The 56153-nt window shown below is 70.5% G+C and carries 52 protein-coding genes and 4 pseudogenes (1 of these 56 cut by a window edge); 21 read left to right on the forward strand and 35 right to left on the reverse strand.

The annotated features are described in order from the left end of the window. Positions 1–15 precede the first annotated feature (15 nt). The 4 genes and pseudogenes from ADK65_RS02465 to ADK65_RS02480 all read right to left on the reverse strand — a co-directional run bounded on the left by ADK65_RS02465 (position 16) and on the right by ADK65_RS02480 (position 3668). Positions 16–1089 carry a zinc-dependent alcohol dehydrogenase family protein gene (locus tag ADK65_RS02465; RefSeq protein ID WP_053668113.1) on the reverse strand — a complete coding sequence of 358 codons (1074 nt, stop codon included), beginning with the start codon at positions 1087–1089 and terminating at the stop codon, positions 16–18. 144 nt (positions 1090–1233) lie between these two features. After that, positions 1234–1724, reverse strand: a pseudogene (locus ADK65_RS02470) (flavodoxin domain-containing protein). Positions 1725–1821: 97 nt separating this feature from the next. Then, positions 1822–2703 carry a universal stress protein gene (locus tag ADK65_RS02475; protein ID WP_078955781.1) on the reverse strand — a complete coding sequence of 294 codons (882 nt, stop codon included), beginning with the start codon at positions 2701–2703 and terminating at the stop codon, positions 1822–1824. Positions 2704–2795: 92 nt separating this feature from the next. Beyond that, positions 2796–3668: a universal stress protein gene (locus ADK65_RS02480; protein ID WP_053668115.1), complete on the reverse strand. Its 873-nt coding sequence runs from the start codon at positions 3666–3668 to the stop codon at positions 2796–2798. A gap of 218 nt (positions 3669–3886) precedes the next feature. On the opposite strand from ADK65_RS02480, the gene ADK65_RS02485 reads away from it, so the two are divergent. From ADK65_RS02485 to ADK65_RS38405, 3 genes are all read left to right on the forward strand, one after another. After that, entirely contained in the window at positions 3887–4807 is a 921-nt protein-coding gene (locus ADK65_RS02485) for a universal stress protein (protein ID WP_053668116.1), read from the forward strand. A 33-nt stretch (positions 4808–4840) separates the two neighbouring features. Continuing rightward, positions 4841–6076, forward strand: a complete 1236-nt coding sequence (locus ADK65_RS02490) for a SpoIIE family protein phosphatase (RefSeq protein WP_053668117.1) — start codon at positions 4841–4843, stop codon at positions 6074–6076. Positions 6077–6248: 172 nt separating this feature from the next. Next, on the forward strand, positions 6249–6626 hold the full coding sequence (locus tag ADK65_RS38405; protein WP_053668118.1) for a hypothetical protein: 378 nt from the start codon (positions 6249–6251) through the stop codon (positions 6624–6626). 143 nt (positions 6627–6769) lie between these two features. Here ADK65_RS38405 and ADK65_RS38750 read toward each other — a convergent pair. The 5 genes and pseudogenes from ADK65_RS38750 to hppD form a co-directional block, all read right to left on the reverse strand. Next, positions 6770–6901: pseudogene (locus ADK65_RS38750) on the reverse strand (IS5/IS1182 family transposase); the annotation flags it as partial. A 91-nt stretch (positions 6902–6992) separates the two neighbouring features. Then, positions 6993–8246: a fumarylacetoacetase gene (gene fahA, locus ADK65_RS02500; protein WP_053668119.1), complete on the reverse strand. Its 1254-nt coding sequence runs from the start codon at positions 8244–8246 to the stop codon at positions 6993–6995. Further along, positions 8243–9118 carry a hypothetical protein gene (locus ADK65_RS02505; protein ID WP_053668120.1) on the reverse strand — a complete coding sequence of 292 codons (876 nt, stop codon included), beginning with the start codon at positions 9116–9118 and terminating at the stop codon, positions 8243–8245. Before ADK65_RS02505 ends, fahA begins: the two co-directional genes overlap by 4 nt. Further along, a complete protein-coding gene (locus ADK65_RS02510) occupies positions 9115–10320 on the reverse strand; it encodes a homogentisate 1,2-dioxygenase (RefSeq protein WP_053668121.1) in 1206 nt (401 codons plus the stop codon). Before ADK65_RS02510 ends, ADK65_RS02505 begins: the two co-directional genes overlap by 4 nt. Positions 10321–10349: 29 nt before the next feature. After that, positions 10350–11555 carry a 4-hydroxyphenylpyruvate dioxygenase gene (gene hppD / locus ADK65_RS02515; protein WP_033309579.1) on the reverse strand — a complete coding sequence of 402 codons (1206 nt, stop codon included), beginning with the start codon at positions 11553–11555 and terminating at the stop codon, positions 10350–10352. Positions 11556–11701: 146 nt separating this feature from the next. On the opposite strand from hppD, the gene ADK65_RS02520 reads away from it, so the two are divergent. The 6 genes from ADK65_RS02520 (at position 11702) to ADK65_RS02545 (ending at position 17243) form a co-directional block, all read left to right on the forward strand. Further along, entirely contained in the window at positions 11702–12217 is a 516-nt protein-coding gene (locus ADK65_RS02520; protein WP_033309580.1) for an Lrp/AsnC family transcriptional regulator, read from the forward strand. A 128-nt stretch (positions 12218–12345) separates the two neighbouring features. Continuing rightward, positions 12346–13569 carry a CaiB/BaiF CoA transferase family protein gene (locus ADK65_RS02525; RefSeq protein ID WP_033309581.1) on the forward strand — a complete coding sequence of 408 codons (1224 nt, stop codon included), beginning with the start codon at positions 12346–12348 and terminating at the stop codon, positions 13567–13569. A gap of 1 nt (position 13570) precedes the next feature. Beyond that, on the forward strand, positions 13571–14440 hold the full coding sequence (locus ADK65_RS02530) for a hydroxymethylglutaryl-CoA lyase (RefSeq protein WP_053668122.1): 870 nt from the start codon (positions 13571–13573) through the stop codon (positions 14438–14440). Between the two features lie 7 nt (positions 14441–14447). After that, on the forward strand, positions 14448–15806 hold the full coding sequence (locus ADK65_RS02535) for an SLC13 family permease (RefSeq protein ID WP_053668123.1): 1359 nt from the start codon (positions 14448–14450) through the stop codon (positions 15804–15806). A 145-nt stretch (positions 15807–15951) separates the two neighbouring features. Further along, entirely contained in the window at positions 15952–16590 is a 639-nt protein-coding gene (locus ADK65_RS02540; RefSeq protein WP_199825557.1) for an IclR family transcriptional regulator, read from the forward strand. Next, entirely contained in the window at positions 16587–17243 is a 657-nt protein-coding gene (locus ADK65_RS02545; protein WP_234352776.1) for a hypothetical protein, read from the forward strand. The genes ADK65_RS02540 and ADK65_RS02545 overlap by 4 nt, the downstream gene beginning before the upstream one ends. Before the next feature lie 179 nt (positions 17244–17422). Here the strand turns inward: ADK65_RS02545 and ADK65_RS02550 are convergent. Then, a pseudogene (locus ADK65_RS02550) lies at positions 17423–18057 on the reverse strand (helix-turn-helix domain-containing protein). 164 nt (positions 18058–18221) lie between these two features. On the opposite strand from ADK65_RS02550, the gene ADK65_RS02555 reads away from it, so the two are divergent. Together ADK65_RS02555 and ADK65_RS02560 are read left to right on the forward strand one after the other, a co-directional pair. After that, positions 18222–19004 (forward strand): MBL fold metallo-hydrolase, encoded by a 783-nt coding sequence (locus tag ADK65_RS02555; protein WP_078955773.1) that lies wholly within the window; start codon positions 18222–18224, stop codon positions 19002–19004. Between the two features lie 33 nt (positions 19005–19037). Then, on the forward strand, positions 19038–19835 hold the full coding sequence (locus tag ADK65_RS02560; RefSeq protein ID WP_234352777.1) for an NAD(P)-dependent oxidoreductase: 798 nt from the start codon (positions 19038–19040) through the stop codon (positions 19833–19835). Positions 19836–20514: 679 nt separating this feature from the next. On the opposite strand, the gene ADK65_RS02565 is transcribed toward ADK65_RS02560, so the two are convergent. From ADK65_RS02565 to ADK65_RS02575, 3 genes are all read right to left on the reverse strand, one after another. Then, the gene (locus ADK65_RS02565) at positions 20515–22689 is read right to left on the reverse strand and encodes an FUSC family protein (RefSeq protein WP_053668126.1); all 2175 of its coding nucleotides are present in this window, start codon (positions 22687–22689) and stop codon (positions 20515–20517) included. 331 nt (positions 22690–23020) lie between these two features. Continuing rightward, positions 23021–24196, reverse strand: coding sequence for a glutathione-independent formaldehyde dehydrogenase (locus ADK65_RS02570; RefSeq protein ID WP_053668127.1), 1176 nt, complete (start codon positions 24194–24196; stop codon positions 23021–23023). Between the two features lie 293 nt (positions 24197–24489). Then, positions 24490–25641: a hypothetical protein gene (locus tag ADK65_RS02575; RefSeq protein WP_199825558.1), complete on the reverse strand. Its 1152-nt coding sequence runs from the start codon at positions 25639–25641 to the stop codon at positions 24490–24492. 361 nt (positions 25642–26002) lie between these two features. Here ADK65_RS02575 and ADK65_RS02580 point away from each other — a divergent pair, with 361 nt between their 5' ends. Together ADK65_RS02580 and ADK65_RS39075 are read left to right on the forward strand one after the other, a co-directional pair. Then, the gene (locus tag ADK65_RS02580; protein ID WP_053668128.1) at positions 26003–26452 is read left to right on the forward strand and encodes a DUF1931 family protein; all 450 of its coding nucleotides are present in this window, start codon (positions 26003–26005) and stop codon (positions 26450–26452) included. A gap of 175 nt (positions 26453–26627) precedes the next feature. Next, positions 26628–26765, forward strand: a pseudogene (locus ADK65_RS39075) (serine/threonine protein phosphatase); the annotation flags it as partial. A 146-nt stretch (positions 26766–26911) separates the two neighbouring features. Here the strand turns inward: ADK65_RS39075 and ADK65_RS02585 are convergent. The 11 genes from ADK65_RS02585 to ADK65_RS02635 all read right to left on the reverse strand — a co-directional run bounded on the left by ADK65_RS02585 (position 26912) and on the right by ADK65_RS02635 (position 38101). Then, on the reverse strand, positions 26912–27304 hold the full coding sequence (locus ADK65_RS02585) for a DUF2267 domain-containing protein (protein ID WP_053668129.1): 393 nt from the start codon (positions 27302–27304) through the stop codon (positions 26912–26914). 686 nt (positions 27305–27990) lie between these two features. Next, positions 27991–28488: an Hsp20/alpha crystallin family protein gene (locus ADK65_RS02590; protein ID WP_053668130.1), complete on the reverse strand. Its 498-nt coding sequence runs from the start codon at positions 28486–28488 to the stop codon at positions 27991–27993. Positions 28489–28534: 46 nt separating this feature from the next. Next, the gene (locus tag ADK65_RS02595; protein WP_053668131.1) at positions 28535–30316 is read right to left on the reverse strand and encodes an FAD-dependent oxidoreductase; all 1782 of its coding nucleotides are present in this window, start codon (positions 30314–30316) and stop codon (positions 28535–28537) included. Next, on the reverse strand, positions 30316–30579 hold the full coding sequence (locus tag ADK65_RS02600) for a UBP-type zinc finger domain-containing protein (RefSeq protein ID WP_053668132.1): 264 nt from the start codon (positions 30577–30579) through the stop codon (positions 30316–30318). Before ADK65_RS02600 ends, ADK65_RS02595 begins: the two co-directional genes overlap by 1 nt. Before the next feature lie 6 nt (positions 30580–30585). Further along, on the reverse strand, positions 30586–31044 hold the full coding sequence (gene trxA, locus ADK65_RS02605; protein WP_053668133.1) for a thioredoxin: 459 nt from the start codon (positions 31042–31044) through the stop codon (positions 30586–30588). Next, positions 31041–33680, reverse strand: coding sequence for an ATP-dependent chaperone ClpB (gene clpB / locus ADK65_RS02610; RefSeq protein WP_053668134.1), 2640 nt, complete (start codon positions 33678–33680; stop codon positions 31041–31043). Before clpB ends, trxA begins: the two co-directional genes overlap by 4 nt. Next, on the reverse strand, positions 33671–34078 hold the full coding sequence (locus tag ADK65_RS02615; protein ID WP_053668135.1) for a chaperone modulator CbpM: 408 nt from the start codon (positions 34076–34078) through the stop codon (positions 33671–33673). The genes clpB and ADK65_RS02615 overlap by 10 nt, the downstream gene beginning before the upstream one ends. Next, positions 34078–35031, reverse strand: coding sequence for a DnaJ C-terminal domain-containing protein (locus tag ADK65_RS02620; protein WP_053668136.1), 954 nt, complete (start codon positions 35029–35031; stop codon positions 34078–34080). Before ADK65_RS02620 ends, ADK65_RS02615 begins: the two co-directional genes overlap by 1 nt. Before the next feature lie 6 nt (positions 35032–35037). Beyond that, positions 35038–35640, reverse strand: coding sequence for a nucleotide exchange factor GrpE (locus tag ADK65_RS02625; protein ID WP_053668137.1), 603 nt, complete (start codon positions 35638–35640; stop codon positions 35038–35040). A gap of 9 nt (positions 35641–35649) precedes the next feature. After that, positions 35650–37560, reverse strand: coding sequence for a molecular chaperone DnaK (dnaK, locus tag ADK65_RS02630; RefSeq protein ID WP_053668138.1), 1911 nt, complete (start codon positions 37558–37560; stop codon positions 35650–35652). A 52-nt stretch (positions 37561–37612) separates the two neighbouring features. Then, on the reverse strand, positions 37613–38101 hold the full coding sequence (locus ADK65_RS02635; RefSeq protein WP_053668139.1) for a general stress protein: 489 nt from the start codon (positions 38099–38101) through the stop codon (positions 37613–37615). Between the two features lie 218 nt (positions 38102–38319). On the opposite strand from ADK65_RS02635, the gene ADK65_RS02640 reads away from it, so the two are divergent. After that, on the forward strand, positions 38320–40098 hold the full coding sequence (locus tag ADK65_RS02640; RefSeq protein ID WP_107092200.1) for a PucR family transcriptional regulator: 1779 nt from the start codon (positions 38320–38322) through the stop codon (positions 40096–40098). Positions 40099–40127: 29 nt separating this feature from the next. On the opposite strand, the gene ADK65_RS02645 is transcribed toward ADK65_RS02640, so the two are convergent. After that, a complete protein-coding gene (locus ADK65_RS02645; RefSeq protein WP_053668140.1) occupies positions 40128–41306 on the reverse strand; it encodes an acyl-CoA dehydrogenase family protein in 1179 nt (392 codons plus the stop codon). Positions 41307–41382: 76 nt separating this feature from the next. Then, positions 41383–41757: a ferredoxin gene (locus tag ADK65_RS02650; RefSeq protein ID WP_199825559.1), complete on the reverse strand. Its 375-nt coding sequence runs from the start codon at positions 41755–41757 to the stop codon at positions 41383–41385. Positions 41758–41876: 119 nt separating this feature from the next. Between ADK65_RS02650 and ADK65_RS02655 the strand changes: the two genes are divergently transcribed. From ADK65_RS02655 to ADK65_RS02685, 7 genes are all read left to right on the forward strand, one after another. Beyond that, positions 41877–42242 (forward strand): DUF6479 family protein, encoded by a 366-nt coding sequence (locus ADK65_RS02655; protein WP_053668142.1) that lies wholly within the window; start codon positions 41877–41879, stop codon positions 42240–42242. A gap of 197 nt (positions 42243–42439) precedes the next feature. Next, positions 42440–42946, forward strand: coding sequence for a SigE family RNA polymerase sigma factor (locus tag ADK65_RS02660; protein WP_053668143.1), 507 nt, complete (start codon positions 42440–42442; stop codon positions 42944–42946). A gap of 11 nt (positions 42947–42957) precedes the next feature. Then, on the forward strand, positions 42958–43497 hold the full coding sequence (locus ADK65_RS02665) for a hypothetical protein (RefSeq protein ID WP_053668144.1): 540 nt from the start codon (positions 42958–42960) through the stop codon (positions 43495–43497). A 138-nt stretch (positions 43498–43635) separates the two neighbouring features. After that, positions 43636–44910 carry a bifunctional glycosyltransferase family 2/GtrA family protein gene (locus ADK65_RS02670; RefSeq protein WP_053668145.1) on the forward strand — a complete coding sequence of 425 codons (1275 nt, stop codon included), beginning with the start codon at positions 43636–43638 and terminating at the stop codon, positions 44908–44910. Next, the gene (locus ADK65_RS02675) at positions 44907–46169 is read left to right on the forward strand and encodes a glycosyltransferase family 39 protein (protein WP_078955775.1); all 1263 of its coding nucleotides are present in this window, start codon (positions 44907–44909) and stop codon (positions 46167–46169) included. Before ADK65_RS02670 ends, ADK65_RS02675 begins: the two co-directional genes overlap by 4 nt. Before the next feature lie 149 nt (positions 46170–46318). Continuing rightward, on the forward strand, positions 46319–47983 hold the full coding sequence (locus ADK65_RS02680; RefSeq protein ID WP_053668146.1) for a purine-cytosine permease family protein: 1665 nt from the start codon (positions 46319–46321) through the stop codon (positions 47981–47983). 167 nt (positions 47984–48150) lie between these two features. Next, the gene (locus tag ADK65_RS02685; protein WP_053668147.1) at positions 48151–48606 is read left to right on the forward strand and encodes a hypothetical protein; all 456 of its coding nucleotides are present in this window, start codon (positions 48151–48153) and stop codon (positions 48604–48606) included. Positions 48607–48701: 95 nt separating this feature from the next. Here ADK65_RS02685 and ADK65_RS02690 read toward each other — a convergent pair whose 3' ends face one another. The 9 genes from ADK65_RS02690 to ADK65_RS02730 form a co-directional block, all read right to left on the reverse strand. Next, entirely contained in the window at positions 48702–49283 is a 582-nt protein-coding gene (locus ADK65_RS02690) for a hypothetical protein (protein WP_053668148.1), read from the reverse strand. Between the two features lie 113 nt (positions 49284–49396). Then, positions 49397–50497 carry a winged helix DNA-binding domain-containing protein gene (locus ADK65_RS02695; protein ID WP_053668149.1) on the reverse strand — a complete coding sequence of 367 codons (1101 nt, stop codon included), beginning with the start codon at positions 50495–50497 and terminating at the stop codon, positions 49397–49399. A 198-nt stretch (positions 50498–50695) separates the two neighbouring features. Continuing rightward, positions 50696–51823 carry an LLM class flavin-dependent oxidoreductase gene (locus ADK65_RS02700; RefSeq protein WP_053668150.1) on the reverse strand — a complete coding sequence of 376 codons (1128 nt, stop codon included), beginning with the start codon at positions 51821–51823 and terminating at the stop codon, positions 50696–50698. A gap of 51 nt (positions 51824–51874) precedes the next feature. Continuing rightward, positions 51875–52864, reverse strand: a complete 990-nt coding sequence (locus ADK65_RS02705; protein WP_053668151.1) for an ABC transporter substrate-binding protein — start codon at positions 52862–52864, stop codon at positions 51875–51877. A gap of 33 nt (positions 52865–52897) precedes the next feature. Further along, positions 52898–53662: an amino acid ABC transporter ATP-binding protein gene (locus ADK65_RS02710; protein ID WP_053668152.1), complete on the reverse strand. Its 765-nt coding sequence runs from the start codon at positions 53660–53662 to the stop codon at positions 52898–52900. Then, positions 53659–54600, reverse strand: a complete 942-nt coding sequence (locus ADK65_RS02715; protein WP_053668153.1) for an amino acid ABC transporter permease — start codon at positions 54598–54600, stop codon at positions 53659–53661. The genes ADK65_RS02710 and ADK65_RS02715 overlap by 4 nt, the downstream gene beginning before the upstream one ends. Before the next feature lie 4 nt (positions 54601–54604). Then, positions 54605–55549 carry an ABC transporter substrate-binding protein gene (locus tag ADK65_RS02720; protein WP_053668154.1) on the reverse strand — a complete coding sequence of 315 codons (945 nt, stop codon included), beginning with the start codon at positions 55547–55549 and terminating at the stop codon, positions 54605–54607. Then, on the reverse strand, positions 55546–56040 hold the full coding sequence (locus ADK65_RS02725) for a GNAT family N-acetyltransferase (RefSeq protein WP_053668155.1): 495 nt from the start codon (positions 56038–56040) through the stop codon (positions 55546–55548). The genes ADK65_RS02720 and ADK65_RS02725 overlap by 4 nt, the downstream gene beginning before the upstream one ends. Beyond that, a protein-coding gene (locus ADK65_RS02730) for an LLM class flavin-dependent oxidoreductase (RefSeq protein WP_053668156.1) crosses the window boundary here: on the reverse strand, positions 56037–56153 show its end. The gene runs 1044 nt beyond the window's last position; 117 of the gene's 1161 nt are visible here — the last part of the coding sequence; its start codon lies off the right edge, out of view; it ends in the stop codon at positions 56037–56039. Before ADK65_RS02730 ends, ADK65_RS02725 begins: the two co-directional genes overlap by 4 nt.

The following is a 56153-nucleotide window of genomic DNA, read 5'->3' on the forward strand; positions in this document are numbered from 1 at the left end:
CACCTCTCTCCTTCGTCAGGCCGCCCGGTAGGGGACGACCTCCTCGTGCGGCTCCTCGCCCAGCACGACCTTGAGCGCCCCGGTGTCGGCGGCCCGGGCGAAGACGTCGTACGCCTCCTCCATGTGGGTCAGCGGGAAGGTGTGGGTGACCAGTTGCCCGGTGGGCAGGCGGCCCGCCGTCGCCATCCGCAGCAGGGTCGGGGTGGAGTACGTGTCCACCAGGCCCGTGGTGATGGTGACGTTCTTGATCCACAGGTCCTCCAGATGGAGGGTCGCCGGTTTGCCGTGCACGCCGACGTTGGCGACGTGACCGCCGGGCCGCACCATGCGCGTGCAGACTTCGAAGGCCTCCGGTGTGCCGACCGCCTCGACGACGACGTCAGCGCCCAGTCCGCCGGTGAGGTCCGCGACCAGTTGTTCGGGGGCCTCCCGGGCGTCCGCCACGGCGTCCGCGCCGAAGTGCTTCGCCGCTTCCAGCCGCGCTGCGGCGAGGTCCACCGCGACGATGCGCTCAGGCGAGAACAGCCGGGCCGTCACGACGGCCGCGAGCCCGACCGGGCCGGCGCCGACGACGGCGACGGTGTCTCCGGGCCGCACGTGTCCGTTGAGCACGCCGACCTCGTAGGAGGTGGGGAAGATGTCGGCCAGCAGCACGGCGTCCCTGCCGTCCAGGGTGCTGGACAGCGGGTGCACGGAAAGGTCGGCGTACGGCACGCGGACGTACTCGGCCTGGGTGCCGTCGATCAGATGGCCCAGGATCCAGCCACCGCCGCCCCGGCACTGGCCGTACGTGCCCTCGCGGCAGGAGGGGCAGCGGCCGCAGGCGGTGATGCAGGAGACCAGAACCCGGTCGCCCGGCCGCACCGTGCGGACGTCGGCACCGACGTCGACGATCTCGCCGACCGCCTCGTGCCCCAGCACGGTGCCCGGACGGACCTCGGGGAGGTCGCCTTTGAGGATGTGCAGGTCCGTTCCGCAGATGGTGACGGCGTCGACGCGCACGATGGCGTCGGTCGCCTCCTGGACACCGGGATCGGGGACGTCCTCCCATGCTGACTGTCCGGGACCGTGGAAGACGTAGCCCTTCATGGCGGTACCCCCTGACTGGCGCGCGCGACGTGTCCTTTTTTGGCTCCGCAGTTCCAGCTTGGCTCGGATCGGTGGGACGCGCTCGGGCCGACCGGCCCCGGCCGCCGGCCCGCAGGGCCCGACAGGTGTGGATCGGCCCTCGCGTCACATCCGAGCCAGCTCGCGGCCGATCTTCGCCGCCCATGCCTCGTTCCGCTCGAAGTCGCGGAAGTCCCCGCCCTTTCCGTTGCGCAGGATCATCCGGGCGACCCAGCCCTTGGCACCCTCGCGCAGGCAGCCGCCGAAGGTGACGTGCTCCCTGACATCGAGCCGGGCCATGGCGCGCTTCACCCCCGGTACGGGCGGGATGTCCCGCTGCGAGGCCGAGGGGTCGAGCGGGCCGCTGCTGAAGAACCACAGCGGGCGCTCGGCCAGGACCTTGCCGTGGCTGCGGACGAAACGGCGAGCGTCCTTGTGCCGGCGGCCGGCGTACAGGCCGCCACCGACCACGACGGCGTCGTACCCCATCACGCCGGTCCGGCCGGGAAGGCCTCGGCCGTCACCCCCTCCTTGCGCAGGACCCTGGCGATGCTTTCGGCGATCTCCTCGGTCGATCCGTTCGTCGTCCCGTAGGCGACGAGCACGCTCGTCGGCATGACGGTCCCTCCTCTCACCGGGCGGCAGCGCCTCCCGGGCTCGGTGGAGCCGACGCTGTCCCGGACGGGCTGGGGTCCGGTCGGCCCGGGGCCGGAGTCACGGCTTCTCGGGGACGACCGCGACAGGGCACGCCGCGTGGTGCAGCACAGCGTGCGTGACGCGGCCGATGTGGAGGCCGAAGCGTCCGTGGGGCTGCCGCGCGCCGACCACGAGCAGGGCGGCATCCGCCGATGCGTCCCGCAACACGGTGCGGGGCTGCCCCTCGACGACCCGCGGGCGCACCTCGACATCCGGGTGGTCCTCGGCCGGCGCGCGCAGCCCGGTCTCCAGGACTTCGACGGCCTGCTGCCGCCGCTCCCCGGCCGGTTCGGCACCGGATCGGGGGTGGTCGGCGGGCTCGGACGCGGGACGGTGCCAGGCCCGTACGGCCTCGACCCGGGCCCCGCGCCGGGCCGCCTCCCGGAAGGCGAACCGCACCGCCGCCGAGTCCGCCGGCCTGTCGGGGACCCCGACGACGACGGGGCGGCCCCTTCGGCTCCCCGGCCGGTTGTCGTGATCACCGCGCACCACGATCACGGGGCCGTCGGCCCGCCCGGCGACAGCGAGGCCGACCGAACCCAGCAGCGCCTCGGCGGCGCTGCCGCGCCCGCGCGAGCCGAGGACCAGCGCCACGGCCTTGCCCGCCGCCCGGCGGAGTACGGGTACGGGGCCCTCGGGCACGACCTCGGTGGTGACCTTCAGGCCGGGCACCCGTGCCCGGGCCCGCTTGGCGGCGGCCACCGCGAGGACACCGGTGAGCAGCTGTTCCGACGGCGGCTCCCGGCCCGCCGGGAAGACCGCTTGCTCGTAGCGTTCCCACAGCGACGCGTGCACCACGTGCAGCGGGACCCGGCGCAGCGCGGCCTCGTCGGCCGCCCAGTCCACGGCCCGCAGGCTCGCCTCGGAACCGTCCACGCCGACGGCCAGCGGGTGCTCCACCACCCTCACCCCTTTTCGGCATCCGGTCCGTCCGTGACCATCCCCGAGGGTGGCGGGGCGGTGGGCGGGTCGTGAGGGTCGCTGAGTCGGACTCAGGCATGGGGGACGACAGCCACGGGGCAGCGTCCGTGGTGGAGGGCGGCGTGGGCGACGTGGCTCAGCAGCGGCCCCGTGTGCGTGTGCCGGTGCACGCGCCGGCCGACGACCAGCAGCCCGGCGTCCACGGTGGCCTGCACGACGGCCTTGGCGGGGCTCGTGAGGCGGACACTGTCGGAGACGTCCACCCCCGGATACTTCTCCTGCCAGGGGCGGAGCGCCTTACCCAGTTCCTTCTGGCCGTTCCTCGTCATCTCCTCGGTGGCGTCGTGGTCCACACCCCAGGGGGTGCGTGCGTGCAGCGGCACGCTGCGGCCGAGGACGGCCAGCAGGGGAACGCCCCGCGCGGCGGCGGTGTGGAAGGCGAAGTCGAGCAACTCGTCGCTGGAACCGCGCGGTTCCACCGCCACGACCACGTGGCTCGCGGTTACCGGAGGCGGGTGCTCCTTTCCCGGGGCCGTGCGGACCACGACCACGGGCCGGTCGGCGCGTGCCACGACCGGTAGGCTGACGTCGCCCATGAAGTAGCTCGAGAAGGTCTCCAGCCTCCGTGAGCCGAGCACGAGCATCTCGGAATCCGAGGCCGCCCGCAGCAGAGCCTCCCGGGCGTCATCGGCGACCAGGCTGCCCATGACCGTCAGGCCCGGATGGCGTGTCTGCAGCTCCGACTGCGCGGTGTGGACCAGACGCTTCGCCCAGTAGTTCTGGTCTACTTCGGAGGGCCCGCGGGCCGGTTCCGGCACCAGCATCGGCCACGCGTGCAGCAGCCGCAGGGAGAGCTTGCGCTTCTCGGCCTCGTCGGCGGCCCAGCGGGCGGCGGTGAGGCTCTCTGGTGAGCCGTCGAGACCCACGGTGACGATTGGTTGCATGGCGGCGGCCTCCGTCTCGTACGAAGCTGGACATGACGGTGCACGAGTCCGGGGGCGAGCCGTCCGGACATCGCCGGCGGGCCGAGCGTGGTGCGTTTCTCTCCCTTCGAGGAGTACACCAATCCCCTGCGGCGCGCATGTGGACCTCGGTCGTGTCCGCAATGTCATGAGGGAGCGATGACGGCCGCCAGGCCCCTCCGCCCGGAAGGAGTACCACCATGACGAAGCCGGTGGTGGTAGGTGTGGACGGTTCGCCGTCGAGTCTGGACGCGGTCGAGGTGGCCGGCCAGGAAGCCGCGATGCGTGGTGCGGTACTGCGCCTGGTGCATGCGTTCGGGCGCTCGTCCTCACACCTCCCGGCCGGTGGGCCGCCGTGGAACCCCGCCGGGGCAGGGGTGCGCGAACTGCTCGACGGCACACTGGTGGCAGCCGAGCGGCGGGCCCGTGACATGGCACCCCAGGTGGACATCACCCGCGACGTCACCGTGGGAGAGCCGCTGACGGTGCTGGAGATCGCTTCGCGCACGGCCTCGCTCGTGGTGGTCGGCAGCCGCGGTCTCGGCGCCTTCAGCAGCCTGCTGCTGGGCTCCGCGTCCGGGCACCTCGCCGCACACGGCCGCTGCCCCGTGCTGGTGGTGCGGGGGCGTCCGAAGCCGGCGGGTGCCGTCCTGCTGGCGGTCGACGACTCACCCGCCTCCGACGAAGCCGTACGTTTCGCTTTCACCGAGGCGTCCCTGCGGGGCGCTGACGTCACGGCTGTGCACGTGTGCCGGGCGGGGAGCGCGGACGTCTACGACGGGCCTGCCGATCCTCCCTTCGTCACCTATGACGAGACGCACCTGCGGGAGAAGGCCGAGCACGTTCTCGACGCGGCGGTGGGCGGCATCCGGGAGAGGTATCCGAACGTCTCGGTGGTGCGGAGGCCGATGGTCGGCAGGGTGCGGCACACCCTCATCGAGGCGAGCACGCACGCGCAGCTGCTCGTCATGGGAGCGCGGGGCCGGGGTGGCTTCACGGGCCTGCTGCTGGGCTCGGTCAGCCATGCCCTCCTGCACCACGCACTGTGTCCCGTCGCAGTGGTTCGGCAGCGGGGCGAGGAGCTCGCAGCGGCGGAGGGCGGCAGGGGGGATCACCCGTAGAGTGCTACTGGAAGCTGCGCCCCCGAGCGCGTGATGACGGTGGACATCGATTTCACGGCCTTCTTCGACACCACGCCGAGCCCGTATCTGGTTCTGGACACGGACCTGGTGATCCGCTACGTCAACCCGGCGTACCTGCAGACGACCGGCCGTACCCGTGGCGAACTGGTCGGAAAGCACTTCTTCGACGCCCTGCCGCAACGCCCTGGCACGCCCGACGACCCACAACGGAAAGTGAAGGCTTCGCTGTGCCAGGTTCGGGACACCGGGAAACCGGACATGCTCGTCCTCCAGCGCTATGACATACCTGCCCCCGGCCGACCCGACGGTTTCGAGGAGCGATGGTGGTCGAAGATCCACACGCCGCTTCCCGGGCCGGACGGCGCAGTGAAGTGGATCGTCCAGCGGGCGGAGGACGTCACCGCCTTCTTCCGCTCAGACCGCGCACGAGAGCTCGGCGAAGAGTTCACCACTCGTGAGAAGGGCCTTGCCGCTGAGCTGTACACACGGACCGACGAGCTGCACCGGCTGAACCGGGAACTGCTCCAGGCCCATGCCCGGGAACAACAGGTCGCTGTCACCCTGCAGGAAGCCATGCTCTCCGTCCCCGATCTGGGTCGACACGACAACATCGCCGTGCGGTACCTGCCGGCGACCACCTCACTGAACGTCTGCGGTGACTGGTACGACGTCGTCGACCTGCCGCCCGACCGCTACGCAGCAGCCGTAGGCGACGTCGTCGGCCACGGCCTGCACGCGGCGGCGGTCATGGGCATGCTGCGCAGCGCCCTGAGTGCCGTGATCCGCGCCATTCCCAGCCCCGCGCAAGCGCTGGAGGTCCTCGGCCTGTACGCCCGGTCCGTTGACGGCGCGATGGCGGCGACGGCGGTCAAGGTGCTCATCGACACCCGCAGCAGACTGCTCATCTACAGCAATGCCGGGCATCCACCACCCGTCCTGCTCCACCGGGACGGGACCTGCGAGCTGCTGGACAGAGCAACCGATCCGCCCCTCGGCGCACGCGAGCACCACGTCCCCCGCCCCCAGGCCGGCCTCACCTACACACCGGGAGACACCCTCGTGCTCTACACCGACGGACTCATCGAACGTCGCGGCGAGGACATCGACGACGGGCTGGCGCGCCTCACGACAGTTCTGGGCACTGAGCGCGATCTCCCTCCGGACCCGCTGGCCGACGCGCTACTGGCCCGCCTCGATATCGCCGAGGGCGCCCCTGACGACGTCGCCCTGATCATCATCCGCCTGTAGCCCTCACCCGAGCGAAGGCATGCCGCCGCGGCGAGGGCGGAGGGAACTCCTGAGAACCCGGCTCTGCGGTTGCCGCTGACCGAAGGGACCATTGCCGCAGCTTCGAGGGCCCTCCGCCCCTACACGTCACCCCGCACACGGGGTGATCTGGGGATGTGAGGAGGTGAGCGCGATGATGCGCAAGCACATCGTCACAGACATCCTGACAACGCTGATCGTGGCAGCCGTCGTAGTGCCGTTCATCGGCTACTCGGTCCGCGGATCCATGCCCTTCGTGCAAGACCCGCGCGGTATGGCGGGCGTCGGCATCGTGGGTTGCCTCCTGCTGTTCCTCGTCCTGAGAGGCGGTACGGCGGACACCGGTCGGCTCGCGTGGTTGACCTGGGCACTCGGTGCGCTCGCCCTCGGGTTCGGGATCACCACGCTGATCGCCGAGACCTCGTGGGCGCTGTTGGTGCCGATGATGGCGGCTCTGGTTGCTTTCTGGGCTGCAGTGACGGTGCAGCGGACGGAGCATGCCGGACCCGCACGATCCGTCACACGTGCCTGACTACTGGCGGCTCGCCGAGGTTGAGCCCGCCGGCCGCGCTCACGCTGCCCGCTCCCCTGTAGCTGATACGCAAGGAGACCTGGACCGGGACCCGCTCCACGGCGACGGCCTGGGGATGGAGTGCTTGCCGCCGCAGCTCGACGGAAGCGTTCAGCCTTGCGCTCGTAGCGGCGGTGCAGGCGTCGGCAGCCGGCGAGCCAGGACACTGTCCTCTCCCCCACCCAGCGGTGGCGGCCCAACCGCTGCGAGCAGTCGATGCCTGTGCGGGCGATGCGGCCACACAGCCCGAAACCACCCATCGCCAGCGTCGACCCGCTCGCGTTGTCGGCCACCGCCTCTGCCGCGGAGGACAGGCTCTTGTCCATGTCAGTCACTTCCGTGTGTCGGGGCGATCCGGCCGCGAACCTCGCCGAGTCCGAGAGTGGTGCCGCCGGGCCCAGGTGCGGTCGCGGTGATCATCACCTCGTCGTGGTCTTCAAGGAAGGTGCGGGTGCTGCCGTCCGGCAGCTGCAGAGGTTCGTTGCCTGCCCAGGTGAGCTCGATGAAGGAGCCGCGTTCGGTGGCTTGGGGTCCGCTGATGGTGCCGGATGCGAAGAGGTCACCGGTACGCAGGGAGGCTCCGTTGATGGTCATGTGCGCCAGCTGCTGGGCGGCGGTCCAGTACATCGACGCGAACGGAGGCCGGGAGACGACGTGGCCGTTGAGCGAGACTTCGAGCCGGATGTCGAGGCCCCAGGGGTCAGCGTCGGTGTCGTCCAGGTACGGCAGCGGCCGGGGGTGCCGGGCGGGCGGCGCCACGCGTGCGGCCTCCAGTGCGGCGAGGGGCACGATCCACGGTGCGGCGGAGGTGGCGAAGGACTTGCCGAGGAACGGGCCGAGCGGGGCGTACTCCCATGCCTGGATGTCGCGGGCGGACCAGTCGTTGACCAGGCAGACGCCGAAGACGTGCTCGGGAAAGGCGGCGAGGTCGACCGGCCGGCCGAGAGTGCTCGGGGTGCCGACTACGAAGCCGAGCTCGGCCTCGATGTCGAGCCGGGCCGACGGGCCGAAGACCACGTCGCCGTCCGGGGTGCGGCGCTGGCCCTGCGGTCGGATGACGGGGGTGCCGGAGACGACCACGGTGCCGGCGCGTCCGTGGTAGCCGATGGGGAGGTGCTTCCAGTTGGGAGGCAGCGGGGGCTGGCCGGGCCGGAACAGGTTGCCGAGGTTGGTGGCGTGGTGCTCCGAGGCGTAGAAGTCCACGTAGTCGGCGACCGTGAACGGCAGGACCATCGTGGCTTCGTCGACGGCGACGAGCAGCGGCTCGAGGTCCTTACGGCGGGTCGGGTCGGTGAGCCAGTCGGTGAGGGTGGCTCGGGTGCGGGTCCAGGCGTCGGGTCCGGCGGCGAGCAGTCGGTCCAGGGTGCCGGCGGCGAACAGGGCGGCGTGGGCGGGATCCAGTCGCGCGGACGCGGCAGTGAGGTCCAGGACCTGGTCGCCGATGCGGACGCCCACCCTGGTGTCGCCGGCGGAGGTGGTGAACGCGCCGTACGGGAGGGTCTGGATTCCGAACGGGTGGTCGTCCGGCAGTTCCAGCCAGGTCCGGCCGACGGTGGTGTGGGGGCGGGTGTCGACGGTCATGGTCGGGTCTCCTTGATCAGGCCCAACGCGGTCAGGTCGTCGAGTGGCTCGTCGATGCTGCACGTGCCGAACGACTCGAACTGGCGGCGCACGGAGTGGGTGGTTTCGACGTCGAGTCGGCGGACTGCCTCGGCGACCGAGGCCGGGTTGCGGTCGGCGAGGATCGAGGCGACGGACGAGGTGGGGCTGCCGGCCAGGGCGGCCGAGGTCGCCAGCAGGACGTTGAGGAATCCGTGGTGCTCGAACCCGGTGACAGGGTCGCGGTGGCGGACAGCGTGATGCAGGCCGGCGGTGAGCTTGAACGACAGCCGGCTGCGGACGGCGTTACCGATGGCCGCGGCGAGCTCGTACTCGGCCGGGAAGGCCGTGGCCGTGGTTCCGCCGGTGCGTAGTTTCAGGTGGTGGCGGGTGAGTGCCAGGGTGCGGCACAGGGCGTGGTCGACTTCGCTGACGGGGACCTCGAGGTAGCCCGTCGCGTGGGCGGGCAGTTCGCGATCCAGCTGCGTGATGAGCGCGGCGACGCGCTGCCCGCGCAGCAGCGGGACCTCGACGGCGACGAGCGTCGCCTTCGGGGTGTCCGAGGCGGCAGCGACGGCCGCGGACAGTCCGTCCATGCCGCCGGGCACGGTTACCGAGGCCTTGATCCGGGAAGCGGTGGGCAGGTGCTTCACCAGTTCCGGCCAGCGGGCGTCGGAACAGACGAACGCCCCCACGTACGCCGCCTGCGTCGATGCCTTCCAGGCCAGGTGCCCCTCCACCGCATCGGCCATCGCGGCATTGCCGGGCGGGAAGAGCGCGGCGTCGTCGAACAGGCCTTGGAACCATGCCGTGCCCACGGGCGCCCACTCGCTGGCGTGCCGGCGTGCGGTCATGCGTCCGTACCCCGTCCTGCCCACGACCAGGCGTAGACCCCGTCGTCGGTGGCGCGGCCCCCCTCGCCGAGGTCGAGCGGACGGAAGGTGTCCACCATCACCGCGAGCTCGTCGAACTCCTCGGCCCCGACGCCGGCCTCGACGGCGCCTGGCTGCGGGCCGTGCGAGTGGCCACCGGGGTGCAGAGAGACCGATCCGACGTTGATGCCGGACCCCTTGCGGGCCTCGTAGTCGCCGCCGACGTAGAACATGACCTCGTCGGAGTCGACGTTGGCGTGGTAGTACGGCACCGGCACTGCCAGCGGGTGGTAGTCGACCTTGCGGGGCACGAAGTTGCAGATCACGAAGTTGCGGCCCTCGAAGACCTGGTGCACCGGCGGCGGCTGGTGGACCCGGCCGGTGATCGGTTCGTAGTCGGCGATGTTGAACGCGTACGGGTACAGGCAGCCGTCCCAGCCGACCACGTCGAACGGGTGCCGGGGCACCACGTGCACCGTCCCGGCCAGGCCTCCGGGGCCCGTTCCGCGGTGCTTGACGTAGACCTCCACGTCCTGCTCCTCGACCACGCGCGGCGTGGTGGGGGTGCGCAGGTCCCGCTCGCAGTAGGGCGCGTGCTCCAGGAACTGGCCGTACCGCGAGAGGTACCGCTTGGGCGGGGCGATATGGCTGTTGGCCTCGATCGCGTACAGCCGCAGCGGACCGTCGCCGGACGGTACCCAGCGGTGAGTGGTGGCCCGGGGCAGGATCACGTAGTCGCCCTGCCCGACGTTTAGGTCACCGAAGACCGTCTCCACGGTGCCGGTGCCGGACTCGACGTACACGCACTCGTCACCGGTCGCGTTGCGGTACAGCGGCGAGGTCTCACCGACCGCCGCGTAGCCGATCCGCACATCCCCGTTGCCGAGCACCAGACGCCGGCCGGTGACCGCGTCGGTGGACTTCCACTCCTGGCCGGTAAACAGTTCGTGCAGCCTCAGGTGCCGTGGGGTCAGCGGCGCGTTCGGCACTGTGGTCTGGTCGGGCAGCTCCCAGGTGCGGGCACCGGCGATCGCCGAGGGTACGTTGACGTGGTAGAGCAGCGAGGAGTCGGAGGAGAAGCCCTCCTCGCCCATCAGTTCCTCGTAGTACAGGTTGCCGGCCGGATCACGGAACTGGGTGTGCCGCTTCGGTGGGATCTTCCCGTTGCGCTGGTAATGGGCCATGGCGGCCTGCCTTCCTGGGGTGACCGCGGTCAGAGGTTGCCGCGTCGGTCCTGCTCGCGCTCGATGGCCTCGAACAGGGCCTTGAAGTTGCCCTTGCCGAAGCCCAGCGAGCCGTGCCGCTCGATGAACTCGAAGAACACCGTCGGCCGGTCGCCCAGGGGCTTGGTGAAGATCTGGAGCAGGTAACCGTCCTCGTCACGGTCGACCAGGATGCCGCGCTTCTGCAGCTCTTCGATCGGGACCCGCACTTCACCGATCCGGGCGCGGAGTTCGGGGTCCTCGTAGTAGGAGTCCGGGGTGTTGAGGAACTCGATACCCTCGCGGCGCAGCTCGTCGACGGTGCGGAGGATGTCGTTGGTCGCCAGGGCCAGGTGCTGGGCGCCAGGACCGTCGTAGAACTCCAGGTACTCGTCGATCTGGCTCTTCTTCTGCGCGATCGCGGGCTCGTTGAGCGGGAACTTCACCCGGTGGTTGCCGGACGCGACCACCTTCGACATCAGTGCGGAGTAGTCGGTGGCGATGTCGTCACCGATGAACTCGGCCATGTTCGTGAAGCCGAGCACCTTGTTGTAGAACTCGACCCACTCGTCCATTCGGCCGAGCTCGACATTGCCGACGATGTGGTCCAATGCCTGGAAGATCCGCTTCGGGGCACCCTCGCGCTTCTGGTAGGACGAGGTGCGGGCGACGTACCCGGGCAGGTACGGGCCGGCGTAGTTCGACCGGTCGACCAGCGTGTGCCGGGTCTCGCCGTACGTCGCGATCGCGGCCGTCCGCACGGTGCCGTGCTCGTCGGAGACGTCGTGCGGCTCTTCGAGGACGGTGGCACCCACCGAGCGCGCGTGCTCGATGCACTTGTCGACGTCGGGCACCTCGAGAGCGATGTCGATGATGCCGTCGCCGTGCTTGGCGTGGTGGGCGATGATCGGGCTCGACGGATGGACGCCGCCCTTGAACACGAACCGGACCGCGCCGGACTTGAGCACGTAGGCCATGTGGTCGCGTTCGCCGGTCTCCGGACCGGAGTAGGCCACGAGCTCCATGCCGAAGGCGGACTGGAAGAAGCGCGCGGCCTGGGTGGCGTTCCCGACGGCCCACACCGCCGCGTCCCAGCCGGTGACCGGGAACGGATCGTTTCCGGCGTCGTACTCGACGAGGCCGACGAGCTGCTTGAGGGTGTCGAGGTCGAGCTCGGCGAGCCGCTCCTCGTTGGTCAGCGTGTCCTTCAGCGACATGGTCGAGGTCCTTTCGTCCAGAACGTCGTGAGAAGCAGACACCACACTTTGAGAACTCTGCAATGTGCCCACTCCGAAGTGGGCAAGGTGACCAGTTGAGCCCGGCAGAGGCGACCGCAGCTAGTCAAAATGGCTACCTTTGCGCCATGAATGACGCGAACTGCGAACTGGATGAGCTCGACGTGGCACTCCTCACCGCCCTCTCCGAGAACCCCCGCGTGGGCGATCTGGAGCTCTCGCGCCTGACCAAGGTCGCGCGGGCCACGGTTCAGAGCCGGTTGAGGCGACTGACGGAGACGGGCGTGATCAGCGACTGGGACCCCTCGGTGGATGCCGCAGCGGCCGGATTCCCGGTCCAGGCGTTCGTGACCCTCGAGATCGCCCAGGGGGCGTTGGACGATGTGGCCGCCGACCTTGAGGGCATCCCGCACGTCCTCGAGGCATACGTCACCACAGGCTCTTCCGACGTGCTGTGCAAGGTGGCCACACCTTCGCACCAAGAGCTGCAGGCCACGCTGGTCAGGCTGAACCGGTCCGCCTCGGTCGTCCGATCGACCAGCGTGATGGTGCTCTCTGTCCTGGTCCCCCCGCGCATTCTTCCGCTGCTGCGCACCGCCACCCCGACCCGGCCGGGCCGCGCGCCGGCCTACCGCAGGACCTGAAGGCCGGGACTACCGACCAGTACCCGATTCTCGGTCCAAGGGGTTGTCAGGGATTGAAGCGCCACCCTACGGTGTCCGCACTCTCAACATTTGAGAGCGCATAGCCAGAACATGAGAACGGATGGCTGATGATTCCCACTTCACCACCGCCAGGCTCCTCCAGCCGTGGCCCTCTGACAGGCCTCAAGGTGCTCGACGCCGGCAACGTGTTCGCGGCGCCCTTCGCTGCCGCCCTGCTCGGTGATCTCGGAGCGGACGTCGTCAAGATCGAGGTTCCTTCGGTCGGGGACCCGCTGCGCGGCCTGCAGCCGTTCGACGGCGAGGAGTCACTGCTGTGGGCGTCGCTGGCTCGCAACAAGCGGTCGATCACGCTCGATCTCCGCCAGGACGAGGGCCGCGACCTCTTCCTGCGGCTCGTTGCCGAGCACGACGTACTGCTGGAGAACTTCCGCCCCGGCACGCTCGACCGCTGGGGCCTCGATGTCGAGACGCTGCGCCAGGCCAACCCCGACCTCGTGGTCACGCGCGTGAGCGGCTACGGACAGTCCGGACCGTACGCGCCGATGCCCGGCTTCGGCACTCCGGCCACCGCGTTCAGCGGCTATGTGCACAGCACCGGATTTCCCGACGGGCCACCGGTGCTCCCTCCGATCAACCTCGTCGACTACGTCGCGGGTCTCTTCGCCGCCTTCGGAACCATGTCGGCGCTCTATCACCGCGACGCTCTCGGCGGCGAAGGGCAGGAGGTCGATGTCGCGCTGTACGAGTCGGTATTGCGGTTCCTCGAAGCGTTCGTCACCCAGTACGACCGCCTGGGCACCGTGCATGAGCGCCAAGGCAACCAGGTTCCCGCGACCGTCCCCTGCGGGCTGTTCCAGGCATCGGACGACGTGTGGATGGTGCTCTCCACCAGCACCGACAAGACCTTCAACCGCCTCGCCGCGCTGATGGGCCGCGAGGACATGACCACCGACCCCCGCTACCGCACCAACCGCGACCGGGTGCTCAACCGCGAGGCGGTCAACGGCATCGTTACCGACTGGTTCGGCGCCCGGACCGGCGAGGAGCTGCAGAAGGCGTGCGACGACGCCGGGGTCCCGGTGAGCCGGGTCAACACCATGGCCGACGTCTTCGCCGATCCGCACGTCCGGCAGCGCGAAAGCCTGATCGAGGTCGAGCACCCCGCCCTCGGCACCCTCACCATGCCCGCCATCGTTCCCCGCTTCTCCCGCACCCCGGGCGAGGTCCGCACCGCCGGCCCGGCCCTCGGCCAGCACACGTACGAAGTGCTGTCAGGACTCGGGCTCAGCGACGACGAGCTGGACCGACTCGCCCAGGCAGGGGTGATCTGAGATGAACGTGGAAGTCACCGACGTGGTGCTGCGCGACGGGCTCCAGGACGAGGACGCCGTCGTGGCCACCCGCGACAAAATCGCCATCGCCCAGGCACTGGTCGACGCCGGCATCACCACCTTCGAGGTCGCCTCCTTCGTCAACCCCGCACGTGTGCCCCAGATGGCTGACGCCGGCGACGTCGTCGACGGCACCCGTGGCCTCGGGGCGCGTCGCCTCGCGCTCGCCCTCAACGCCAAGGGAGTCCACCGGGCCGCAGCCAGCGGAGTGGAGGTCGTCGAGGTCGTTGCCTCCGCCAGCAGTGGCCACAGCCGCGCCAACGCGGGCCGCGACGTCGACCAGGCCATCGACGAACTGGCCGCAGCGGTCGCCGAGCACCCCGGCACCGCGTTCATCGCGGGCGTCTCCACCGCCTTCGTCTGCCCGTTCGACGGCCCGGTCCCGGCCGCCCGGCTCGTCGAGGTCGTCGCGCGAGTCGCCGGCATCGGCGTCGAGCGAGTCGGGCTGGCCGACACCCTCGGGATTGCGACACCCGAGCAGGTCGCAACCTCTGTCGCCGCGGTCCAGCAGGCCCTGCCGGACGTGGAGCTGGGCCTGCACCTGCACAACGCCAAGGACCAGGCCCTCGACACCGTCGACGCCGCCCTGGAGCTCGGGATCCGGCACTTCGACAGCGCCGTCGGCGGCTACGGCGGCTGCCCGTTCGCGCCCGGCGCGCACGGGAACCTCGCGACCGAGGCACTGGTCGCGCACCTCCACGCACGCGGCGTGCACACCGGAGTCGACGTGTCCAAGCTGGCCGGCACTGCCCAGCTGGTCCAGCAGTCCCTTGTCCGCGGCGACCGGCTTCCCGTGCGGCCAACCCAGTGAGGACGTCATGACCACCTACCTGATCTCCATAGCGGCCCTGGTCGCCGTCTTCGCGATCGCCACCATCCGGCCCATCAACATGGGCATCCTGGGCTTCGCCGCCGCCTTCATCGTCGGCGGCTGGGTGTCCGGAATCTCCATCGAGGACATCCAGGCCTTCTTCCCCGGCGACATGTTCCTCGTCGTGTTCGGCATCACGCTGCTGTTCGGCATCGCCCGGGCCAACGGAACGATCGACCTGATCATGGAGGCCGCACTCAAGCTCGTCCGCGGCAAGCCGTGGGCGATCGTCTGGCTGATGTTCATGCTCGCCGCAGCGCTCATGGCGCTCGGATCCGTGCTGGCCGTCGGCATGCTCGCCCCGATCGCCATGCCCTTGGCCAAGAAGTACGGCATCGACCCGCTGCTGATGGGCATGATGCTCAGCCACGGCGCCCTCGGTGCCGCGTTCTCTCCGGTCACCGTCTACTCGGTCGGCATCGGGGAGCTGACCCAGGACCAGGGCATCGACGTCTCCCCGGTCCTGTTGTTCATCGTGCCGTTCGCGCTCAACCTGTGCCTGGCCGCGGTGCTGTTCCTCGTCCGCGGCCGCTCTCTGCTCCGGGCCACCGGCCCGGTCGGCGCCGAGGACCCGGTCGCCGCCAGCGATGGCACCCCTGGCGCCGACGGCATGCCCGCACCCCGCACGCCTGTCGCCGGTGCCACCGTCACCCGGCCCCGCCCCGCCACGCTGGTCACCGATCCCGTCATAGGCAAGGCCGCGGGCACCCGCCCGACCGTCGAGAACTCGCTCACCTTCGCGTCCATCGGAGGGCTGCTCGTGGCCGCCCTCCTGGGGATCGACGTCGGCGTCACGTCCGTCTGTCTCGGCGCGTTGCTGCTGCTGGCTTCGCCCAAGACCGTGGAGCCCGCGATGAAAGCGATCTCATGGCCGGCGGTGCTCCTGGTCTGCGGCATCGTGACCTACATGGGCGTTCTTACCGAAAACGGCACTCTGGCCTACGTGGGCCAGAAGGCCATCGAAATCCCGTGGCCGGTGCTGACCGCCTTGGTCATGCTCGTCGCCGTCGGCCTCATCTCCGCCGTCGGCTCCTCCTTCGGCATCATCCTGATCTCGCTGCCACTGGCCGCGCCGCTGCTGGCCGGCGGCGAGCTCGGCGCTGTGGGCTTCGTGGTCGCACTCGCCTTCTGCGCCACCGTGGTCGACGTCAGCCCTTTCTCCACCAACGGCGTCATCGTGCTCGCCAGCGCACAGGTCGAGGACACGAAGCGGTTCCAGCGCCAGATGCTGCGCTACTGCGGCTACATCGTCGTAGTCGCGCCGCTGCTGGCCTGGGTCACGATCGTGCTCCCCACCTCAGCCTGACCCCGCATCAGCCCGAGAACGCTGCAGCATTCTCCGGGCCTCGCCGTGGCGGGACGTGCCGTGTCGACCGCGGCCCTGCTCTCGGGTGAGCCAGTGTTGAACACTGGGATTTGATTCTCAAATGGTGAGAGTTTACAGTCATCATGTGACTACAGGCGTGGAGACCGGCGTCGGCGTCCTCGACAAGGGAATGGCCATCGTCGACCTGTGTGAGCGTACTCCGTCGTCCGGGAGCGAGATCGCCCGCGTATTGGGCATGACCGTGCCAACGGCACATCGACTGGCCGGCGCCCTGGTTGCACACGGGCTCTTGCAGCGCGCCGCCGACGGCCGGTTCTACCTCGGGCCACGCTTCCTGACCTCGCGCATGACCGAGCACGCGCAACCCGTGCTGGCGCGCCTGACCCGTCACATCAACGAGACATCACAGCTCTGGGTCGCCCGGGGCGAGTTCCGAGTGTGTACCGCGAGCGCGGAGGCCGAGACCGAGCTGCGAGTCAGCCTTCCGGTGGGCAGCCGTCTCCCCTTCTCCGACGGCGGGTCGGCGGCAGCGGCCCTACTCGGCACAGTCCGCTCCGAAGGCTGGGTCGAGTCGGTCTCCCAGCGAACCGTCGGAGTCGGCTCTGTCAGCGCCCCAGTGCTTGTGGGCGACACCCCCGTCGCAGCGGTTTGCGTAATCGTGCCGATCCCGCGCGTCACGAGTTCTCCCGGACAGATGTACGGGGCGCTCGCCTGTAGCGCCGCTGCCGACATCGCAGCGAACCTCGAAGCTTCAGTGAGGTGAAGAAGTACGCGCTGACCTCGGATAAGGGCGACAGCGATTTCTGGGGCTTCGCTCACGCGGCCGAGGGGCTGTTCACGCCCCTGCCGGGTGAGGAGGGCGCGCGCCGAGTGCACCTCGCGGGTTGCCTCCCGCAGGGCGCCCTGCAGAGGTGCGTTGACCACGTCGGCAGTCGTCGCGCCGTGGCGGGGAACGCCTGGTTCGAGCTCCTCGACGGTGACGGTGCCACCATGGGGTCCTACTTCGTCAACGAGGTCACCGTCATCGACGTCAAGCCCTCCGCCGGCGGTGCCGGCCTCGTCGACCTCACGGTGACGCGGTGGTGCGAGAACCCCCTGCCCGGAGCGGAACGACCGTGGGAGCTGATCCGCACCGGTCACCTGAACCACACCGGAATGTGGCACGAACTCGCGCCCAAGGACCGACTCACGTGGCTGTCGGTGGCCCTGTGGTCCCGGGAGTACCAACGCCAGGGGAAGCCCGATGCGCCTGCAGGCCAGGTGTTCACCGCGGCTGGGGCGCGACCACTCCGTTTACCTTGCGCTGGGACTCCTCAGCCGAGGCTCGGACGCGGTTGGCAGAGCGCGTGCCCGTCGGCGATCGCGAGCTCGTGCTGTTCGACCTCCTACTGGAGATCTTCGAGGAACGAGGTGTGAGCGTCATCCTTCGGTGAGGGCCTGTGAACGATTCGTCTGCGCGCAGCGGCGTCCGGTGCTTCCGCCCTTCGGGCGGACGGCGGTTTGTTCACAGGCGCTGAGCGGATCCGTGAAAATCCTCAGGGTTGCTCTCGCTCCCCACTTGGTTGCCGGGTCTACGTACTGCGGACGTAGTGCTGTCAGCTGTCTTCGCCCGGGGCTGCGGCGATGGCCTGCTGGGTGCGGCGGAAGTCACCAGGGGTGGTACCGGTATGGCGGGTGAAGAACTTTCCGAAGTTGGTGGGTTCGGAGAAGCCGAGGCGGCGGGCGATGGTGGCGACGGGTTCGTCGGTGTGGGCGAGGAGCCGCTGCGCCTGGAGGGCTACGCGGGCGTCGATGACGTGTTTGACCGATCGTCCGGTGGCTGCCTGGCAAGCGCGGGTGAGGGTCTTGACGGTGTAGCCGAGGCGGTCGGCGTAGTCCTCGGCGCGCCGGGTGGTGGCGTAGGAGCGTTCCAGTTCCGGCTGGCCGCTGCGGTGGTTTCCGGGAAGGCGGGGGTGAACAGCAGGTGCGTGCCGTTCATCAGGCCGGGTCCGGCCAGGCGTTGCACCTGGCCGGGGCGGATCCACAGCAGGGTGCCGGGCCGGCATGGGTATGCGACGAAGTCGACGGTGTGCTCGGCACTGCCCTGGGTGATCAGGGTGAGGGAGTGGAAGTCGGCGCGGTGGACTCGTTGCAGGCTGCCGTCGGCGACCCGGGCCTGCAGCGCGGCCAGGTCGGTGATCTCGATGCCGGGAACCGGGGCGCTGGGCGGATTGAAGCCGAACCCGGGGATGGCCTCCCCGCCCGCAGGTTCGGGGGCACGGCTCCTGCCATAGCCCGTCCTGTCCGTTTCTGACCACGACACGTCTCCATCGTACCTCGCTGGCCTGCGGCGTTTCCCGGACAGTGGAAGGCGAGGACGAACAAGGACCTCGACCCACCATGAGGAGACAGGCCATGAACGGCACCATCACGGTCATCGACAAGGGCGCGGTGCGCATCCACAGCTACATGGCCCCCGATGACAGCCTGAACGTCACCACCCAGCTGATCGAGACCCCGGCGCGTGTAATCGCCGTGGACGCCCAGTACGCCCTGGCCTACGCCGACGAGGTCGTCGCCTACGCTCGCGGCCTGGGCAAGCCGCTGGACCGGGTGATCATCACCCACGCCCACCCGGACCACTTCCACGGCGCCGCCCGCTTCGGTGCCCCCGTGCACGCGCTGGCCGCGGTACGCGAGCAGATAGCGGCCCAGGGCGACGGCCAGGACCCGACGGGGGCGGTGATTCCGGTGGCCGACATGACGCCAACGATGGAGGTCGTGCCGGGCACGCAGGTCATCGACGGCGTCCCGTTCGTCTTCGAGGCCCATCACGGCGGCGAGGCCCCGGACGAGCTGGTGATCAAGCTTCCCGAGCAGGGCGTCCTGGTCGCCCAGGACCTCGTCTACCACGCCACCCACCTCTTCCTCGGCAACAACGACATACCCGGCTGGACAAAGGCCGTCGAGCAACTCGCCGCCGACCCCGCCTACGACACCGTCCTGCCCGGCCACGGCCTGCCCTCCGGCCCCGAGGTCTTCGACCGGCTGCGCCGCTACCTCGCCGACGCAGGCGAGTTGCTCGGCGACGACGGCGAGGCGTACAAGCGGGCCATCACGGCGCGTCATCCCGGCTTCGGCGGCGCGTTCCTGATCGACATCGGCAACCAGTACCTCTTCGGTACCGGCAACGCCTGACCATCGCCCTTTCCAGTGAAACGGACCCCCAACATGAGCAGGATCACCGTCTTCGGCGCCGCCGGAAAGGCCGGCTCCCGCGTCGTCGCCGAGGCCGCCGCCCGCGGCCACGAGGTCACGGCCGTCGCCCGCGACCTCGACGCTCTGTCCGCCCTCCCCGATGGCGTGCAGGCGGCTGCTGGTGACGTCACCGATCCCGACTCCGTCGCCGCCCTCGCCAAGGGCGCCGAAGTGATCGTGCTGACCGTCGGCGGCCCGGACGCCGCCCTCTACACGAACGCCGTCTCCGCCGCCGCGTCGGCCGTCCGCGCCTTGGGTCCGGCCGGCCCGCGCATCATCCACATGGGCGGTGGCGCGAGCCTCCTCAACGGCGAGGGCGTGCGGTTCTTCGACGCCCCCGGCTTCCCGGAGGAGTTCAAGCCCTACGCCATCGGCCAGATCCGCGCACTCGACGCCTACCTCGCCCTCGGCGACGACGTGACCTGGACCTACCTGTCCCCGCCCCCGGTCCACTTCGCCCCCGGCACGCGCACCGGCCACCACCGCACCGGCCTCGACCACCCCGTCGTCGGCGACGACGGCCAGGCCCGCATCTCCTACGAGGACTACGCCGCGGCTCTCGTCGACGAGATAAAAACCCCCGCCACCTCAACCGACGCTTCACCGTCGGCTACTGAACAACCAGCTATGACGGCCTCCGGCGGCACGCGCAAGACGCGCTGCGGAGGCCGTCACGCATTCGCGCACCCGGCGGAAGCAGCCGAGGGCGCGCAGGCAGAGCCTGGCGCAGCGGACGCGTCGAGTGGCAGAGCAAGAGTGGCCGATCCCTGAGCACCAGTCCCGCATCTCGGGTCGTACTGGCGCCGGTGTGATGGAGGTCGGTTCCACGACAACCCGCCTGGTCAGCGAAACCAGTTGGAAGCACACCGTCCTTCCTTCGCCTCCAGGGGCGCCGTCGGTGTCCGTCTCTGACAGCTGATGCCCCTGCGCTGGAGCGGCGCGGTTCCTCCCGCTGGCTGGAGACGAGGTCCCGGTCCGTCTCGGAGGCCAGACTCCGGGGCGGCGCCAGGACGGGCCGTCGTTCCTGCCCTTCGTGTTCGAGTCGGGCTGCCTCATACCCTTGTCCTGCCGCCTGGTAGGCCCTCGGTGATGTCGCGCCTCGCGCTGCCCCCAGGCTGCCAGCACAGGGAGGGATTCGCTCGTCCACCCGTTCGGCAGCTCGCCGCGCCTGCGGGCGGGGGCATCCACTGCATGCTGAATGTACGACCCATTCTCCCGAAGATCGAGGGCGGCCGGGGTACAGGGCTTCCCACAGCTCATCGAGGACGGCATCCACCTTGTCGTCGCGGCACTCCCCGTACTGTCCGCGGGGCACCTCACCGGGGGGGGCGTACCTGACGGTGATCTGGTCTATCCAGGAGCCGTACCGCGAGGAGCCGGTCGCGGCGCTCGAAGCCGCCGGGAGACTACTTCCCCCCAGGAGACGCCGCGCTTCGCGTCGCCGGAGCCTTCACCCACCCCCTTGCGGGGGTCCCGATCCGTCAGCTTCCGCGGCCCCGGCAGCCCGGACCCGTTGCTCCTCGCGAGCAGAGCCGACGTCTCGTTCCAGGGGTGTGCGGCTTACGGCTGTCGCGAGGTTGTCCAAGGCCCTCTTCTGCAGTTCCGCACCGCGCCGCAGCACCGGGCTCCGGTCCCCTCTGGCGCCCTCCCACGCGTGGAGTGCCTTCTCCACTCGGCCCCAGTCCGGATTCCTGTGCTCGCGCACGTCGTCTGCCGCTTGCGCGGTGTCCGCCTCCAAGGCCTCGGCGAACCGCTCCGCCTCGGGGACGAAACGGCTGTCGGCCCGTGGGACGTGGCTCTCCATGAGCATCGCCGCCCGGTCGAACCCCTTGAGCGCCTCCTGCGCATCCTCCGCCTCGCGCGACGTCAGCCCCCTGGGGCGGACCGGTTCCTGCCTCGCCTGGTCGTAAGCGTCCTGCCAGGTGGCACGTGCCTCCCTGCTCGCCAGCAGGGCTCTGCGCATGTCGGCTCGATGCTCCCGGGTCGGTTCGGCGTAGCCGCGGAGCACTGTGGCCGCGTAGCGGCCGTCGGCGGCGAGCCAGTCCGCGAGCCGATCCGGCAGCCGGGGGGTCTCCCATGCGGGGAACACCACGTACGCCAGCATGGCCAGGGCCCCGCCGAGCAGGGTGAGCACCACCCGCTCCGGGACCGTCTGCTCCCATGCCTGGCCGCCCATGCCGAGCAGGAAGACGACGTACGCGGCAGTGAAGCACTGGGAGTAGGCGTAGCCGGTACGGAGCAGCGTGTACGACAGGGCCGCCGAGACCACCGCCAGCGCGCCGAACACCTGGGCGTCCGGGCCCAGGGCCCGGACCATCCCGGTGGCGAGCGCGACCCCCGCCAGGGTCCCGGCGAGACGGCCCACCGCACGCGCGTACGTCCGGTGGAAGTCCGGCCGCATCACCATCACCGAGGCGATGGGCGCCCAGTAGCCGTGGCCCACGGGTAGCCGGGAAGCGATGAGGTAGCCGAGCGTGGCCACCGCCGCCAGGCGGACGGCGTGCCGGAACACGGGCGAATCCAGGCGGAGTTCACCGCGCACCGCCCGGACGACGACCGGGAGCAGCCGGAACATGGTCGGGCGCACCAGGAACGGGGCGCTCCCGGGGCCCGGCGGCGTAGGCCCCTTGTCGCGCGCTCCGCCGCTGCCGGCGATCTCCAACGCCTCGGCGAGCAGTTCCACGAGCCGTTCGGCGGCCTGCCGGGCGGGCCCCTCCAGCACCTCGCCCTCCTCGTCGACGCGCAAGACGTCCGCGCTCCCGGGCGGCACTTGGGCGGGAGTTCCGCGGCGGATCGAACGGGCGGCCGCGTCCAGGACGTCGGCGGCCGCGCCGAGCAACTCCCGTGCGCGGTCCCGCCCGGATCCCTCCGCCGGGGCGCCGACGTCCGGGTCGGCGAGCGCGGCGACGACCGGCAGAATGCGCTCGGCGAGGCCCCGGGGGCCGTGGAGGACGGGGGGCCGGGTGCGGGCCTGTGATGGCGTCACGGCGGCCGCGTCCCGGGCCGTCATCAGCGGCTCCGGGTCGAACGGGGCGGTCGGGTCGTGCCGCAGCCGGCGGGCGTGGTCGGCCACGGCGGCCAGCGCGTCGGCCAGCGCGTCCCGATGCGCCCCCCAGCGGCGGATCGGGAACAGCAGGATCAGCACGGCCTGCGCCACGCCTCCGAGCGCGATGACCCCGGCGTGTTCCAGAGCGCGCCCGATGCTGGTGGGCAGGGTGATGGTCACCAGCATGCTGCCGACCGTCGTCGCCGCGACGATCCCAGCGGTCGATCCGAGGGCCCACGCCATCCCCGCGGCAAAGGCCCATACGGCCAGCAGCGGGAGGAACGTCACGAGTCGCCCCGCCGCCAGGTAGCCCACGAAGGTGCTGAGCGCCAGACCCGCACCCGCACCCAGCGCGATCACCTTGCGCGGACGCCACGTGCGCTGGAAGGTGGCAGCACCCGCGGAGTAGGCACCGAGCGCGGCGGACGCGGCGTACGCAGGGGAGACCAGCCACAGTGCCGGCCCGATGACGATCGCCACCCCGGCAGCCGTACGCAGTGCGAGCAGGGGCTCCAGCCGCGCCTCCTCGATCGTGAGCCCGGATCGCACGACCTCTGCGAAGGTCCGCAGCCACTTCACGGTGTGAGCCCGCCCGGAACGCCCTGCCGGGTTGCGACGGGCTGGTCGAGGTGCGGCCGCCGGGCGAGGAAGCCTCCCGCAGGGCTCAAGAATCGAGCATCGGTGACTACGCGGCACATCAGCATGCGGCCTCACCAGTCCCAGGGTTTCCTCGCACCGATGCCCGGCGGGGTTTTCGCCTCCGGGCTGGCCGACATGCGGGGCCGGAGTCCATGATGCCGGGCCGAACTCCGGTGATCGCCGCTGGTTCAGTCCCTGCCGGAATCAGGGTGACCGCCACCCGTCACCCGGACTGGTCCGGGAAAACAGACGGGCGGCGGCCTCTGGGTTCCTATCGCTTGCTGCCGTTCCCGTGTCCGTTCGGATGCAGGACCACCTTGGTCCAGCCCTCGTCACGGGCGTCGAAGTGCTCATAGGCGGTGGGGGCGTCGTCGAGGCTGAGTTCGTGCGAGACGACGAAGCTCGGCTTCGCCTTCCCGGCGGCGATCAGGTCGCGCAGCGCCCGGTTGTATTTCTTCACCGGCGCCTGCCCGGTCCCCATGCGCTGGCCCTTGAACCACATCATGCCGAAGTCCATCGGCACCTTGCCTTGTGCCTCCAGCTCGCCCTGGGCCTCCTCACCGCCGGGGTCCTGGGGCAGGAAGACGCCCACCACGCCGATGTCGCCCGTGAACCTGACTGAATCGATCAGGCTGTTGAGCGTGAGGCTGGCGTCCTCGTCTCCCTCGTGGTCGTGGGCCTGGTAGCCGACGCATTCACAGCCGTTGTCGGCGCCCAGACCGAGGGTGGCCTCCTTGACGACCTCCGCCGGGTCCTGCTCGGCGGTGTTGATCGGTATGGCCCCGATCTCCTCCGCCTTGCCCAGCCGGTCGGGCTGGTGATCGGCCACCCAGACGCGGCCGGCGCCCTTGAGCACGGCGGAGTAGGCCGCCATCAGACCGACGGGACCGGCCCCGAAGACGATCGTCTGGTCGCCTGGCTTGACGTTGGCCATCTCGGTGGCGTGATAGCCGGTGGGGAAAATGTCGGCGAGCATCACGTAGTCGGTCTGTCGCTCGGCGGCGTCCTCGCCCAGGCGCAGCGCGTTGAAGTCGCCGTAGGGCACGCGCAGCAGTTCCGCCTGGCCGCCCTGGTAGGGGCCCATGTCGGCGAACCCGTAGGCGGCTCCGGCGAGGGCCGGTTCCGGCTGCATGGTCAGGCAGTAGTTGGTCAGCCCCCGCTCGCACTGCTTGCAGAAGCCGCAAGCGATGTTGAAGGGCAGTACCACGTACTGGCCGACCTGGACCTTGCGGACGGCCGAGCCGACCTCCACGACCTGGCCCAGGTTCTCGTGTCCCAGGGTGCGGCCGGACTCGAACGAGGTGCGGCCCTCGTACATGTGCAGGTCAGAACCACAGATATTGGTGGCGGTGATCTTGACGATGATGTCGCAGGGGTGCTCGATCTTCGCGTCCGGTACGTCCTTCACCGCGACCGTACGCGGGCCTTCGTATACCGCTGCTTTCATGATTGCGATCCCTTGATATCGCGGCATGACCGCACCATGGCGGTGATGGAGACGGCGCGAAGAGCCTCACTCCCGGGAGTTGAACGCGTGGGGGTCGGTGGGACGCGGTCCGTGACTCCGGCATGCCTCTGCGGGTCGTTCACCCGGATCAGGTGCAACGGCGCCGTCGGCGGCTTGCGACGCGGAGCACCGGCGCCCCCGGCGACGTGCCGTCCGGGTCCCCGTCGGCCCTCGACGCGAAACGAGCACACGCGGATCGATCAGCGAAATCTTTCCCTTTGGACGACCACCGACTACCGCCGTATCTCCGACTCGGACCTCGGCTGGTCATCGTGGTCCTCCTGGAGCCTGTGGCGACGTTCCTGTTCGCGCTTGGAGTAGGCGGCTGCCCGGATCGCATCGTCGCTCTCCAAGCCTGATCCCAGCGCGCCACCCACGGTGGCGACCGACGCGACGAACCAGGACAGCGTCAAGTACTCCCCAGCGTGCAGTGGAGTTCGTGTCACGGCAGCGAACGCTTGGTCGTTGAGAATGAACAGCGCCCACACCCAGTTGATGACCAGCAAACCCACGTAGCAAACGAGCACGCCGATACCCACGGTCACGACCGTCGAGACGTTGTACAGCCGCGCCCTCTGCCTGGCCTCCGGAGAGCTTTCTGTTGCTCGGTGCCACAGCTCCGCGTCTATGATCAGCCAGCCGATCATGATCGCGACAGATCCGACCGTGGCGATCACGAGGCGTGGCGTGCTGAGGGACGCGGCCAGGGTCCAGACGGTCGAGTTCACGGTGGCGACGGCTCCCGTCGCGAGCGCGGCCGCCAGGGCTTTCGACAAGCCCGGCACCAACCGCCACGGCCGGTTGGCGCGGACCATACCGGCGAGCACCCGCAGGTAACCGCGCGGCCCGCTGACGACGTACCGAAGATCGTCGGTCTCCTTCTCCTCGGCCCGGCCCGGATGAGAAGGGGCGAGACGATTGACGGAGAGCCCCGGAGGCGGCTGACTTCGCGAAGTTCCTTCAGCGCCATCGGGGTGCGGACTCGCCATGCCGAGCACGGCTTCTTCGACGGCCCGCCGGGCCCTCGTCTGCAGCCGCAGGCCCCCCAGTGAAGGAAGAGAGAGCAGCGCCAAGCCGTGCTCGTGATTCAGATTCACAGCGAGCTTGCGTCCGTGGGAGTGCAGCGGAAGGTCGGTGAGAGCGACGACGATGTCCCAGCTCTCCGCACTCCCACGGTCCTTGATCCTGCGCATCAAGGTGGGCGGGTCCTCCGTCCCCGAGGTGAAGGGTTCACTGACCACCTCGACGTCGAACCGTCGTCCCGGCCCCGACCTGTCGGCGAGCCGATCGGGAAGTGTCCGGACCATGCGCTGCGCGATCTCCGTCGGCGCGTCCGGATCCGCCAGGAGAGCCACGACCGTAACGCCCTGAGACGACACCTGCATGACCGGACCCTCCTCGTCGGCTGCCCCGCCGATCCCGAGTGCCCACGGGCGCCACCGCGGTAACGTCCGCGCCACGTGACACGCCGACCCCCGCCTGCAGGTGCAGTACGGCCGGATCTCCCGGGCACCGCCAACCGGTCCTCGCTGCTGCTCACCGGCCCTCCCGAGCGCTCTGTGGCCCTGCTGTCGGTCCGCACGCCCGTCGGCAACTCGGGCAGTCCGACGCATCGGCCTGGCAGGGCAATACGGCGAGGCCAATTGGGCCCCACATGCGCATGCGATCGGGCGCCCCCATCAGCCAGGCTGGCTGGGAACCCAGGGGCCGGGAACCACCCGGCTCCCGCAGCCGGAGGTTGCCGTCATGACCGTGATGTCCGTCGCCAGATTCGAGAGGTTCTTTCGCGCGGCCGCAGGACTGAACGTCGACAAGAACGATCTCAAGCGCTTCAACGACTTCGTCGACGCCAAGCTCTACGATCTGCTGACCGTCGCCCAGGCCACTGCCAAGGCCAACGGTCGCGACGTCATCCGGACCGGTGACCTACCGATCACGAAGGGCCTGCAGGAGAGCATTCACCATTTCCGGAAGATCGACCAGGATGTGGAGCTCAAGCCGATCCTGGAACAGCTCGCCACCCATCCGGCCTTGGACCGTACGCCCGATGAAGAGACCGAGGCGGCCTACCCGGACATCATCGGCGGACTCAGCCTGGCCCTTGCTCAGAGCTTCAAGATCCTCCACCCCGACCTGAAGAACCCCCAGACCCAGCACTGGGACGAGGTGCGAGCCGTCTTCGACCTCCTGCTCTGAGCGGCAACCGAGACAGGCGGTGCAGCCACGGCCGAACAGCGTCAGCGCGCTCCGCTTCCTTGGCTGCCGCAACGACGTGCTCCAACTCGGGAGTCGGAGAACTCAGATCGTGCCGGCCCGCCCTCGAAGGGATCATCGAAGGCATGGACAGGAACATGTCCGTCGGGTCCGGGGATCAGCTGCTGCAGGGCAGAGCGCCTCGGAAGTGCTACGCCTGCTCATCCATGCCATCCTCGAGCATCAGCACAACGAACTCAGCGACGACGCCACGATCTTGATGTTCGAGTGGCAGCCCCCTGATCCTGATTCGTGACGGCAAGAGCCGGAAGGCGCAGCCGTGACGCCGGAAGCCGGCCGCCTCAGCCTGCCCGGCGCTTGGACCGCACTCGTGACCTCCTCCACCGGGGTCACGGCAAGAGCGCGGCAAACGATTTCTCAATTCTGGGGCGCCTCACGGGCTCAGTCCGCGAGGTCGGCCTTGCCGAACAGGACCGCGTAACTGGAGGGGAGTTGACTGATGATCTGATTCAGTTCTCCGCCGGTGACAGCGTCGGCAACGGTGGTCAGGACCGCGCTGCCGTCCCACTGCGCCGTACGCGGCCGGGCACCCGTGCGCTCGGCGACCCGGCGGTAGAACTCTTCGATCCCGAAGCTCTGCGCCTGCTGCGGCGTGGCATGGTCCAGAACCTCTCGCAGCGGGCCGGGCAGCTGGGATGCGAGGTCCTTGACCTCTCCCGGGCTGATCCGTTGGGCCAGCACTTCCAGCACGGCATTGGTGACGTCCGCGGCTTCGCTCTGGTCCTTGTATTCGCCTCGCTCGCGTACATGGGCGAGGAATCCGTCGTATTTCATCGCTGCCTCCTTCTGCCGCGGTCACCGCTGGTCATGGGGGTCGCCCGATGCGCTGTCGGGTCGGCCGCGTCCGTCCGTCGGCGTGTAGCTGCCGCCAGCAGGCGCCTGGCCCTGGACTCCCGCTCGGAATCACGCAGGGCGCGGCGGAAGCATCCTGGGCCCCAGGAACGGCCGCCCACGGCCGCTTCAAGCCGGTCGCGGCTCGCCGGGCCGGATTCTTGGAGCGCGTGGGTGATTTCGCCGACCTCGTCGTCAAGGCGTTGTTCGGCCATGGCGGATGTGCGGCTTGTCATGCCCGCGGTGCCGGCCATCCCCGGCGAGTACAGGGTGCCGCCCGGTCCGCTGCCCGGGCGGTAGCGGCAGGCTCCGGTGCGCACTCCCGCTCCTGACGGCGGGCGGGGCGGTCGGCGATCCACTGGTCCCGCTCGTGCGCGTTCTGCCGGAGGTGTGCGGGGCGGAGGCGGTCTCGTGCGTCCTGTACCGATCGGCACGGCCGTGGGCGGAATTCGGCTGCTGCGCGCCCGGCGTCTGCGGCGCTTGAGGAAGCCGGTGGCGAGCCATGTGCCACGTCTCCGCCGCCGTGAGGGGTTGTGAGAAAGGACGTCGTTCATGGGTCACCCCGGGCGTCAAGCCTCATGGCCCGGCCGCGGTGCCGGACGAGTGTCCGGAACCGCGGCGTTCGCGTGTCAGCCGCTGCTCCCGGTGCTTTCACTCGTCTCGCTGATCTCGACGTGCCGGGGCTTTGCGACTTCGGCCTTGGGGACGGTGATGGAGAGCACCCCGTCCGACATCTGCGCATTGATCTTTTCGGTGTCGACCTCTCCGTGCAGCCGCAGCCGGTACTCGAAGGCTCCAGTGCGGCGGGTGCTCCGGCGCAGGACGCCCTTGCGTTCCTTCTCCTTGATCTCTCCGGTGACCACAAGCTCGGGACCGTTGGCCTGAACGTCGATGTCCTTGCTCCTGACGCCGGGGAGTTCGATCTCGATGTGGAAGGCGTCGTCGGACTCCGTGACATCCGCCAGAGGCGTCCACGCGACTGCGGGCGCCGCGCCTCCCACCGTGGATTCGATCAGTCCGCTCATCTCGCTGAGCAGTTGGTCGAACTCCGTCAGCGGATTGCGTGCCCAGCCAACGGGCCTGTCCTGCATCGCGCCACCGCGGTGGCGCCTGACGGGCGTGGTCATTCCCCTCGCCTCCTGCTCCTTGTCGTGATCTCGTCGCCGCTGGGTGTCATGCGAGCCAAGCGGACTCCTTTCGACGGGTGTGCGGGGAGCTGTCGGTGCCGCCTGGCGCGGCCGTGTGGCCCAGGTAGCGGTGCACGAGGTGGATGCTCATCGCGCCTTCGCCGACCGCGGAGGCCACGCGTTTCACCGAGCCGCTGCGGACATCGCCGGCGGCGAAGACGCCAGGCAGGCTGGTCTCCAACGTCAGGCAGTCGCGGCCCTGGCTCTGCCACAATTCCGGAACGGAGCCTGCCTGCGCCTCCGCCCCGGTGAGCACGAAACCGCGCGCGTCGAGGGCGAGCGCACCGGACAGCCACTCGGTGTGGGGCTCGGCGCCGGTGAAGACGAACAGGGCCCGCACCGCCAGGTGGCGGTTCTCGCCCGTCCGGTTGTCGACCACTGCGACCGCCTCCAGCACCTTGTCGCCCAGTGCCTCGGTCACCTCGGTGTGCAGCAGCACGCGCACCCGAGGGTGGCGCTCGACCTGATCGATCAGGTAGCGGGACATGTGTGCCTCAAGGCTCGGCCCACGGACGAGCAGATACACCTGCGGTGCGTACCCGGCCAGAAAGAGCACGGCCTGGCCCGCGGAGTTGCCTCCGCCGACGACGGCCACCGGGTCGGTGCGGCACTGCTGGGCCTCGTAGAGGGTCGCCGAGTAGTGGACGCTCGTTCCCTCCAGGCGTTCAATGCCGGGCACCAGAAGGCGGCGGTAGCGAGCGCCGGTGGCCAGGACGACTGTGCGGGCGGTGATCTCGCCGCCGTCGGCGATCCTGACGGCATAGTGCCCGTCCCGCGGTTCGAGCCGGGCTGCCTCCGCCGGGACGCTGATCCTGGCGCCGAACTTGTCGGCTTGGAGCACGGCGCGTTCGGTGAGTTCGGCGCCCGAGATGCCGGAGGGGAAGCCGAGCAGATTTTCGATGCGGGACGACGTGGCGGCCTGGCCACCGCTGGCCATGGCCTCGACCACGGTCGTGTCCAAGCCCTCCGAGGCGGCGTTCACCGCGGCGGCGAGACCAGCGGGTCCGGAGCCGACGATCAGGAGATCGCCGTGATGGTTTCCGGCAGGCAGCGACGGGAGGCCCATGAGCCGGGCCAGTTCCGCGTTGCTGGGGTTACGCAGCAGAGTGGTGTCCCGCCAGATGACGAGCGGTGTCTCCTCCGGGCCGACGCCGAAGCGGCGCAACAGCTCCTCGGCCTCCTCATCGGTCTCCAGATCGATCCAGCGATGCGGCAGTCGGTTCCGGGCGGCGAACTCGCGCAGTCGCCGGGTGTCGGGCGAGTAGCGCGAGCCGATGATGCGGAAACCGGCGCCCTGCCCGACGAGCAAAGCACGGCGGCCCAGGCAGGCACGCAGCACCACATCGCCGAGGACGGAGTCCCGGTTCACCAGGTCACGCAGCTGCTCCATGGACAGGGCGAGAACCTCGCCGGGGTCCCTGACCAGGGCGGTGTAGAAGGCCACCTGTCCGTGGAGGAGCCCGAGTTCGCCGATGAAGCGGCGGGGGCCATGCACACGCAGCAGTCGTTCGTCGGGCGTGCCGTGGCCCTCGACGACGGCGATCGAGCCACTGAGGACGACATAGAACGTCTCGCACCGCTCCCCCTCCCGGATCAGCACGTCACCGGCGTCGACCGCGCGCCGCCGGCCATGCTGCGCCAAGCGGGCTATCTGGTCGTCCGGCAGACGGGGATAGGCGCCGTAGATGTCGGCGGTCTCGAAGGGGACGCTCTCCTCCGCCTCGTCCGGCACAGGCGCCGGGCCTGGCCGCGTATCGTCGCGGGCCATCACACGAACGCCTCGTGGACGAAGCACCACCGCCAGTCCTCGCCGGGCTCCAGCGACGCCGCGATCGGATGACCGTCGGCGGCGGCGTGACGGCGCGCGTGCCGGTTCGGCGAGGAATCGCAGCAGCCGACGTGGCCGCAGGTCAGGCAGAGCCTGAGGTGGACCCACGGAGAGCCGAGCAGCAGACACTCCTGACACCCTTCGGGGGTCAGTGGCTGGACCGGCTGGACGAGCGCGAGGTGGGGGTCGGTCCGTACGGTCATGACTGTTCACCCTTTCCCGGCCGGCTCGCGGCCGGCGATCGACTGCTCCACCCACCGCTGCAGGGCAGGGGCAGGTGCGGCACCCGCCTGCCGGGCGATGGTCTGCCCCTTGTCGACGACCAGCAGCGTCGGTACCGCCTGGACCTCGAACCGCTGCGCCAGACGCGGGTTCTTGTCGATGTCGACCTTGACCAGCTTGATCTTTCCCGCGAGATCGGAGGCGACCTTCTCCAGCGCCGGACTCACCATGCGGCAGGGGCCACACCAGGTGGCCCACAGGTCGACGACGACGGGCACGGTGGCCTGCTCGACGACCTCGGTGAAGTCGTCGTCGCCCGCGTCGGCCATCCACGGCAGCGGCTGCTTGCAGTTGGCGCACCTGGGGCGGCCCTCGGCGGCAACCGGTACCCGGTTGGTACGCCCGCAGTGCGCGCAGGTGACGTTGGTGGCCTGCACGGTACTCATGCCGCCCTCGCCCCCTTCACGTCCTCGGGCTGGTCGTACGTGACCACCAGCTCTCCGTGCTCGGCGTCGACGCGGACCTTCGCGCCGTCCTGCACGTCGCCGCGCAGCAGGGCGCGCCCGACCAGCGTCTCGACCTCGTGGGAGATGAAACGCCGCAGCGGCCGGGCCCCGTACACCGGGTCGTAACCCTGGTGGGCGATCAGCTCCCGGGCTCCCTCGGTGAGTTCGACGGTGATGCGACGCTCGGCGAGGCGGCTTCGCAGCTCGTCGAACTGCAGCTCCACGATCCGCTCGATCTGCCGCTCACCGAGCGGCCTGAACAGCACGATGTCGTCGACGCGGTTGAGGAACTCCGGACGGAAGTGCCCGCGCAGCTCGCCCATCACCAGGGCGCGGGCGTCCGGCTTGATCTCACCCTCGGCGGTGGCGCCGTCGAGGAGGTGCTCGGAGCCGATGTTGGACGTCATGATGATCACGGTGTTGCGGAAGTCGACGGTGCGGCCCTGGGCGTCGGTGATGCGGCCGTCGTCGAGGATCTGCAGCAGGGTGTTGAAGACATCGGTGTGCGCCTTCTCGATCTCGTCGAACAGCACGACCGAGTACGGCTTGCGGCGTACGGCCTCGGTGAGCTGTCCGCCTTCCTCGTAGCCGACGTATCCGGGCGGTGCGCCCATGAGCCGGCTGACGGTGTGCCGCTCCTGGTACTCGCTCATGTCGAGGCGGACCATGTTCTCCTCGGAGTCGAACAGGGCCGCCGCGAGGGTCTTGGCCAGCTCGGTCTTACCCACGCCGGTCGGGCCGAGGAAGATGAACGAGCCGATGGGTCGGCGCGGGTCGCGGATGCCGGAGCGGGCGCGGATGATGGCGTCGGCGACGAGCTTGACGGCCTCGTCCTGGCCGATGACACGCTCGCGCAGGATCTCGTCGAGGCGCAGCAGCTTCTCGCGTTCCCCCTCCTGGAGGCGGGCGACGGGAACGCCGGTCCAGGCGGCGACGATCTCGGCGATCTCCTCCTCCGTGACGACCTCGCGCAGCAGCCGGTTCTCCCCTTGCTTCGCGGCCAGTTGCTCCTCCTCCGCGGCCAGTCGGCGCTCCAGGTCCTGGAGGCGGCCGTAGCGGAGTTCGGCGGCTCGGTTGAGGTCGTAGGCGCGTTCTGCCTCCTCGGCCTCGTGGCGGACCTGCTCCAGTTCCTGGCGCAGCTCCTGCACGCGGCGGATCGCCTGCCGTTCGGCCTCCCACTGAGCGTGCTTGGCGTCGGCCTCGCCGCGCAGGTCGGCCAGTTCCCTGCGCAGCTCCTCCAGGCGGGTTTTGCTGGCCGGGTCGGTCTCCTTGGAGAGGGCGGCCTCCTCGATCTCCAGGCGGGTGACGCGGCGGGTGATCTCGTCGAGTTCGGCGGGCATCGAGTCGATCTCGGTACGCAGCCGGGCGCACGCCTCGTCGACGAGGTCGATGGCCTTGTCGGGCAGGAACCGGTCGGTTATGTAGCGGTGGCTGAGGGTGGCCGCGGATACCAGCGCGGTGTCCTGGATCTTCACGCCGTGGAAGATTTCCAGGCGTTCGCGCAGTCCGCGCAGGATGGAGATGGTGTCCTCCACGCTCGGCTCTTCGACCAGGACCTGCTGGAAGCGGCGTTCGAGGGCGGCGTCCTTCTCGATGTGCTTGCGGTACTCGTCGAGGGTGGTGGCACCGATCATGTGGAGTTCGCCGCGGGCGAGCATCGGCTTGAGCATGTTGCCCGCGTCCATGGCCCCTTCGGCGGCGCCGGCGCCGACGACGGTGTGGAGCTCGTCGACGAAGAGCAGGATGTGCCCCTGGGCGGCCTTCACCTCGGACAGCACGGCCTTGAGGCGTTCCTCGAACTCGCCCCGGTACTTCGCCCCGGCCACCAGGGAGCCCATGTCGAGTGCGAACACGGTCTTGTCGCGCAGTCCTTCGGGCACGTCGCCGCGGACGATGCGCTGGGCGAGGCCCTCGACGATGGCGGTCTTGCCGACGCCGGGGTCGCCGATGAGGACCGGGTTGTTCTTGGACTTGCGGCTGAGGATCTGGGTGACGCGGCGGATCTCGGCGTCGCGGCCGATGACCGGGTCGAGCTTGCCGTCTCTGGCCTCGGCGACCAGGTCGCGGCCGTACTTCTCCAGGGCCTCGTACGCCACTTCGGGGTTGGCCGAGGTGACGCGCTGGTTGCCGCGGATCTGGGTGAGCGCGCTCAGGAACGAGTCCCGGGTGATGCCGTGCTCCTTGAGCAGCCGTCCGGCGGCGGTGGCCGAGCCCTCCTCGGCCAGGGCCAGCAGGAGGTGCTCCACGGACACGTACTCGTCCTTGAGGCGTTTGGCCTCCCGCTCGGCGGCGTCCAGCAGCCGGGACAGGCGCTGGGTGACGAACACCTGGCCCGGCGCCGCACCCGGGCCGGTCACCTTGGGCCGGCGGGAAAGCTCCTCACGCACTGCCGCACCGAGCTCCTCGGGCTCCCTGCCCGCCTGTTGCAGCAGCCGCGGGATCAGGCCGTCCTCCTGGTCGAGGAGCGCGAGCAGCAGATGCTCACCGTCGACCTCGGTCTGGCCCATGCGGACGGCGGCGGTCTGCGCCTCCTGAAGGGCTTCCTGTGACTTCTGGGTGAGACGGTTCATGTCCATGGGGGTGAGTCACTCCTCCTGCCGCGGTCGCGCAGCGCGGCTTCGAGCAGGCTGATGCGGTCGAGCAGGTCGAGCACCAGACCGATGGATGCGTAGTTGAGGCAGAGTCCGGTGCGCAGCCGCTGGACGCGGGCGAGGACCGCCGGGGCCGCGGGGTCGAACACCAGGCGCCCCGCGGCGTCGCGCTCGGCGTCGACCAGGCCCAGGGCGACGAAGCGGCGGACCAGGTCGGGATGGACGCCGGCGCGGCGGGCCACGGCGTCGAGGGAAAGCCTGGGCACGGGGACGAGCGCGTAGCGCACGGCCGTGGAGCCGGCGCCCGGCCGTACAGGACGCCCGCTCGCGTCGGCCCGGGTGGTCCGGCCGCCGGCCGCCGCCCGTGAGGGTCGGTCGCTCATCACGTCCTCCTGGGATCGTACGAAGAGGTGGCGGCGAGCTCCTCGAACAGCTCGCGCTCCCGGTCGCTGAGCTTGGGCGGCACCATGACGCGGAGTTCGGCGTAGAGGTTGCCGTCGGCACCGCGCGGGTTCGGCATGCCCTCGCCACGCAGTCGCAGTCGCCGGCCGCTGGAGGAGCCCGCGGGCACCGTGACCTTGGCCGTGCCGCCGCCCGGGGTGGGCACCGGAACCGTCGCGCCCAGCGCGGCCTCCCAGGGGGCGACGGGAAGCTGCACGTACACGTCCCGGCCGTCCAGCCGGAACCGAGGGTGCGGTTGGATACGCACCCGCAGATACAGATCCCCCGCGGCGGCGTCACCACTGCCCCGTCCTCCCTCGCCCGCCAGCCGGATGCGCTGCCCATCCGTGACACCAGGCGGTACGTCGACCTCGTACCGCCGTGGCTGCCCGGTGGGACCGGCGAGCGTGACGGTGCGGCGGCCGCCCCTGTACGCCTCCTCGACGGTGAGCGGCAGTTCGGCCTCCTGGTCGGCCCCCGGTACGCCGCCGGGGGCGGCGCCTGCTCCGAAGAGCGAGCCGAGCAGGTCTTCGATGTCGACGCCCTCCGCTGCGAAGTCGTCGCCGAAACCGGTGTACCGGGCACGGGGGCCGCCTGCACCAGCGGTCCTCCGCGTGCGGAAGCCGCCGCCGGGTCCCGCGCCGGCACCGACCCGCTCCTCCCAGTCCTCGGGGACCTTCCGGAAGTCCTCGCCGAAGCGGTCGTAACGGGCCCGGGTTTTGGGGTCCGACAGGACGCTGTACGCCTCGTTGAGGTCCTTGAAGCGTTCTTCCGCTCCCGGGTCCTTGTTCACGTCGGGGTGGTACTTGCGGGCGAGTTTGCGATATGCCTGTTGGATCTCGTCCTGGGTCGCGGTCCGTGAAACGCCCAGCACCTCGTAGAAGTCCTGTGCCATGACCGGTCACTCCCGCTTCGCGACCGTCACTGCGGCGGGCCTGAGCTGCCGTTCGCCGTCACCGTAGCCCGGCCGCAGCACCTCCACGACCGTGCCGGGTGGGGCGTCGGGGTCGTGGACGACGCCGACCACCTCGTGCCGCGCTGGATCGAAGGCGACGCCGGTCTCCGCGTGCCGCGGGTAGCCGAGCAGTTCGAGGACGTTCACCCCTTGGTCGCGGACCGCCCGGACGCCCTCCACGATCGCGCCGGGGTCGGATCCCGCATGAGTCAGAGCGAGTTCGAGGTTGTCCAGGACGGGCAGGAAGGCGGCGGCCGTGCGGGACCGCTCGGCCGTCCGCTCCCGCTCCAGTTCCCTGGTGTGGCGCTTGCGGAGATTGTCGAGGTCGGCGAGCGCGCGCCGCCAGCGGTCCTCGAGTTCCCTGAGCTCGGCCGTGTGCTCGTCCTCGGACGGCGCGGGGCCGCCGGCCGCGTCGGGGCCTGGTGCCTCGTCCGTGTCAGACCCCGGCCCGGTCGGCGGGCCCGAGCGCGGAAGATCCCCTCGGGGAGGGCGTGCGGCGCCCTCCGGAGCCGGGTCGGCCGGGTCGGATTCCCTGGGGTGGATCGGCATGGCGTTTCCTCAGTCCTTGTCGAACTCGGCATCGATGACGTCGTCGTCACCGCCACCGCCGCTCGTCCCGCCACTGCTCGAACCGTCCCCGGTGGTGTCCTGACCGGGACCGCCCGTGGCGGCGGCGCCCTGATGAGCCACAAGCCCTGACAGCACCTGCTGAAGTTCGGATGTCAGGGGCCGCACCCGCTCCACGCCTGCCTCCTCCTTGACCGCCGCCCGGGCATCCGACACCAGCATCTCGGCGCGTGCCTTCTCGTGCGCGGGTGCCGCGTCGCCCAGCTCGGCGAGGCGCTTGTCGACCTGGTACGCGACGGCGTCGAGCTCGTTGCGGGCGTCGACGGCCTCGCGCAGGGCCTGGTCCTGGCCTTGGTTGCGCTCGGCCTCCTGGACCATGCGTTCGACTTCGCCACGGTCGAGGTTGGAGCTCTCGGTGATGGTGATGCCCTGTTCCTTGCCGGTGTCCCGGTCTCGGGCCTTGACGTTGAGAATGCCGTTGGCGTCGATGTCGAAGGTGACCTCGATCTGCGCCTCGCCGCGCGGCGCCGGGCGTATGTCGGTGAGCTGGAAGCGGCCGAGCACCCGGTTGTCGGCGGCCCGTTCGCGCTCGCCCTGGAGGACGACGATGTCGACGGCGGGTTGATTGTCCTCGGCGGTGGAGAAGGTCTCGGTGCGGCGCACGGGGATCGTGGTGTTCCGCTCGATGATCTTCGTCATCACGCCGCCGCGTGTCTCGACACCCAGCGACAGGGGCGTGACATCGAGCAGCAGGACGTCCTTGACCTCGCCCTTGAGTACCCCGGCCTGGATCGCGGCGCCCAGGGCCACGACCTCGTCGGGGTTGACGCTCATATTGGGTTCCTTGCCGCCGGTCAGCCGGCGCACGAGGGCCTGGACGGCGGGGATGCGGGTGGAACCGCCGACGAGGATCACCTCGTCGATGTCGCTCTCGCCGACCTTGGCGTCGGCCATGGCCTGCTGGACCGGTTCCAGGCATCGCTCCACCAGGTCGCTGGTGATCTGATCGAACGTGGACCGCATGACCGAGTCGGTGAGGTGCTTGGGGCCCGAGGCATCGGCGGTGATGAACGGCAGGCTGACCTGTGTCTGCGTCACCGAACTCAGCTCGGTCTTGGCCTTCTCCGCCGCCTCGAAGAGGCGCTGCAGGGCCTGCGGGTCCTGGCGGAGATCGATGCCGTTCTCCTTCTGGAAGTCGTCCGCGAGGTAGTCCACCAGGCGCCGGTCGAAGTCGTCACCGCCCAGGTGACTGTCGCCCGCCGTCGAACGCACCTCCACCACGCCGTCGCCGACGTCGAGGATGCTCACGTCGAAGGTGCCGCCGCCCAGGTCGAAGACGAGGACGGTCTCGTGCTCTTTCTTGTCCATGCCGTACGCGAGGGCGGCCGCGGTCGGCTCGTTGATGATCCGCAGCACCTCCAGTCCCGCGATCCGCCCGGCGTCCTTGGTGGCGGTGCGCTGGGCGTCGTTGAAGTAGGCGGGCACGGTGATGACGGCCTCCGTGACCCGTTCCCCGAGTTGCTTGGAGGCGTCGTCGGCGAGTTTGCGCAGCACCTGGGCGCTGATCTCCTCGGGCGCGTAGAGCTTGTCGCGCACCTTGAAACGGGCGACGCCGCCCTCGCCCTCGACGACGTCGTACGCCACCGCCCTGGCCTCGTCCGGGATCTCGTCGAAGTGCCGGCCGATGAACCGCTTGGCCGAGTAGATGGTGCCCTTGGGGTTGAGGATCGCCTGGCGCCGGGCCAGCTGGCCCACCAGCCGTTCCCCGGTGTCGGTGAAGGCCACCACGGACGGTGTCGTGCGGTTGCCCTCGCTGTTGGGCACGACGGAAGGTTCGCCGCCCTCCCACACGGCGATCACCGAGTTCGTGGTGCCCAGGTCGATGCCCACTGCCTTGGCCATGAGGAACTCCTCCCGATGCGACGGCACGCGCCGCACCTGCGGATCCGAACGTTCAGGTATGGGCGGGACGGCCGCCGGCGCCGGTGGTCTGCAAGCCGCCGAGCAGCCGTACCGCCTCGTCGGCGACCGCTTCGTCCACGACGACGTCGTACCGGCTGGGCTGCATCGAGCGGACCGAGGCGAAGTCCCGGCGGCCGCCCTGCAGGGCGTACAGCAGCAGACCGAACAGCGCGCCCACGATCGCCCCGAAAATCAAGCCGTAGAGGGCGACGAGCAGGGCGGAGACGAGCGGGTCCACCCAGTCCACCAAGCCGAAGAGCCAGCCGATCAGCGCACCGGGAAGGGCCCCGCTCGCCGCTCCGTGCAGGGCGGCCCTGCCGTAGTCCATACGGCCGACGACCTGCTCGACGAGGCGGACGTCCTGGCCGATGATGGCCACCCTCTCCACGGGAAACCCCCGGTCCGAGAGATGGTCGACGGCGCGCTCGGCTTCCTGGTACGTCTCGTACGCGGCAACGGGCCTGCGAGGCTGCTCGGTCATTGCCCAGTCCTTCCTGCCGACGGGCACGGCCGCCCACGGCACACCCCAGGCTCGCGAACCGAGGAGCTCTACGCCTGCGCCCGGCAGGTCAAAGAACGACGGAGCCCGTCCCCCCGCGAGCACGAGGCGAAAACTCCGAAGACCTGGGGTGAGCCGGTCGCAGCGGGGTACGCGAAGGCCGCCCACCTCTCTGAGGGCTCGGGAAAGGGAGTGATCCCATGGTCGGCCGCTGGGGCCGGAACATGCGCCGAGGCCGTCCCGTCCAGGAAGGCCGCCTTCCACGGGGCCGTCCCGGGCGGCACCCGACGGTCTCGTGGAGAGGGTCCCGCCCGCACCTTCCCAGCCCGGCCGACCCTCCCCACGAGCTGCTGGCAATCTCCCGCCTCATGTTCGACAGCCGGAACGAAGGCGAGATCCTGCGCCTGGCCATGGACCACCTGTCGGCCGTCGGCCCGTACAGAGCCGAGGCCGGATACCTCAGGGTGCACGGCCGGCTGGTCTCCAGCCCGCAGGGCGGGCCGGACCCTGCGTCAGCCGTCGACCGGACGGTGCGAGAGCTGACGGGGCAGGACGGCCCCGTCGCAGTTCCCGGCCGGTCACGGGGCCGGGCCCTGGCCCTGCACGGACCCGGTGGACTGCACGGCTACCTCGTGGTGACGTCTCGCTCCCGGCCCACCCGTGCCCAGCACTTCCTGCTCGCCGTACTGGTACGCCTCACCGCCGCAGCCCTGTCGGTCGCCGTGGCGCACCGCCGCCAGCAGGAAGGCGCACTGGAGCTGCACCGACTGCGACGAGAGCGGGCAACCCTCCAGCGGCGGCTGATCTCCCTCGTGGTCGAGACGGGATATCAGCGGGCCGTGCACGAGGCCCTCGCCGAGGTCACGGCCTCGGGAGGCGGCGAGGAGGCCATCACCGGCGCACTGCATGAGCTCACCGGATTTCCCGTGCTGGTGGAGGACCGCTTCGGCCGACTGCGGTCCTGGTCCGGTCCCGGCCGGCCCGAGCCCTATCCGGAACCGGACCCCGCACGCCATGCGGAGATGCTCCAGGAGGTCGCCCGAAGAGGCGGACCCGTGCGCATCAAGGACCGGCTCATCTCCGTGATACGCCCACGCGGTGAGGTCCTCGGAGTGCTGGCCCTGGTCGATCCCCGGGACGACGCCGACGAGTACACCCTGTTCGCCTTGGAGCACGCCGCCACCTCACTCGCCCTGGAAATGTCGCATCTGCGCCACCTGGCGGAGGTGGAGCTGCGACTGCACCGCGAACTGGTCGACGACCTTCTGGGGGGCACGGACGAGGCGAGCGCCTACGCCCGGTCGGAGGCGTTCGGACACGACCTGCACCGCATCCAGTACGTGGTCGTCGTGCAGTGGACGAGCCGGGCCTCGGACGACGCCTTCGCGCGGACCGTGGGCCGGGCGGCTTCGGCCGTGGGCATGCCGTCGCTGGTGACCCGGCGCTCCGACCACGTGGTCCTGGTCGCCGAGGGCAGGCCCGACGACCACGCCCTGTACGAGACGCTCACCCGGGAGACCGGCACCCCGGACGGGACGATCGGGGTGAGCGCCCGGTGCGACACCCCGGACGGTATTCCCGGCCGCTACCAGGAAGCACTGCGTGCCCTGGAGGTACGCCGCCGGTCTCGAAGCCGGTACGGCACGACGTTCTTCGACGATCTGGGCCTCTACCGCATCCTGGGACCCGGGAACGACTACCAGGAGCTGGAGGGGTTCGTCCGGGAATGGCTCGGAGAGCTCGTCGACTACGACGGCGTCCACCGTGCGGCGCTCGTGGAGACTCTGTCCCGGTACTTCGACTGCGGCGGCAACTACGCCGAGACCGCCGAATCCCTCGCGATCCACCGCAGCACGCTTCGCTACCGGCTCCAGCGCATCCGCGAGATCAGCGGCCATGACCTCACGAACGTGGAGGACCGCCTCAACCTGCAGGTTGCGACCAGGGTGTGGAAGATCATGCTGGGCGGACCCGGTTGAGGTGCCGACGCACCGACGACAACACCGCGTCAGCGGCGCACCCTCGGCATCCCCAGCCCGATCCACGAGATGATCTCCCGCTGGATCTCGTTGTTGCCGCCGCCGAAGGTGAAGATGACCGCCGAGCGGTAGCCGCGTTCGAGTTCGCCGTGCAGAACCGCTCCGGCCGAGCCCTCCTTCAGGGCGCCGGGGGCCGCGACGATCTCCATGAGCCAGGCGTAGGCGTCGCGCCGGGCCTCCGAGCCGTAGACCTTAGCGGCTGAGGCGTCCTGGGGGGTGAGGGTGCCGTCCTGGACGGCGCCGACCATCTGCCGGTTGAGCAGTTTGAGCGCGTCCAGCCGGGCGTGGGTGCGGGCCAGGAGGCGGCGTACCCAGGGCAGGTCGACGACGCGGCGGCCGTCGGCGAGCTTGGTCTCCATCGCCCAGCGCTGCACGTCGTGCAGGGCGCGGATGGCCATGGTGCCGTGGGCGGCCAGGGTCACACGCTCGTGGTTGAGCTGGTTGGTGATCAGCCGCCAGCCCTGGTTCTCGGCGCCGACCCGGCGCGAGACGGGGACGCGGACGTTCTCGTAGTAGCTGGCGGTGGTGTCGTGCGAGGCGAGGGTGTTGATCAGGGTGCAGGAGTAGCCGGGGTCGGAGGTGGGCACCAGGAGCATGGTGATGCCCTTGTGCGGCGGGGCCCCGGGGTCGGTGCGCACGGCCAGCCACACCCAGTCGGCCGTGTCGCCGTTGGTCGTCCAGATCTTCTGGCCGATGACGACGTACTCGTCGCCTTCCCGGACGGCCCGGGTGCGCAGGGAAGCGAGGTCGGTGCCGGCGCCGGGCTCGCTGTAGCCGATGGCGAAGTCGATCTCCCCGGAGAGGATCCTCGGCAGGAAGTACGCCTTCTGTTCATCGGTGCCGTAAGCCATGATCGTCGGACCGACGGTGTTGAGCGCCATGAGCGGCAGCGGGACACCGGCCTGGGCGGCTTCGTCGAAGAAGATGAACTGCTCCATGGCCGTCAGGCCGCGCCCGCCGTACTCCTTCGGCCAGCCCACGCCGAGCCAGCCGTCCGTGCCGAGCCGCCGGATGGTCTCGCGGTAGAACCGCTTCCGGACGGCCGGATCGCCGTGCCGGGCGTACGCCTGGTCCGGGACCAGTCCGGCGAAGTAGGACCGCAGTTCGGTGCGCAGCCGCTGCTGCTCGGGCGTGTATTCGAGGTGCACGGCGCCTCCAGGCTCCCAAGGCCGGTCCTGTCGGCGCACACCGTAGAACGTGTTTCAGAAATTGGGAATGGCGTTGTCAGTTCAGCGTGGCGAGGAAGTCCGTGCACGCCCGTGCGCAGGAGCGGCACGCCGCCGCCGAGCCCTCCGCTCCCGGTTGCCGGTCGAAGACGTGGGCGGCTTCCAGGCACACGGTCCGGCACCACTCCACCTGGACCCGGATGGTGCCTTCGTCCACCTGGTTCTGCTCGGACAGCACACGGCAGGTCGCGTCGCAGACCTCCGCGCACATGATGCCCTTGCGTCGTACGAGTTCCTGGTTCTCGGTGCCGTCGGGATCCACGAGGCTGGCGCGCAGCGCACACGCCCGCGCGCACTCGGTACACGCCTGCGCACAGGCGAAGCGGTCCTCCAGGAACCGGAACAGCTCCTGCTGGGATGTCGTCGAAGTCACAACGCGCGGGTAGCCCCGGTCGACGGCCGTCAAACCCGGTGTTCCCCAGGGTTCCTTCCGGTGCGGCCGGCATCCGTGCCCAGCAGGTTCAGGGAGGGGACCCCGGGTACCCGCGTGCCATGAATAGCGCATGGATGGAGATGGCCGCGGGCCGTGGCGCCGTCGGCATGGGGCTGATCGTGGCGGGTGTGGTGGTCGTGGCCCTGCTGTTGGGGGCCTTCGTCCTCGGTGTTCGCGTCAAGCGCAGGGAGCTGCCCACACCGCGGCCGGACGAGCAGCCGAGGCTGCCCGACGGGGGCCCGGTCCGCGAGACGAGTGAGCGCCGGGAGCCCGAGGAGGTCCCCCGAAGCGAGGAGCGCCTGACCCCGCACCAGCTCAAGGGCCACGGCAATCAGAGCGACCGGACCAGCGCGTCGCAGGAACGCCCGCGCTGGAACGAGGGCGGCAGCGGCGGCTTCGGCAGCGGCGGCCCGGGAGCCCGCTGACCCCACCGCCCGGCTCGTACGGCACGTCGTACGCATATCCGGAAGAGGGGCCCGTGCCTGTGCACGGGCCCCTTTTTGCGTGCCCGGATCCGGGATCCGGCGAGGTGAGGTGGATCACAGGCTTCAAGTGCATCGCGGAAGGGGGGCCGGCGTCTTTTGAGAGGTGTAAGGGGCCACTGAGACGCAGGACGGTGAGGATGGAGCAGTTTCGGGCGGACGGCTTCGACGAGTTCGCGGCCGCCCGTTGGTCGGCGCTGCTCCATGTCGCGCGTCTGCTCACGGGAGGCGACCGGCAGCGGGCCGAGGATCTGGTGCAGGAGGCGTTGGTCAAGCTGTGGTTCGCCTGGCCGAAGGTGGCCGAACAGGCTCCCGAGGCGTATGTCCGGACGGTGCTGGTGCGGCTGGCTGCCCGCTCGGCGCGGCGGCGCTGGTGGGGGGAGCGCCCGGTGGAGCACCTGCCCGACCGGGCCGAACCGGGCGACGTGTCGTCCGCCGTCGCGGAACGTTCGCGGCTGGAGACGGCACTGGCCCAGCTGTCGCCCAAGCAGCGGGCCGCGGTGGTGCTGCGCTATTACGAGGACCTGCCCGAGGCCCAAGTCGCCCAGGTGCTGGGCTGTCCGGTGGGCACTGCCCGGTCTCATGCGTCACGCGGAGTCGCCCGGCTCCGCCAGATCCTGTCCGGCACCGTCAGGCCCGTGGGGTGAAAGGAGTACCGATGGACGACTTCGAGCGGGACCTGTCGCGGCTGATGCACGACACCCGGCAGCACTCCCCTTACGAGCCCGAGCACCGGCAGCGGCTGCACGCGGGCATCCGGGCCCGCCGCCGGTCGCGGTTGCTGTGGAAGGCGGGCGGCTCGGCCGTGGCGGTGGCCGGGCTCGGCGTCGGACTGGCCCTGCTGCCCAGCATGTTCACCCGCGCCCAGCCCGCAGACCACCGGCCGCAGCCGGTGACGAGCCCGACGGCCTCGCCGGACATCACCCCGACGAGCCCGGCCCCGGCGCCGAGCACGACCCCGACCGAGCTGCCCGAGACGACCCTGCCCGCGACCACGACCACGACCCCGACCACCACCGGCGGCATCACCCCGTCCGGGAGGACGACCGAGCCGGCCGACCCAGCACCGACCACCAGGGCCTCCGAGCGCCGGACCCCGCCGACAACGCCCGCGCCACCTCCCTCCTCGGCACCGTCGACGGCCCCGCCGTCGGCTCCGTACTCCGAACAGCCCTCCGCATCGGTCCACCCCGAGTAGCCGCCTGAGCGGCAGTTCCCGCCAGGGGCACCCCCGCCCCGACCTCTTCGACGCTCCACCCGACACGGGCGCCTTCGGCATGCCCGAAACCGGCGCCCGGGCATGCCCCCACGCCAGAAAAGAGACCGTGAGACAGCCATGCGAACCGTATTGCGGTCGGTCCCGAGCGACCGCCCGGCAACCGCATCATCCGCGTTGCCCCGCCGCGCGCCCCTGCCGGCCCACCACCCGGACCCCGTCCTGGACGTGGTCGTTCCGGTGTACAACGAGGAGAACGATCTCGAACCCTGCGTCCGGCGCCTGCACGCCCACCTCGGCGAGACCTTCCCCTACGCCTTCCGCATCACCATCGCCGACAACGCCAGCACCGACGCGACGCCGCGGATCGCCGCCCGGCTGGCCGCGGAGCTGCCCGGCACGGACTGGATACGGCTGGCGGAGAAGGGGCGCGGGCGTGCGCTGCACACCGCGTGGTCACGCTCGCGCGCCCCGGTGCTGGCGTATCTGGACGTCGACCTGTCGACCGACCTCGCGGCGCTGCTGCCGCTGGTCGCGCCGCTGATCTCGGGCCACTCGGACATCGCCATCGGCACCCGGCTGGCCCGCGGCTCGCGGGTGGTGCGCGGGCCGAAGCGGGAGATCATCTCCCGCTGCTACAACGGGCTGCTGCGCGGCACGCTCGCGGTGGGCTTCTCCGACGCGCAGTGCGGCTTCAAGGCGGTGCGGCGGGACGTCGCCGAGCGGCTGCTGCCGCTGGTGGAGGACCGCGAGTGGTTCTTCGACACCGAGTTGCTGGTCATCGCCGAGCGGGCGGGCCTGCGGATCCACGAGGTGCCGGTGGACTGGGTGGACGACCCCGACAGCCGGGTCCACATCCTCGCCACGGCGCTGGCCGACCTGCGGGGCATGGCCAGGATCGGCGGAGCCCTGGCCCGCGGCGGACTGCCGCTGTCCGCGCTGCGCCGCAGCGGCGGTGACCTGGCCGGGGAGCTGCCCTCGGGCCTTGCCGGGCAGGTGGTGCGTTTCGCCGCCGTCGGTGCCGCCAGCACCCTGTGCCATCTGCTGCTGTACACGGTGCTCAGACCGGCGACCGGAGCGCAGGCCGCCAACGCGCTAGCCCTGCTCGCCAGCGCGATCGCCAACACGGCGGCCAACCGGCGGGTCACCTTCGGTGTGCGGGGCCGTGGCGGCGCCCTGCGCCACCACCTCAAAGGCCTCGCCGCCTTCCTGATCGGACTGGCCCTGACGAGCGGTTCGCTCGCGCTGCTGCACCACACCGCGCCCGGGGCCGGCCACGGGGCCGAACTCATGACCCTGGTCGTCGCCAACCTGGCTGCGACGCTGCTGCGCTTCCTCCTCTTCCGGGCGTGGGTGTTCCCGGCCCGCCTCACGACAGGACCCTCCGCCCCATGAGCACCGTCCAGCTGCGCCGTCCGCCCGCCGGAACCGCACCGCCCGAAGTCCCGGACGGAGCACGGCGGTTCCGGCAGCGGCTGCGCACCGCAGCCGCGCGTCACGGGCCCGTGCTGCTGACGTACGGCGTGCTGAAACTGGCCGGCTTCGGCGTCTTCATGTTCCTGCTGGACTCCGCGGGCGACTTCCGGAAGAAGAACCCGCGCTTCGGCGGCGGCGAGCACGCCTGGGACGTCCTGGCCAGCTGGGACGGCTGGTGGTACCAGCAGATCGCCGCGCACGGGTACGACCCGGCCCTGAAGCCGATCCCGGGCGCGACCGGCCTGATCACGCTGGAGGGCAACTCGGCGGCGTTCTTCCCGCTGTACCCGACGCTGATGCGGCTGGTCTCCGAGTGCACCGGACTCGGCCTGTACGGCGCCGGCATGACGGTCTCCGTCATCGCCTCGTTCGCCGCCGCGCTCGGCATCTATGCCGTGACCAAACGTCTCGGCGGCCACCGGGCCGGCTTGGTCGCGGCCGGGCTGTGGGCGGTCTGGCCCGGCTCGGGCACGGAGTGGTCGGGCTACTCGGAGTCCCTCTACACGGCCCTCGCCGCGTGGGCCTGCCATGCGGTCATGACCCGGCGCTGGCTCACGGCCGGCCTGCTGACCTGCGCGGCAGGGCTGTGCCGGCCCACCGCCGTCGCGCTCGTCGCCGCCCTCGCCGTAGCGGCGGTGCTGTCCCTGCGCCGGCGCGAGGACGGGGTCCGGCGTCCGCTGGCCGCTGTGGCGATCGCGCCCCTGGGTCTGTTCGGCTATCTCGGCTGGGTCAACTACCGCATGGGCGACATCAACGGCTACTCCAAACTGCAGGACGGCGCCTGGGCCCACAAGTTCGACTGGGGAGTCCACACCTTCGACGTGCTGACGTCCCTTCCGGTCGGTCACTTCGACTACCGCTTCGCGCTGCCCTTCGAGGACGTGATCGGCGTCTGCGTGGTGCTGATGGTGCCGGTGCTGACCGTTTTGCTGACGCGCCTGCGACCCCCTGCCGTGCTCGTCGTGTACACGGTCCTGTCCTATCTCATGGTGATGTCCACCCAGCAGTACTTCGGCAACGTCTCGCGCTATCTGCTCCCGCTCTTCCCGCTGTTCGTCCCCCTCGCCCTCGCGATGCGCCGGCTCCGACGGCCGTCCCTGGCGGCGGTCCTCGGCACGGCCGCGCTGGCCTCCGGTTCGTACGCGGGGTACGTGCTGTTCGTGCTGGGGGTGCCGTAGGAACGGCCGGCCCGTCGGCGTCCGGTGGGACGGCTCCGCGGTGAGATGGCTCCGAAACATTCCCTTCACCCAGGAAGTATTTAGGGGTAACGACCGCTGCCTACCGTGCCTGCCTTGTCAGTCCCCAACCCGCAGCAAGGAGGCGTGGCATGAGTGCCGAGCCACGACTGGCCGCAGTAGCCGAACCGGAACCCGCACCGCAGGCAGCACCGGGCACGGACCAGGCCGTCACGGAGACCCTCGAGGACTACACGCTCCGCTTCGCTCCGCGCAGTTACCGGCGCTGGACCCCGATGGTGGTGGCGACGACCGCGCTCGGCGGCATCGCCTACATGGCCGACTTCTCCATCGGGGCCGGCATCGGACTGGCCCACGGCACCGGCAACGCGCTGCTCGCGATCGCCGTCGCCGCGGTCGTCATCTTCCTGACCGGCTTCCCGCTGGCCTACTACGGCGCCCGCTACAACATCGACCTGGACCTGATCACCCGCGGCTCCGGCTTCGGCTACTTCGGCTCGGTCCTCACCAGCGTCATCTTCGCCAGCTTCACCTTCATCTTCTTCGCCCTGGAAGGCTCGATCATGGCCCAGGGCCTGAAACTGGGCCTCGGACTGCCGCTCTGGCTGGGCTACCTGGTCTCCACGCTGATGGTGATCCCCCTGGTGATCTACGGCATGAAGGCGCTGAGCAAGCTCCAGGTGTGGACCACTCCGATCTGGCTACTGCTGATGGTCGGCCCGCTGGTCTACCTGGTCGCAACCGACCCGGGCACCGTCGACCGCTTCCTCTCCTACGCGGGCACCGACGGGGACGGCGGCATCGACACGGCCTCCGTGCTGCTCGGTGCGGGCGTGTGCCTGTCGCTGATCGCACAGATCGGCGAGCAGATCGACTATTTGCGCTTCATGCCACCCAAGACCGAGGCGAACAAGCGCAGTTGGTGGACGGCCGTGGTGATGGCCGGCCCGGGCTGGGTGGTGCTGGGGGCACTCAAGCAGGCCATCGGAGTGTTCCTCGCGGTGTACATCATCGCCGAGGTCGGCGCCTCCGCCGCGCCCGAGCCGATCCAGCAGTTCAAGGGCGCCTTCGACGCGATGATGCCGTCCTGGCTCGTCGTCCCCCTCGCCGTGGTGCTGGTCGTCATCAGCCAGATCAAGATCAACGTGACGAACGCGTACTCCGGCTCCCTCGCGTGGACCAACTCCGTCACCCGGGTCACGAAGCGCTACCCGGGCCGGATGGTCTTCGTCCTGGTCAACCTGGGCTTCGCGCTGGCCCTGATGGAGGCCGACATGTTCAGCTTCCTCAACAGCATCCTGGGGTTCTACTCGAACTGCGCGATCGCCTGGGTGGTCACCGTGGCCACCGACATCGGCATCAACAAGTACGTGCTGAAGCTGTCCCCGCACGCCCCCGAGTTCCGCCGCGGCATGCTCTACGCCGTCAACCCCGTCGGGGTCGTGGCCTTCGTCGCCGCCTCGGGGCTGTCCATCGCCATGTACTTCCACGCCCTCGGCGACGCGCTCCAGCCGTACTCCCCCGTCGCCGCGGCCGTCATCGCCTTCGTCCTCACACCAGTGATGGCTGTGGTCACCAAGGGCCGGTACTACCTGCGCCGCACCGACGACGGCATCGCCGAGCCGCTGCTGGACGAGGACGGCAACCCCAGCGCCGTCGCCTACGAGTGCCATGTGTGCCGGCAGCAGTTCGAGCGGCCGGACGTGGCCGCCTGCCGGACGCACGACGCTGTCGTCTGCTCGCTGTGCCTGAGCACCGACAAGGTCGGTGATCACGTCCTGCCGGCCACGGTCTGAGGGGTGCGGCGGGAGCGCGACGGGGCTCTCCCGCCCCACGGCACGTTCCAAGTCGGTCTCGGACGCGCTGTCCGCGACCGGACGAGGGGTGACTCCGGTGCCCGGGCGGCATACTGATCTTGCGCTGCGCAGTGATCAGGAGACGGCCGGAGAGGGGATGACGGCACGTGACCACCGAAGAGCCGGACGGGCGGGGAGCCTCCCACGAGCCGCCCGGCGTTCCCCCGTTCCACGACGACATGTGGCTGAGGTTTCTCACGGACAGCGAGTCCGCCATACGCGTCTCCGCTCCCAGGGAGCCCTCGGCCGAGGAGCGGGCCGCGGGGCGGCAGCTCCAGCCCCCGCACGCCGTGGGTGATCTGTGGCAGCCGGAGGACCTCTGGGTCCGGGTGGCGTGGCGGGACCTGGACCGCCGTGCCAAGGTACGGCGCGCGGGTCGGGTGGCCGCCACCGCAGCCGCCGTCGCGCTGGCCCTCGGAGCCTGGTCCCAGCTCTCCACCGGTGCGGGCTCCGGCCACCGGCCCGGCGAGACCACGGTGCGGCAGGTCGAGGGTGCGACGGCGCGACTGGCCACGGCCACACCCGTCCCGTCCACGGTGCCCCTGAAGCAGCCGGCCCGATAGCTCAAGCAGGCCCGAGGTGGTTCCTGCGCGCCGCCCACTCGCACCGCCACGGGGCTGCGAGACCACCGGAAGCAGGTACCGGTGGACCGCGGTGTTCAGCCCGTCTTCCAGCCCCTGCGCGTGTCGATCCGCTCCCACTCCGCATCCCACTGGGACATGCGGCGCCGGTCGAGGCCCAGGCGGGTCAGCCAGGTGGCTCCCAGCACCGCGGCGCCCGTGAAGAACCCGGCGAGCGCGCCGCCCATGGCGGTGTGCAGCCACGCCTCGCCCCCGGACACGGGCGCGCTCGTGAGGTCACCGCTCCGGTTCACCCACACGGAGAGGGTGCTTCCGGCGGGTGCTCTCGCCGGGACCCGGGCCTCCTCCCGGTGCGTGGAGCCGTCGGGCGCGGTCCACCGCACCTTGCCCCACACCCGGTGGTCGCTCGCCTCACGGGCCGGTGACGGGCCGGGCGCGTCCTCGACGACCGTCGCCCGGACCTGGCTGCTCTCGGCCCGCTGCCGCTCGACGGCCTGCTCGACCGTGCCCGCCGCGAGCAGCCCCGCGATCAGCCCGCCGAGCAGGGCGAGCACCCAGCCCGCGAGCACGATCCAGGCCTCGACGACGTCGACGCGCCGTTTGAGCGCGTTGCGCCGCCACCGCCACCACCGCACGGTCACACGTTCTGACGCTTCCATGGGCCGACACCCCCTCGTGAGCACCGGCAGCACCCTTCCAGTGTGCGCCTGTCAGCCGGGAACGCCCGCCGATCAACGCCGGGCGTGGGCACTCCGGGCGGCGCGAGTCCGGATCAGCCGGGAGAGGCCGCGATGTGTACCCGGTCGCTCACTCCCCCGGAGAGGAAGGAGGCCATCGCCCGCCCCTCCTCGGCGACGGCCGTGCGGTCGGTCCGGGACAAGCGGCGCAACGGTGTGACGTGCACTGTGCCCTCCTCGACGGTCCAGGTGGCGGTGACCCTGCCGTCGACCAGGACGACTCGGGCGCCGGCGACGGACAGATGACGGTGCTGGTCGTCGATGATCCGGCTGCGGTCGTGATATCCGAGGATCGCGTTGTCGAACGCCGGCAGGAACCTCACCGGCGCCGGGGTGCCGGGATCGGGGCGGGGAGCTTCGGGGAGGTCGAGCAGTTCGCGGCCGCGTTCGTCACGGAAGGCGACGAGTTCCTCGCGGAGGGCGGACACCGCGGCGGGCAGTCCGGCAAGACCGCACCAGGCGCGCAGGTCGGCCGGGGCGGCGGGGCCGAACGCGGCCAGGTAGCGCCGTACCAGCGCCCGGCCCACGGGGTCGGAGACGTCCGGGGAGGGCGGATCGGTCTCGCGGCCGAGCCAGGAGGAGAGGAGCGCATAGCGCGCACCCCCTCGGGTGCGCCACAGGCCGCGTGGCGGCACCTGGACCGTCGGGAGGAGAGCCGCGACGAGCATCTCGCCCAGGGGCCGCGGCGGCGCCCCTGGCCGGCGGCCGGCGACGGCTCGTGCGAGGTCGGGCATCGAGCGGGGTTCGCCGTCGGCCATGACCTCCCGGCCCGCCGCCGCCAGTTCGTCGGGATCGATTCCGTCGAGTTCGCGCCGGTACACGCCGAGGACCCGCTGCCGGAGCATGGCGTCGTGGCGGGAACGCCAGGCCACGACGTCGTCGGCGGTGACGAGATGGACGGTGCGGCGCATGAGGTGGGTGCGCACGACACGGCGCCCGGTCAGCAGGTCCGACAACTCCGCCGGGTCGAAGCCCCGCAGCCGCGACCACAGGCCGGGGAACGGCTCCTGCGGTTCCTGCGCCTGGAGACCGCACAGGTGCGCGACCGCGTCGAGGACCGGCAGGTCGGCACGCTCGAGGAGCAACTGCCGGGCCAGGGTGGCGCGGTTGAGCGCCCGAGCGTCGAGAACGGTCATCACAGCACCTCGGCCCTCGCGTCGTGTGCCGACCCGCGGACCGGGTGTCCGGGCGGCTTGCGCGCTCACGGTCGCACGGGATGCGGTCAGTTCGTGTCCGCATCCCGTGCCGGTGTGTCCGGCCGCCCGGTCTCACACCGGGGCCCGGCGGTGGCCGGGAGCCCGGGCGGCGCCACCGCCCCGCGCGGCGGTTGTGCGTCACCTTCGTTGCCACTCCTCCGCCAGGAGCCGGTACGAGCGCACCCGGTCGGCGTGGCCGTGGGTGATGGTCGTGATGATCAGCTCGTCCGCGCCGGTGGCCTCCTGCAGTTGTTCGAGCTGGTCCGCGACGCGTCCGGGCGACCCGACGAACTGGGTGTCGACGCGGTCGGCGACCAGGGCCCGGTCCTGCTCGGTCCAGCGGTGGGCGCGGGCCTGCTCGGAGGTGGGGAAGGGGATCGCGCCCTCGGCGGTGCGGATGCTGCGGACCCACGGTCCGTATCCGGTGGCCAGCTCGCGGGCGGTCGCGTCGTCCTCGGCCACGACGACGTCGGCGGAGACGCTGACGTAGGGCTTGTCGAGGTGGTCGGAGGGCAGGAACGCAGCCCGGTAGCCTTCTGCCGCCTCCAGGACGGTGGCCGGGCTGACGTGGTAGTTGGCGGCGAAGCGCAGGCCGTTGCGCCCGGCGACGTCGGCGCTCTCCCCACCGCTGCTGCCGAGGACCCACACCTGCACGTCGGCACCCTCACCGGGAACCGCGTGCGCCTCGACGCCGTCAGCCGAGCGGTAGTCGCCGCGCAGCAGCGCGAGGACGTCGCTGATCTGCTCGGCGTAGTCCTGATGCCGGGCGCCCGGCTGCTGCAGCAGTTGCTGCTGGAGCCGCAGGCGTGGTGAGCCCCGCAGGTGCTCGGGTGAGAACCGGGGCGGGATTCTGAGGCCGTTGGGGGTTCGGCCGTCGACGACGGGCGTCGTGGTGGGCCGGGGCTGCGCCGTCTGCCCTGAGGGACGTCCGCCGGAGCGGCCGAGGCCCAGATCCAGGCGTCCCGGGTGCAGGGCGTCGATCAGGCCGAACTCCTCCACGGTGGACAGGGCGGTGCGGTGGCCGAGTTGTACGGCGCCCGAGCCGATCCTGATCGTGGAGGTCGCTGAGGCGGTCAGGGCGAGTACGACGGCGGGAGAGGACCCGGCGACGCCGGGGTTGAGGTGGTGCTCGGCGAACCAGTAGCGGCTGTAGCCGTACGCTTCGGTCTGCCGCGCGAGGTCCAGGGTGTTGCGCAGGGCGTCGGCGGTGGTGGCGCCGGAGGGGATCGGGACGAGGTCGAGGACTCCGAGGGGGATGCGGGACATGGTCGGTGCTCCTCAGCGTGGGGCGGCGGAAGGGGACGAGGGGGCGTCCGGTCAGCTTCCGTTCTCGGGCAGGCCGGGCGGGTTGACCTCCGACTTCCGCACGGCCTCGCCGGACAGGCCCCAGCGCTTCAGGACCTTCGCGTACGTCCCGTTCTCGATGACGTGGTCGAGCGCGTCGGCGAGCGGCTTCGCCAGGCCGTTGTCCTTCTTGGTGGTGGCCGCGATGAGGCCCTGGAGGCCGGCACCCGCCCCCGAGCAGGTGCCGACGACCTCGGTCTTCCCGGTGGTCGCCGCGTGGTAGGCGGCGGTCGGGTTGGGGCCGAGGTAGAGGTCGACCCGGCCGGACTGCAGGGCGAGGTAGGTGTCGCTGTCGTTCTGGTAGTACTTGATGTCCACCGGCTTCCGGCCGGCCTTCTCGTTCTCCTTGGACCACTCGACCAGCAGCTTCTCCTGGTTGGTGCCACTGCCGACCGCGACGGTCCGGCCCGCCACGTCCTCGGGTCCGTCGACCTTCAGGCCGCTGCCCTTCTTCGCCTCGAAGCCCAGGTTGTCCTCGCGGTAGGTGGCGAAGTCGTACTTCTCCTTGCGTTCCTCGGTGACGGTGATGTTGCTCAGTCCGACGTCGTACTTGCCGCTGTCCAGGCCGACGAAGATGTTCTCCCAGGACACCGTGTTGAGGTGCGGCTCGAGGCCGAGGACGTCCGCGACCAGGTGGGCGAGGTCGGGCTCCACACCGATGACGGTCTTGTTGTCCGTGGCGCGGAAGGTCAGGGGGGCCGCGGAGCCGGAGGAGTCGACGATCTCCAGCGTGCCTCTCTCGCGGATCTTCTCGGGGACCTCGGCGGCTATGGAGTCGACCTTGCCGGTGGTGACGCGGTTCTGGTCGGGGCTGATGTTGATCTTCGTCTTCCCGCCGGGCGCGGCCGCGACCTCGGTGGTGCCGCCGTCGGTGGGGTTGGCGCAGCCGGCGAGGACGAGGGCGCCGGCGAGTCCGAGCGCTGCTGCGGCAGTGGGGCGGCGGGTGACGACGGTGGTGGCCACGGTGGTGCTCCTTGCGTGAGGGGCGGCGGGTGGTCAGAGGACCTTGGAGAGGAAGGCGCGGGTGCGCTCGTGCCGCGGCGCGTCGAGCACGGCGGAAGGCGGGCCCTGCTCCACGACGACTCCGGCGTCCATGAACACCACGGTGTCGGCGACCTCACGGGCGAAGCCGATCTCGTGGGTCACGACGATCATGGTGGTGCCGGAGCAGGCAAGGTCCTTGATGACGTCGAGGACCTCGCCGACCAGCTCCGGATCGAGTGCCGACGTGGGTTCGTCGAACAGCAGCACCTTCGGTTCGAGAGCGAGTGCCCGGGCGATGGCGACGCGCTGTTGCTGACCGCCGGAAAGCTGCCGCGGATAGGCGTCGGCCTTGTCGGCGAGACCGACCCGGTCGAGTAGCCGGCGGGCGGTCGTCTCGGCCTCCTTGCGCGGGCGGCGCCGGGCGGCGATGGGGGCCTCGACGAGGTTCTGCAGGACGGTCAGGTGCGGGAAGAGGTTGAAGTTCTGGAAGACGAACCCGATGTCGGTCCGCTGCTTGAGAACGTCCCGCTCCCTCAGCTCGTGCAGCTTGTTCCCCGACCGGCGGTAGCCGATGAGTTCACCGTCGATGCTGACCCAGCCGCGGCTGACCTTCTCCAGGTGGTTGATGGTGCGCAGCAGCGTGGACTTCCCGGAGCCGGACGGGCCGAGGACCACGGTGACCTCGCCGGCCCGCACCTGCAGGTCGACTCCGCGCAGTACCTCCAGCGGACCGAAGCTCTTGTGGACGCCGTGGACGTCGACCATGACGGCACTCATGCGCTCTCCTTCGTGAGGGTCGTGACGAACCGGCGCGCGCGCTGGAGCGGGGTGGGGGGCGGGGTGCGGTCGGCGCCGCGGGCGTAACGGCGCTCCACGTAGTACTGGGCGACCGACAGCAGCGAGGTGAGGACGACGTACCAGGCGGTGGCCACCAGCAGCAGGGGGATCACCCGGCCGTTGCGGCCGTAGATCACCTGCACCTGGTAGAAGAGCTCGCCGATGGACATGACGTAGACCACCGAGGTTCCCTTGAGCAGGCCGATGATCTCGTTGCCGGCGGTGGGCAGGATGGCGCGCATGGCCTGTGGGAGGACGATCCGGCGGATCTGCCGGAGCCGGGGGATGCCGAGCGCCGCCGCCGCCTCCAGCTGTCCCTGGTCGACCGCGATGACACCGCCGCGCACGATCTCGGCGGCGTAGGCGGCCTGATGCAGGGTCAGCCCGATGACTGCGGCACCGATGGTGCCGATGAGGGTGTTGCTGTCGACGGACCAGAACACCGGCCCGAAGGGGATGCCGAGGCCCAGCTCCTTGTACAGGGCGCTGAGGTTGAACCAGAACACCAGCTGGACGATCATCGGGATGGACCGGAACACCCAGATGTAGGTCCAGGCGACGGTCGAGAGCACCGGGCTGCGCGACAGGCGCATGAAGGCGAGCACCGTGCCCAGGAGGAAGCCGAGGACGGTGGCGTAGGCGGTGAGCTGGAGGGTCACCCACACCGCCTGGACGATCGTCTCGGACAGGACGTAGTCGCGGAAGACGCCCCACTCCCAGACGGGGTTGGTGACCAGGCCGTGGGCGAACTGCGCGACCAGGACGACCACGGCCGCGCCGGCGGCCCAGCGGGCGTAGTGGCGGATGGGCACGACTTTCAGGTCTTCGTGGTGCCCGGCCAGTCGTGCGGCCGGTTCTGTGATCGTGTCGCTGCTCATGGGGTCACCTGTGCTCGGGCGGGTTGATCCGCGACGCGTCGATCGCGGAGGCGGAGGTGCCCCACTTCTTCAGGATCCGGGCGTACGTGCCGTTCTTGATCAGTTCGTCGACGGCGGCCCGGAACGCCTTGGTGAGCGGGGAGCCCTTCTTGAAGGCGAAGCCGACGTCGAGGCGGTGGTACTCGCCGAGGAAGGTGGTCTGCGCCGCGGGCTGGGCGGCCTGGTGGCGCAGGCCGTTGATGGTCGACATGATCACGTCGATGCGGCCCTGCCGGAGCGCGGTGAGCGTCGCTCCGTTCTCGGAGTAGACCTTCACCTCGTAGGGCTTCTTGCCTGCCTTGGCGCAGATGTCCTTCCGCGCGGCGAGGGTGGACTCGAAGGTGGTTCCGGCGCCGGTGCCGATGGTCAGGCCGCACAGCTGGGACAGGTCGGTGACCTTCTTCTTGACGGCGGTGCTGCCCTTCTTCACGGCGAAGCCCTGACCGTCGTCGATGTAGGTGACGAAGTCGACGGTCTTCAGGCGCTGGGTGGTGACGCCGAAGTTGCCGGTGCCCACGTCGTACTTGCCGCTGCCGAGGGCGGGCAGGATCGTCTCGAAGGAGGCGTCCTGGCGGTCGAGCTTCACGCCGAGGACCTTGGCGACGGCGTCGGCTATGTCGATGTCCTGGCCGGCGGGCGCCTTGCCGGGCCCGTTCGGGTAGTAGGCGCCGGGCGGGAAGCCGACGGAGCTGCCGATGCGCAGCCTGCCCGACGCGCGGACGCCGGCGGGCAGCAGGGCGGCGACGGAGTCCACCGTTCGGACGTCGGCGACCGGGTCGTCGGTGGGGGCCGGGGACGCCTGGGCGCCCGCCGGTGCGGCGCCGGGGGTGGTGCCGGAGCCGCAGGCGGTGAGGGCCAGGGCGGGCAGCAGCACCAGGGCGGCGGCGCTGCGCGACGGGGTTCTGTTCACGGCTCGGGGACCTCTCGCAGGTGCTTCTCGAACGGCAGCGGGCCGATGGTCTCCGGGTCGGCCTCGATGTCGAACAGGGGCGTGTAACCGGTGGCCAGGTACAGGCCGCGGGCTTCGGGCTGGCGCGGGCCGGTGGTGAGGAAGACGCGCCGGTATCCACGGCCCGCCGCCTCACGTTCGAGCTCGGCGACGACGCGCCGGGCGAGACCGCGGCGGCGGTGGGCGGAGTGGGTCCAGATCCGTTTCAGCTCCGCCGTGGCCGTGTCGTACCGCCGGAAGGCGCCGCCCGCGACGGCTTCGCCGCGTTCCAGCAGCAGGAGCAGACCGCCGTGCGGTGCGGTGAACTCCTCGTCGGGGTAGCGGGAGATCTCGGCGTGCGCGTCCCTGCCGTAGCGTCGGGAGTACTCGTCGCCGAGTTCTCGCAGCAGCGGCGCGACCCGGGGGTCGGAGACGGGTACCTGAATGAACGTCAGTTCCGGTGCGGAGGTCATCCGTTCACCGTCGCGAGGGGCTGCGGATCGCTGTCCGTTCGCCCGGCCTCGTGCCTGGCGGCGCGTTCGGCGTCGCGCTTGGCGACCTCCTCGCGGACGATCGGGATCACGTG

It is taken from the genome of Streptomyces sp. NRRL B-1140 (assembly GCF_001280065.1).
GTDB lineage: Bacteria > Actinomycetota > Actinomycetes > Streptomycetales > Streptomycetaceae > Streptomyces.

Coding starts and splice junctions, on each gene's coding strand:
- ADK65_RS02465 (WP_053668113.1), bottom strand. CDS start 1,089: ATGAAGGGCTACGTCTTCCACGGTCCCGGACAGTCAGCATGGGAGGAC.
- ADK65_RS02480 (WP_053668115.1), bottom strand. CDS start 3,668: ATGCAACCAATCGTCACCGTGGGTCTCGACGGCTCACCAGAGAGCCTC.
- ADK65_RS02485 (WP_053668116.1), top strand. CDS start 3,887: ATGACGAAGCCGGTGGTGGTAGGTGTGGACGGTTCGCCGTCGAGTCTG.
- ADK65_RS02490 (WP_053668117.1), top strand. CDS start 4,841: ATGACGGTGGACATCGATTTCACGGCCTTCTTCGACACCACGCCGAGC.
- ADK65_RS38405 (WP_053668118.1), top strand. CDS start 6,249: ATGATGCGCAAGCACATCGTCACAGACATCCTGACAACGCTGATCGTG.
- fahA (WP_053668119.1), bottom strand. CDS start 8,246: ATGACCGTCGACACCCGCCCCCACACCACCGTCGGCCGGACCTGGCTG.
- ADK65_RS02505 (WP_053668120.1), bottom strand. CDS start 9,118: ATGACCGCACGCCGGCACGCCAGCGAGTGGGCGCCCGTGGGCACGGCA.
- ADK65_RS02510 (WP_053668121.1), bottom strand. CDS start 10,320: ATGGCCCATTACCAGCGCAACGGGAAGATCCCACCGAAGCGGCACACC.
- hppD (WP_033309579.1), bottom strand. CDS start 11,555: ATGTCGCTGAAGGACACGCTGACCAACGAGGAGCGGCTCGCCGAGCTC.
- ADK65_RS02520 (WP_033309580.1), top strand. CDS start 11,702: ATGAATGACGCGAACTGCGAACTGGATGAGCTCGACGTGGCACTCCTC.
- ADK65_RS02525 (WP_033309581.1), top strand. CDS start 12,346: ATGATTCCCACTTCACCACCGCCAGGCTCCTCCAGCCGTGGCCCTCTG.
- ADK65_RS02530 (WP_053668122.1), top strand. CDS start 13,571: ATGAACGTGGAAGTCACCGACGTGGTGCTGCGCGACGGGCTCCAGGAC.
- ADK65_RS02535 (WP_053668123.1), top strand. CDS start 14,448: ATGACCACCTACCTGATCTCCATAGCGGCCCTGGTCGCCGTCTTCGCG.
- ADK65_RS02555 (WP_078955773.1), top strand. CDS start 18,222: ATGAACGGCACCATCACGGTCATCGACAAGGGCGCGGTGCGCATCCAC.
- ADK65_RS02560 (WP_234352777.1), top strand. CDS start 19,038: ATGAGCAGGATCACCGTCTTCGGCGCCGCCGGAAAGGCCGGCTCCCGC.
- ADK65_RS02570 (WP_053668127.1), bottom strand. CDS start 24,196: ATGAAAGCAGCGGTATACGAAGGCCCGCGTACGGTCGCGGTGAAGGAC.
- ADK65_RS02575 (WP_199825558.1), bottom strand. CDS start 25,641: ATGCAGGTGTCGTCTCAGGGCGTTACGGTCGTGGCTCTCCTGGCGGAT.
- ADK65_RS02580 (WP_053668128.1), top strand. CDS start 26,003: ATGACCGTGATGTCCGTCGCCAGATTCGAGAGGTTCTTTCGCGCGGCC.
- ADK65_RS02585 (WP_053668129.1), bottom strand. CDS start 27,304: ATGAAATACGACGGATTCCTCGCCCATGTACGCGAGCGAGGCGAATAC.
- ADK65_RS02590 (WP_053668130.1), bottom strand. CDS start 28,488: ATGACCACGCCCGTCAGGCGCCACCGCGGTGGCGCGATGCAGGACAGG.
- ADK65_RS02595 (WP_053668131.1), bottom strand. CDS start 30,316: ATGGCCCGCGACGATACGCGGCCAGGCCCGGCGCCTGTGCCGGACGAG.
- ADK65_RS02600 (WP_053668132.1), bottom strand. CDS start 30,579: ATGACCGTACGGACCGACCCCCACCTCGCGCTCGTCCAGCCGGTCCAG.
- trxA (WP_053668133.1), bottom strand. CDS start 31,044: ATGAGTACCGTGCAGGCCACCAACGTCACCTGCGCGCACTGCGGGCGT.
- clpB (WP_053668134.1), bottom strand. CDS start 33,680: ATGGACATGAACCGTCTCACCCAGAAGTCACAGGAAGCCCTTCAGGAG.
- ADK65_RS02615 (WP_053668135.1), bottom strand. CDS start 34,078: ATGAGCGACCGACCCTCACGGGCGGCGGCCGGCGGCCGGACCACCCGG.
- ADK65_RS02620 (WP_053668136.1), bottom strand. CDS start 35,031: ATGGCACAGGACTTCTACGAGGTGCTGGGCGTTTCACGGACCGCGACC.
- ADK65_RS02625 (WP_053668137.1), bottom strand. CDS start 35,640: ATGCCGATCCACCCCAGGGAATCCGACCCGGCCGACCCGGCTCCGGAG.
- dnaK (WP_053668138.1), bottom strand. CDS start 37,560: ATGGCCAAGGCAGTGGGCATCGACCTGGGCACCACGAACTCGGTGATC.
- ADK65_RS02635 (WP_053668139.1), bottom strand. CDS start 38,101: ATGACCGAGCAGCCTCGCAGGCCCGTTGCCGCGTACGAGACGTACCAG.
- ADK65_RS02640 (WP_107092200.1), top strand. CDS start 38,320: ATGGTCGGCCGCTGGGGCCGGAACATGCGCCGAGGCCGTCCCGTCCAG.
- ADK65_RS02655 (WP_053668142.1), top strand. CDS start 41,877: ATGAATAGCGCATGGATGGAGATGGCCGCGGGCCGTGGCGCCGTCGGC.
- ADK65_RS02660 (WP_053668143.1), top strand. CDS start 42,440: ATGGAGCAGTTTCGGGCGGACGGCTTCGACGAGTTCGCGGCCGCCCGT.
- ADK65_RS02665 (WP_053668144.1), top strand. CDS start 42,958: ATGGACGACTTCGAGCGGGACCTGTCGCGGCTGATGCACGACACCCGG.
- ADK65_RS02670 (WP_053668145.1), top strand. CDS start 43,636: ATGCGAACCGTATTGCGGTCGGTCCCGAGCGACCGCCCGGCAACCGCA.
- ADK65_RS02675 (WP_078955775.1), top strand. CDS start 44,907: ATGAGCACCGTCCAGCTGCGCCGTCCGCCCGCCGGAACCGCACCGCCC.
- ADK65_RS02680 (WP_053668146.1), top strand. CDS start 46,319: ATGAGTGCCGAGCCACGACTGGCCGCAGTAGCCGAACCGGAACCCGCA.
- ADK65_RS02690 (WP_053668148.1), bottom strand. CDS start 49,283: ATGGAAGCGTCAGAACGTGTGACCGTGCGGTGGTGGCGGTGGCGGCGC.
- ADK65_RS02695 (WP_053668149.1), bottom strand. CDS start 50,497: ATGACCGTTCTCGACGCTCGGGCGCTCAACCGCGCCACCCTGGCCCGG.
- ADK65_RS02700 (WP_053668150.1), bottom strand. CDS start 51,823: ATGTCCCGCATCCCCCTCGGAGTCCTCGACCTCGTCCCGATCCCCTCC.
- ADK65_RS02710 (WP_053668152.1), bottom strand. CDS start 53,662: ATGAGTGCCGTCATGGTCGACGTCCACGGCGTCCACAAGAGCTTCGGT.
- ADK65_RS02715 (WP_053668153.1), bottom strand. CDS start 54,600: ATGAGCAGCGACACGATCACAGAACCGGCCGCACGACTGGCCGGGCAC.
- ADK65_RS02725 (WP_053668155.1), bottom strand. CDS start 56,040: ATGACCTCCGCACCGGAACTGACGTTCATTCAGGTACCCGTCTCCGAC.